This is a genomic window from Salipiger pallidus (assembly GCF_014643635.1).
Classification (GTDB): Bacteria; Pseudomonadota; Alphaproteobacteria; order Rhodobacterales; family Rhodobacteraceae; genus Salipiger; species Salipiger pallidus.
The window spans coordinates 1007963-1064462 of sequence record NZ_BMJV01000001.1 but is presented as its reverse complement, the minus strand read 5'-3'; the positions used below and the strand labels follow the sequence as shown (position 1 = coordinate 1064462).

The window sequence follows — 56500 nt, the reverse complement described above, 5'->3', positions numbered from 1 at the left end:
AGTAGTAGACCATGTAGCCAAGGCCCTCTTCAGCAGAGATGTATTCGCCGACCACCGCGCCGATCAGCGCAAAGCCGACGTTGAGCCGCAGCGCCGAGACGATCCACGGGACGCTGCCCGGAACAACGATGGTGCGAAAGGTCTGCCAGGGTGAGGCACCGAGCGATTTCATCAGCCGGATCAGGTCTGGGTCGATCTCCTGCGAGCCCTTATAGGCCTGGAGGAAGGCGACGATGAAGGTGATGATCGTCGCGATGGCGATCTTGCTCTCCATGCCGAGGCCGAACCAGACGATGATGAGCGGCGCCAAGGCGATCTTCGGCACACCGTTGAGCGCGATCATGTAGGGGTGTAGGATCTTCGCCCAGAGCGGCGAGAGCCAGAGCAGCAGCCCCGCGCCACTGCCTAGGGCGCAGCCCAGCACGAAGCCGATCACGACCTCCTGCCCAGTGACCCAGAAATGCCGCAGCAGGCTGCCGTCGGCGATCTGCGTGGCAAAGCTTTGGAGCACGCCTAGCGGGGTGCCGTAGACATAGGGTTTCAGCCAGCCGATCCAGAGCCCGACCTGCCACAGGGCGATGATGACCAGCAGCACCGCAATCTGGTAGAGGCGGATCTTCGTCGTCTCGCCCAGGGGGCCACGGCGCGGCGCACGCGCCGGGGCAGAGGAATGCGTCGCCATAGCCATCACGGCTTGCCAAGATAGGCTGTGCTGGCGATCTCGACCAGCAGCTCGTCACGCACCAGCTCTGAGATGATACAGTAGCGCGCCGGCGGGTTGGCTCCGAAATACTCGGCATAGACCTCGTTGAAGGCCGCGTAATCCTCGCGGTTCTTGAGGAAGATCGCGTTGTAGCAGATGTCCTCGGCGCTGCCGCCTTCGCTCTTCACGACGCGCAGGATCTCATCGATGACATAGCGGGTCTGCGCCTTGACGTCACCGGTGTGGAGGCTCTCGCCGTCGGGGCCGAGCGCGAGCATGCCCGCGACGTAGAGCGTGTCGCCGACGCGGCTGCCGGGGACGAAGGGGGCGATGGGCTTGGGCGCGCCCTCGGGGATGACGGGGGTGAACATGGGTTGTGTCCTTATTGTTCGGGGGCGGGCAGGGTGGCGTCCACCTCTGCCAGCGTGGTCGTCCAGCCGAAGAAGGTGCGGACGTTGAAGACGGTGGCGTCGTGCATGGCGCGCGGCCCTGCCTGAAGGCAGCAGTCCTCGACCATGACCGGGTGGTATTCGAGGCCGAAGGCATCGCGGATCGTGGTCTCGACGCAGACGTTCGAGGCCACGCCGCAGACCAGCAGCGTGCAGATTCCGCGCGAGCGCAGCATGGAATCGAGCGGCGTGCTGACGAAGCCGGAATAGCGCGGCTTGGGCAGGAGCAGGTCGCCCTCCTGCACCGTCAGTGCGTCGATGAGCTGGTAGTCCCAACCGCCTTTGGCGAGCAGCGTGCCTTGCAGCTCGGGCCGCTCGCGCATGACGCGCAGGGCGTTGGACTTGGCGACATTGACCGAAGCGGGACCGCCCGCCTCGACATAGCTCGCGTCCCAGCCGTTCTGCAGGAACACCACCTGCACGCCCCTGTCGCGGCACATCTGTGCCAGCGTCGCGACATTGGCATTCACCGCGTCGATGCCCGACAGGTCGAAGCCGGCGATGTCGAGGTAGCCGCCGCTTGCCGCATAGGCGTTCTGCATGTCCACCACGATGAGCGCGGTGGAGGAGGGGTCGAGCGTCACCGGCTCGGGAAGCGCCGGCAATTCCAGCCGGCGCGTATCCTTCAGATCCTTCATGACAGGCCAAACTCCTGCGCGGCTTTCTCGGCGAAGCTGTTGTCGACCATCTGCTCGTAGGGCAAATCTTCGCGCAGCGTGCCTGCACCGGCCTCGTGGTCGACCAGCGTGCGCCATTCCTGCGCGCTGATGGTCGGGTTGCGCGGCACCAGCGGCACCTCGCCGAAGAAGCGCGGACGCGCGGCGGCGATCACCTCGGGATCGATCTGCGGGAACTCCTTGGCCGCGACGTCGATGAAAAGTTGCTCATCCTCGTGCAGTGCGCGCTGCGCATCGGCGATGGCGTTGCAATAGGCCTGCACCGCTTCGGGGTTCTGTTCGAGGAAGTCTGCGGTCACGAAGGACGACGAGAACACCACCGGCCCGAGCGCCTCGCCCAGCGAATAGACCACCTCGAGATCGAACTGCGTCGCGCCGATTGAGGCGTCCCATTCGAAGACGGTGGCGAAATCGGCCCGCCCGTCGACGACCGCCTGAAGCTGCGCACCGAAGGGCAGCTGAAGCCAGGTGACATCGGCTTCCGGGTCCATGCCGGCCTGCTTCATCGCGTAGAACGGCGTGGTGTAGGTGTTGGACGGGAATTTCAGCGTGGCGACGGTCTTGCCGGCGAAATCCTCGGGCCCGTTGAAGGTGATGCCGGGCTTTGCCACGACCCAGACCGAGATCATCCCGGCGATCTTGGCGACGTTGACCATCTGCGCGCCCTCGACGGTGGCATTGATCGACATGCCCGTGCCGGTGACGGCGAAATCCGCAGCATTCGACAGCAGCGCGGGGACAGGCTGGGCGATACCGCCCGCGGTCTTGAGATCGGGGGTCAGTCCATGCTTTTCGAAGAAGCCGCCGTTCATCGCGGCATAGAGCGGCATGTAGAGACCGAGGTGGATGGCCTCAGAAATACGGGCGGGCGTGGCGGCGTGGGCAAAACCAGGCATGCCGAGGCCTGCGGTGCCGGACAGACCGGCAAGGCCGAGCATAAAGCTCCGCCGGCCCAGGGACGGGTGTGTCATGGACTTCTCCTGTTGGATCGCTGTTTTGTGCCGGCCTCTTGCTGGTGAGCCAGTGGGCCGGATGACAACAGCCTATCCGAGTCTGCGGCGCCAAAAAGTGCCAATGTCGCACGCTGGCGTTGCGCAAAACACAACACGCAGCCTAGCCCGCGCCGAGCGCCCGGAAATGTGAGGTGAGAAGCGATGACAACGCCTTTGCGGCGAAGGACAGTTCCCGGTCGCGGTGAACACAGACCGACACGCGCGCCTCTTCGAGATCGGGACAGTTAAGACGCAGCGCGAGCAACCGCCCTGCCGCTATGTCTTTGTGCACCATGAAACCGGGCATGAAGGCGACTGCGTCGCCGGTCATGGCAACCCGCTTGGTCAGCTCCAGCGAATTGGTGTTGATTGCGATGCGCGGCACCCCTGAGCTGCGCGCGATCGCCACATCGACCATACGGCGCATCCCAAAAGATGTCTCCGGCAGCGCCAGCGGCCATCCCAAAACGTCAGCAAGCTGTGGTCTGGAGAGCTCGGCAAGCGGGTGGCCGGGCCGGACAAGGCAACAGATCGGTTCGATATGCTCGGTCACGGTTGCGATGTCGTTACGGGCTGGCCCGTTGAAGGTGATCCCGATGTCGGCCACGTCGTCAATCAGTGCGCCGACGATGCCATCGGTCGAATCGAAACGGATCTCGAAGCCGATCTGCGGGTGGCGCGCAGCGAAGTCACTTATGACGGCGGGTAGGAACTCGGCCACCAGTCCCTCGGCGGCGTAGAGCGTGACATTGCCGCGATGAAGGCCACGCAGGTCGTCGATGGCGTCGCGGACGCGGTCGAACTCTCGAAAGGTGCGCTGGGTATGTCGGGACAGAAGGATCCCGGCTGCAGTAAGGGTCATGCCACGCCGACTTCGTTCGAACAGTGGTGCTCCAACGTCATGTTCAAGGCCTGAGATGGCGCGGCTGACCGAAGATGGAGTGACGTGCAGGACCTCTGCTGCCCTGCGGATCGACCGCGATCTGGCAGTTTCATGGAAGTAGCGAAGCGTAGTGAAGTCCATTGAAATGATCCGGGTATTTTGGTGCCGGGTTACCGTAACCATCAATGGCCGAAAGTGATCTTACAGTTCGTTGATAAGGAGGTGCTTCAAGCAGTTTGCCCATCCGATGCGTGAATGCTGAGCAAAAAGTATTCGCATCCGTGATCTTTTCAGAGGAACAGGTCACGTTCTACCGTGCGCTGTGTAATCCTAGCTTAGACATTTCTTATGGCTACTTCACTGTGAGCTGCTCTGCGGCAGCATCAAGTATAGCCTTTTTGCGCTGCCAGTCGGGATCCTCGTGCGAAATGGTCTTCCAAAACGCAGGGCTGTGGTTGTGATGCCGGAGATGCGCCAATTCGTGCAGAATCACGTAGTCTATGCACTCTCGCGGCGCCTTTATCAGGTGAGGATTAAGAATGATGGTCCCATCGGTCGTGCAGCTCCCCCAGCGCTTCTCCATCTCTTTCAGGTGAAACGGCGGGCGACCGTTGACCCAAGGCAGCTTCTGTTCCCATTCGGCAAGCCTCCGGTCGAAGTAGTCTCGTGCCTTCAGACGATACCATGCCCAGACACCTGCACTGACGCTGTCAGGCGAGCCCGAACGGCTGGGAACTTCGAGGCGATTTCCTTTCAGCTTCACCGCGCCACGGTGCGTGTCGTCCTTGATGACTTTCAGAACGTATCGGCGGCCCAGATACAGGACCTCCTCGCCAGACACATACTCCTTGTCTCGCACATGCCTGAAACGCTCTCTTGCCTTCTCGACCTGGGTAAAGACCCAACGAGCACGCTTGTGCACCGCCCTGCGGACCTCTGCTGGTTCTGCGTCTTCTGGCGCATCAACGATGACTTCTCCGTCTGGCTCGACGTGGATGGCGATCTTCGTTGTCCGAGAGCCATCGGTCTGCACCCGATAGGAGAGGGTCTGTCCGCCATAGGTCAGAACAGGATCGACGGTCATTGGGCTCCCTTGGTCCGGCCCGCGCGGAAGATTGCCACGATTTCATCTATGAGCGACTTGGCCGCGTCAAGGCCACCGAGCACCTTGAAATAGTGGGGTAAAAGTTGTTTCCGGATCTCGCCTTCGATGTTGCCGGGATTGATTGAGTGCGTCTTGACCGCGTTCTCGACAGTCTCGTCGATGTGAAACGCCTCTTCGACCATGCGTTCTTCGGTGAGTTCGGCCTCGAAACCCTCTGTCTCGACTCGCAGCACCCCAAAATAGGACTGAGCCTTGGGGTGCCCGTCAAAGCGATCGGGGACACCAGGTGTTTTGCGTTGGTCGACTTGTTCCTGAAGGTCTTTGAATAGCACGTATTGCTTGTCCGGATGGTCGAACAGCGCCTCTGCTTGACGAATGGCGTCCCTGAGGAGCTCGGAGAAAACCCGCTTGGCATAGGGATCGTCGATCAGATCCTGCTCGATCGTCTTCCGGATCCGGGTCTTGATGAGGTCGGCCTCGGTGCGAGTCTTCTCATCAGACCAGCTCTCGGGGTCGTCTTCTCCAAGCGTGCCAACCTGAAGAACACCGGGCGGGTCCTTGATATCCTGACCGATCACTTGCGTGTCGACCATTTTGCGAATCTGCTGTTCGTATTCAGAGAAGTCGACGGTTTCCTGTGCGTCCCGCTTCGCCTGCGTTCGCAGCTCGGTGAAGAACTTCAGATCACGCTTGTAGGTCCGTATCTGTGCTTCATCGAACGCGCCATCATCGAAGAATGCGCGAGAGGACAGGGCGAGTTGGAGACACATGCCGAATTCGGTCAGTGCCTCATAGAAATCCTCCCGGATCTTTTGGTTGTCGTCGACCATATGACCAGTGCCGTCATCGGACAGGCGCGGGGTCAAGAGCTGGCGATACTGCTCCCAGTCCTGCTTGTTCTTCACCGGCTTGAAGAGGGCCCAGAGCGCGTCGTGTAGCGAGGGTAGGCGCTTGTATTCAGTGGCCATGTTGGCAACCGTTCCGGCAAGGTCCTCAATGTCGTAGCCGCTCTGCGTCTGTGCGGCCAGATCCTGATAGTCCTGAATTGAGGTGTCGAGTTCAGCAAGGATGCCGCGATAATCGACAAGCAGGCCGAACTTCTTCGCCTCGTGCAAGCGGTTGACCCGGGCAATCGCCTGCAGGAGATTATGGCTCTTGAGATGTTTGTCGATATAGAGCACGGCGTTCCGTGGCTCGTCGAACCCGGTCAGCAGCTTGTCAACGACAATCAGGATGTCCGGATCTCCATCCGTGCTGAAATCCTCGATGATACCATCTTCATAAGTCTTGGGATCGTTGCCGACATTCGCCTTCCACCAGGCCTGCACTTCCGGTGTCTTGGTCTCATCAGTGTCTTCGTGGCCTTCGCGCGTGTCCGGGGCCGAGATCACCACGGCACTGGTCACCAAATTGGTCGCATCGAGCGCGGCCTTGTAGCGGATCGCCGATAGTTTCGAGTCTGTCGCGAGCTGCGCTTTCAGACCCAGGTCGAGTTTCTTGAAGTTCTCGTTGAAATGCTCCGCGATATCCCAGGCGATGAGGTCGATCCGGTTGGCGGCGCGGTAGATGCTGCCACGGGTGGAGAACTTCTTTTTCAGGTCTGACTTCTGGCTGTCCGTCAGGCCTTTGGTGATCTTGTCAAACCAGGCGTCGATTGCAGCTTCGTTGATATCAACAACCGGTTGCCGCTCCTCATAGACCAATGGCGTCACAGCGCCGTCTTCGACAGCGCGCTGCATGGTGTAAGCGTGCAGGATAGGCCCAAACTTGTTGCGGGTCTTGTCGTCCTTCAGAAGGGGCGTGCCCGTGAAGGCGATGAAAGCGGCATTGGGCAGCGCCTTGCGCATCCTCTCGTGGTTTTCACCCCCTTGGCTGCGGTGCCCTTCATCGACAAGCACAATGAGCTGATCCGAGGGGTTGTGGCACTCAGGAAGCTTGGTCGCCGAGTTGAATTTTTGCAGCAGGGTGAAAATGATCCGCTCGCTACCACTGCCGATCCGAACAGCCAGTTCTTTCCCCGACTGAACCTTTGCCTTCTCGCCGTCTTTCTTGGTCGCCACATCGGAGCCAAAGGCACCACCGGTCAGGAAGGTGCTCGCCAGCTGCTTTTCCAGATCAACGCGATCGGTCACGACAATCACCCTAGCGCCGGCCAGCTCCGGCTCGACGAGCAGGGCTTTGGTCAGGAACACCATCAGGTTCGACTTGCCTGACCCTGTCGTGTGCCAGATCACACCGCCTTCGCGGCTGCCGTCCGGTTTCTTCTTGGACACCTGATCAATGATCGCCTTCGTGCCACGCACCTGTTGATAGCGGGCGACGATCTTGCCGAGCTTCTTGTCGAAGAACATGAAGCGCCGCGTGAAATCCAGCAGCCTGTCGGGGCGCAGAAGCCCAATGATCAGCTTGTCTTGCTCACTTACGGCAACAGGCGCTGCGTGCAGGCGCGTGTAGTCGGCCAAGGCATATCCTGGGCGCTCGGCGAAGAGGCCGTCCACTTGGTCAGGCGTCAGCTTGGCATTGCGGATAGCCGAAAGCTCAGTCTCTGGCAGCTCTTCCTCGCGCCAGATCGACCAGAACTTCTTCTTGGTGCCGGTGGTCGCATAAAGCCCCTCCGAGCCGGAAATCGACAGAAGCAGCTGCGAATAGGCGTAGAGATCCTGAATGCCGTCTCCCTGCTGGTTGCGCAGGTGCTGGCTGATGCCTTCTTCAACCATAGCCTTGTCGCGCGTCGTCGAAACCGGGCGCTTGGCCTCGATGACGGCCAGCGGGATGCCGTTGACGAACACCACGATGTCGGGGCGGTAGCTGCCAAGCCCGCCAGGGCGCTGCACGCTGAATTCCTCGACCACATGGAACTCATTGGCCCCGACATCGGTCCAGTCGATCAGCGGGATGGTCTTGCTGGTCTTCTCGCCATCGACGAACTCAGTGACGGTGATCCCCTTGGTGATATGCGACGTCAGGGCCTTGTTCGCCTGGATCAGCCCTTCGGTCAGGCCGGTCGAGCTCAAGGTCCGCACCACCTCGTCAATGCCGCCGGGGGAGAGGGCGCAGGACTTCCCCCGATGATCAAACCGATACCGTTTCAAGCGCGCCCGCAGCACGCTTTCCAGTAGCACCCCCATGCCGGCCCCGCGCATCGTCAGCGCCTCGCCCAAGCTGACATAGGTGTAGCCCATTGCCATTAGCACATGCAGTGCAGGGAGCTTGGCGGCGGCTTCTTCTCTGGTGTCGGGGGCACGGTTTGGGGTCATTAAAAGGATACTCAAATTGGTGTCACATCACGTCACTCGCCGCTTCGCGGCGGCGCGCGCAGGGTTGACAAATCCGAAATCAAATGCACATAGAGAGCATGAGTTCGCTGCCTACCGGCTTCGAACCTATCGAGGTCTGGGTCGCTGAACCAGCGTAGCAAATCAGCGACCACACTACACTCCCAACGCGTTTCGGCAGTCTTGCAGCGTCCAAGCGGGCGACTGTCGGATTTTGCCAATGCTGTTATCCGCGTCATAGCATGTCACGAAATTTGCTTTGAGGTCACCGTTGTGCTTGGCCGAAAACCGTAGGACAACCACGAAATCGCCAAAAGCAACCGCAACCGACCTCGACGGATCGTATTGTTTTCGTGGCTTTATCCAGCCTTGATACCAGTCCGCAGCAGGCGCATTCAAAGTCGTCGCGATCCAGTTCATGCGTTGCGCGCGAGGCATGGAGAATTGGTTCTTCACCCCGTCACGGTTTGTGGCCTCGTAAAAAGCGTGATCAAACTTGTCTTTTTGAAAATAAACTGGAATGCCGTGATGCGTCGTGATGCGGGATCGAACATAGGTTGCTTCGTAGTGCGCACGATACGCCGCCTCATCCGGCAGATTCAGGAACGGGGGCATCTTTGTTACCAGCCTCCGCCAAGATTAATCTTGAAGATGTTGAACTTGCGCGCGTTGCGCACCGTGGGACGCAATTTGTGACCAAGCCGCCTCTCCAAGGCCTGCACCAAATGTTCTTTTGCACTGCCCTCTCGCAATGTGTCATTCATCCGGCTGCTGGCTGCCCCCAACAGAAGGTCGGCCATCTGGATCAGAACGACTTGCTTCGAAGGCAGAGCCTGAACACTTTCAATGGATGCTGACAGGTTGGCGTTGCCGAGAACGCGGCCCAACTCGTGCAGACGATCCCGTTCCCGGTTCGATTTCGTATCGCAGAATATGCTGTAGCTGTTGAAATCGAGTATCCAGTGGTGAAGGACCTGGTAATAGAACTTGTAAAATCCCAGCTCATGGTCCCCTTCGTGAAGTGCAAGATTGACCTGCTCCCGGTCAACTGCGATGCAACGGAACCTCAAGTCATCACCATAGCCAAAGAACAACTCGACCAAATCGAGGTAGAAGCCCAATTTCGAGGGAGAGACCTTGCTCCATTTGATCTCGCCCCAAGCATTGTGGCGCTCTCGCAGGGTCTTGATCTTGGCCTTGGCGTCATCCCTCAGGTCAGCGGGCAGCCAGAGGCTGCCGATCATCAGGAATTGCGCTTTAGGATGGCCTGACGTGAACAGGTCAGGGAATGCCTCATCGCAATAGACTTCAAACTGCATCGGCAGTCTCCACTCTCACCCGTCGCTTGCCGGTCAGGAGTTGCTGCATCAGGGCTTTTTTCTCGGTGCGGAGTTTTTTCGCCTGCTCGGAACGCAGCTGGATTTCATCATCAACTGCATCATGGGCAGCATTGATACGGCGTTGCTCGCCCAAAGATGGGAGCGGCACTTTGATCTGTGCAAAGGCTTTCCAGCGCAAGCTTCCTCTCCGGTCCACCGAGGCATTCGTGGCTGCGGCAAACTTCTGGCGGTAGAGATCTGTCTTGAGAACACGGAAAAGGAACATGGCGTCAATTTCAGGCTTCGGCTCAAAGATTGTGTAGATCGGACTCACCAAGGCGGATTCGTAGAGGTTCTGTATGCCAATCGAGCCCTCCTCGATGTGGTTCGAAGGATAGCCAATTTGCCCTCTGCTGATGACTTTGTAACCTGATAAGTCATCGCTGAAGACTTGCTTTTTGAAGTAATCCAGCGAGTTGACGAAGCCCACGACCTTTGAGCATGAAATTACAGGTAGCGCGGCATTCTCTTTGTTTCGGATGGATACCTCGCGGGCAACATCACCAATCGAAACCTCGCGCCACTCTTGGCCCTCGAACTCGGGGAAGCGGCGTTTGCCGGTGAGGAGGGTTTGCATGAGGGCGCGTTTCTGGGTGCGGGCGGTGGCCAGCAGCGCCTCGGCCGTCTCGATGGCCCGGTCCCATGTCGACAGGATCTCCGCGATCTTCTTTTGCTCGGGGAGTGGAGGGAGAAGCACATCCAAGCCAGTAATTTTCGAAGGGCTTGTGTGCTTTACCTTTGTGCCACCAGAATCTGCCGAGATGCGCCGTCTAATGCTGGGCATTCCGAGAAGAAGGTGAAGAAAGTTTAGATTGATATTCGAGCCTTCAAGTTTTTGGATAAGGCCCAAACGTTGGTTGTGCAGATAGCGATCGACTGAAGGCACGAACAAAGTAGAGCCGAGCAGTCCTGGGGTCTGTTCGGTCATCGCGACGAGCATGTCGCCCGGGCTTAAAATGTAGTCTTTTGGGATTGGTCCATCATAACGCTTTTGCTTCTCTCCGAGCGGACGAAAACCACCTTCTTCATAGAAGTTTCCAGGCGTTAGAACGATATCTTCACCATTGGGATCGAAATACTCTGAGGAGAAGGCAAAGCCATGCTTAATAGTAATGTGCTCATCAAGTCGAGTTTTTTCCCACCCTTCAGGCACCATAACCCAGCTCCCGCAGATACCCTTCCATCCGGCTTTCCAGATCAGCCAAATCACCCTTCAACCGCGCCCGTTCGTCCCGCACAGCCATCAGGTCAATCTCGGCTTCTTCCTCGAAGGTGTCGACATAACGTGGGATGTTCAGGTTGAAGTCGTTCTCGACAATCTCGGCCTTGGTTGCGCGGTAGGCGTATTTGTCGACCGTCTCGCGGGCGCGGAAGGTCTGCTCGATCTTCACGAGGTTCTCTTCGCTCAGCACGTTCTGGTTCGTGCCGGCCACGAACTCACGGCTGGCATCGATGAACAGCACGCTATCATCTGCCTTGCGTTTGCGGAAGATCAGGATTGCCGCCGGGATGCCGGTGCCGAAGAACAGCTTTTCCGGCAGGCCGATCACGGCATCCAGCAGGTTCTCTTCGATTAACTTCTGGCGGATCTTGCCTTCGGTCGAGCCGCGGAACAGCACGCCATGGGGCACGACGACGGCCATGCGCCCGCTGCCGGGTTTCAGCGTCTCGATCATGTGCAGGATGAAGGCGTAATCGCCCTTGGTCTTGGGCGGGATGCCCCGGCGGAAGCGGGCGAACTTGTCGTTCTCGGCGGTCTCGACGCCCCATTTCTCAAGGCTGAAAGGCGGGTTGGCGACCACGATATCGAAGTGGCGCAGCATGTCGTCCGAGGTGCGCAGTTTGGGGTTGCGGATCGTGTCGCCCCATTCGACCTGATGGTTCTCTTCGCCATGCAGGAAGAGATTCATCTTGGCGAGCGCCCAGGTGGAACCGATCGCCTCTTGCCCGAAGAGGGCATAGCGGCGGGTGCCGCTGCGTTCCCGCACCAGACGCCCGCATTTCATGAGCAGCGAGGCGGAGCCACAGGTCGGATCGCAGATGTCGTCGCCCTCCTGCGGGTCGACGATGCGGGCCATGAGTTCCGAGACCTCGGCGGGGGTGTAGAATTCGCCCGCCTTCTTGCCTGCCGAGGCGGCGAAGCGGGAGATCAGGTATTCATAGGCACCGCCAATGATGTCGAGCGCGCCAACGCGGGACGGGCGCAGATCCAGCGCGGGCTTGGCGAAGTCTTCGAGCAGGTGGCGCAGGATGTCGTTCTTCTGCTCCTCGTCGCCCAGCTTGTTCGAGTTGAAGCTGATATCCTGGAAGACGTCCTTGAGCTTGGCGCCATTGGCCTCTTCGACGGCATGCAGCGCCTTGTCGATACGCTCACCGTTGCCCGCCTCGAAGCGGCGCTTGTGCAGGGCATCGAACGCGGCGCCCTCGGGAAGGACGAAGGCCTCCTCCTGCATCATGGCTTCGACCAACTCAGGCGCGTCCGGATATTCGGCCTCGTAGCGCGTGCGGTGGTCCTTCCAGACGTCCGAAACGTATTTCAGGAACAGCATGGTCAGGACGTAGTCCTTGTAGATCGAGGGGTCGACCACGCCACGGAATGTGTCACAGGCGCCCCAGGCGGCCTTGTTGATCTCTTGTTGTGTAATCGGGTTCATCTGTCTGCTCGTAGCCTTTCTGACGAAGTTCGCACGCAGCAAGTGACTGCACAACTGATGTTAGGAGATTCAAGAATGGAACTGGCCTCGGTGGATGGGGCGATCCGCAGGTCAGTCCGTGCCAAGATGCCAAAGGCTAGAGGGCTGCGGAGCTTCATTCAGCAAAGCAACCTTCCCCTGCATGGTCTGAGTTTTGTGATAGTGAACGATATCTATGAGGTTCTTTGCAGGAACGCAGCCCAGTCCTCCATCATGGCTCGCCTGCGCTCCAGCATGTCGGTGCGGCGGTATGCGCGCTCGACTTCGCTCCCGACCGTGTGAGCGAGCGCCATCTCAGCCATTTCCTTAGGGTAGTCCGTTCGCTCGGCTGCCCAGTCGCAGAAACTCGAGCGCAGACCGTGAGGCACAGCTGGTTTCCGCGACCGTTGGTCCAGAAAACCGAGGCGTCCCTGAGCGACTTCCTGCTCCTGCATACGGCGCATTACAGCAGAGATGCTCATGTCCGACAGCGGCTTGCTTTTGCTCGATGGAAAGACCAGCGAGCAGCCCATCATGCGCGGCGTCCTTTGCAAGAGCGCAATCGCGGCCTTCGAGAGCGGCACCCTGTGTTCGCGCCCAGCCTTCATCCGTTCGGCAGGGATAGTCCACAGCGCGAAATTCATGTCCACCTCGCTCCAGTCAGCTTGCCTTACCTCGCCGGAGCGAGCGGCTGTGAGCGTCAGAAACTCGAGGGCCAGAGCCGAGATACCCTCGCGCTCACGCGTCAAGCTGAACCAACGTGCGAGTTCGTCGAGCGCGACGGCAGGATGGCTTTGCTCGTTCTTGATCTTGTTCGGGGACGGCAGAATTTGCTGCAGATTACCTTTCCAGCGCGCTGGGTTCTCACCCTCGAGGTGGCCCATCGCCTTCGCCCAGTCGAGGACGGCTTCAATGCGCTGCCTGACTCTCTTTGCTGTTTCCACTTTGTCTGCCCAGATCGGGCGAAGCACGGCGAGCACGGTCTCGATGTCGATCTCGGAGACGGGCATGTCCTTCATGACCGGGAAGGCGTAGCTCTCCATGGTCGAGCGCCACTGCTTGATGTGCTTGGCGTTCCTGTGCTCGCCCTGAACCTTATCTTCATAAACCTTCTCGAAAGCCTCGGCGAAGGTAACCTGTAGCCGCTGTTCGGCGGCGCGCTGGACGCGTGCTGCGCGCCTTTTCTCCACCGGATCTACACCGGCTTTAATCTGCTGCTTCTCCGCGAGAGCAAGTTCACGCGCTTGCCCGAGCGTGACTTCCGGATAGGAGCCTAGACCGATGTGGCGTCTATTTGTGCCAATGACGATCCTGAAGACCCATGACCTGGTCCCCGTCTCGGTAATGTTCAGGTAAAGGCCGGCGGGCGTGCCGCCGACCGCATGGCGCCCAGGTTTAGTCAATTTCTTCACCTCAAGCGCCTTCAGTTCGCGAGACTGCTTCGGCATCCTTTGCACCATCCTTGCCACCATAAATCATGTCATCGCATGCAGCATTCTGCAACAGTATACAAGCGAGACGTTCGAAGAACGTCCCATGTAGAGAAATGATTTCAATGCCATACGCTACCGCTTGCCATGGCCTGCAAGTTTTGTGAGGCGGACTGAGCCTCCGCCACTAGCACTTGGCAAGATGTTGAATTTTGACGGCATCCTATTCGAGCCTTGGTCTAAGTCCCACATTTACCTCCACATTTCGCCAGCGCAACAAATCCCTCTTGCGTGTCGGTGCATTTCGAATCATGATGGATCAAACCAGGAACATCGGCCGTGCAGCCGGTTCTTACATCGCTAAAAACTGGCTGAGAGAAGGCGTCGCATACAGCCAGCCAGAAGGGGTGGGACTGTGCATTCGAAAGACCTTCAAGACGTCGAATAGCTCAGCTTCTATTCCGAAAGCATTCAGTGCACGCCTGACGGGGCTGCCGTCTCTTTTCAGGGGCGCAAGGTTGTGTCGGCGGAACCCGTAGCCGATCACGCCAAGCCCCCTCGGTCGAGATCCCGCGATGAGCCGGAATCTGCTGTAACGGCGGAGACGCCTCGCGCCGTCGAGCCAGCCAAGCCACGCAAACAGCCCCTGAAGCTGTTTTCTGAAAGACAGTGAGGTGGCTGAGAGGTACTCGGTTTTGCGCCCGACCGTATGGCGCTGGGCGTAGTCTCGCTCTGGTTTCCCGCAGCCTGTACCGATCGCCGGAGGCACGATGCGCTGGGCGATTGCCGATCTTGAAGCGTTCGAACGTTCGCTGAAGACGGCAGTGCAGACGGCGTCTGTCGGGGGCGCAGTGTGAGCCGCGCCTATAAGGGCGTGCGCCCTGAAGGCCATCGCGACTATTCCGTCGATAATGTCCTCGCCTTGTGCGGTATCTGCCGAAACACGCTGAGCAACTGGGTGCGCAGCGGCCTTGGGCCAGTTGATCGCGCGTCGCCTCAGCTTTTTCGAGGCGCTGAGTTGAGGCGTTTCCAGGAGGCGCGCGGAGGTGTGAAGGGCAAGCTGCGGGGTGGTCAGTTCAAGTGCCTCGGCTGCAAATCGCGAGTGTTTCCGGAAGTCGGTTCGGTCTCGATTGTCGAGCGAGCGCGCGGTGGCGTTTCGGCCAGCGCAGCCTGTCCAGACTGCTATGCGGTCGTTTTCAAGTTACTGGGTGAGACGGAATGCTACAGCGTTCGAAAATGCCTCGATACCAATACAAGCCTGACGTCGATCGACGAAGATAGGGTGTCGGCCCCGGCTGGTATTGGGAAAGATCAGCGTGGCGTGGGAGGTGTTATCACCTATAAGAACGATCGGATGATCCACGCATGGCAAGGATATGCCGAACGTTACCACCCCAAGACGGTTACCGCGCATCTCACCTCCATCCGTGAGTTCGAAAGGTTTCTTGCCGGGAAGAGCATCGCCAGTCTGACCCAAGACGACATCATCGCGTGGCGAAAGAAGCTCATCGCGAATGATGAGCGGCTTGGCAATTCAACCATCCGGCATCGCGCCTCTCAGGTGTCTGGCTTCCTGAAGTGGCTGGCCGATCAGCCCGGTCATTCAAAGCTTCGGGGCCTGAGTGACGATTGTGGTTTGCCCAAAAGGCTCAAGCAGGCGGCGCTGCCGGAACAGAAGCGGTTTCCGAAATTGGACGAGGCGGTCGCGATGCTTGATGCAATGCCGTCGAAGTCTCTCAGCGAGCGGCGCATGCGGGCGTTATTTGCATTCGCCTTACGTCCCGACGCGCTGATAACGGTCCGGTTCAGCACCGCTTCTGCCGCGCGCGAATTGGGCGTCGAACGAACCACGGTTACCCAATGAATACAGGCACTCGAAAGCGAGACTGGTCTTGCGCTGTTCGACCGACGCGGACGGCAATTGGCTTTGACCGCGGCGGGGCGCGATTTTGCTGATGCGACCCGGCCGATGATGGAGGCCGCCCATCTGGCGGCGAGATGCGCGGCGGGGATGCGACCCGGGATGAGCCGGCGGGTCACGATTTCCGCCCCGCCCGCCTTCGCCAGAGCCCGGCTGATCGGCCCCTTCTGTCACTCGGCCGAGAATACCCTGAGCTGGAGCTAAAGCTTGACGGGGAGATCCGAGTTCGCCTCGCTGCCACGCGGTGAGGCCGACATTGCGGTGCGCCTGTCGCGGCCGCAGGCAGGCGATCTGGCGGTCTCCAAACTCGGCTCCATCGTGTTTCGTCTATATGCGCACCGCCAGTACATCGCGGGTACTCCCGAGGAGGACCGGCGGTATATCGGTCAAGGCGACGTACGGGACGGCATGCCGCAACAAGTCGCGCTCAACCTCATCGCTGATGGAAGGTTTGCCTGCTATGTGGATGAGCTCGATCTGCAGCTAGCAGCGGTCTTGGCGAGGGGCGGTATTGCAGCGCTTCCCGATTTCCTGATGGCAGACAACAACGAACGGACGCTGGTGGGATCAGGTGAACCACTTCTCGCCCGCGAAGTTTGGTCTGTGGCCCATAACTCGCAGCGTCATCAGGAACGGATCAGGCGAATGGTCAAGGCTCTGAGAATGGCGTTGAAATGATACCTCGGCATTTCGCACAGGGCTATTCGTACACGCCGCAGCGTCCGTCGGTTTGGGCTCGAAGCAGACCTGCGGCGGCGCGGCAGGCCCCTCGCCCTGGCGCGCCAGGCCCGCGGGCGCTGAAACCCAGAGCAGCCGTTCATGACGGGCTCAGTGGATGACCGGACCCAGCCGTGCTATGACATTCGTGCCCAAAGCAGCTTCTGACCAAGCCGCGGCGCGGCGGGCCGGAAGCGCCATGTTTCCTGAACGAGCATTTGGTGGCACCCTCGACAGTCTTCAGTTCAGGCTCCGTTGGCTGAAGTCACTGGCAGCTTGCTCGACGCCTTCATCTCCTTCAACGACAGATTGGACCGGATGCTCGTCACGCCCGGCAGCTGGCGCAGCGTGCTGTCGACGAAGGCACTGTAGTCGTCGAGGTCGCGCGCAACCACGATCAGCAGGAAGTCATCCGCACCTGTGGTGTTGTGACAGGCGAGGATGTTTGGCGTGGCCTCGACGATGCGCTGGAATTCGGCAGTCGCGGCTTGGTCATGCTCAGAACAGCGCAGCTGGACAAAGGCCATGACGCCCAGGCCCAGCTTGCGGCGGTTCAGATTGGCTTGGTAACCTTCGATGATGCCGCTCTCTTCAAGCCGTTTCAGTCGGCGCCAACACGGCGTCTCGCTCATCCCTAGGTGATCGGCGAGCTTGGCATTGGCCATGCGGCCGTCCTCCTGCAACAGGGTCAGAAGCCGGGCATTGACGGCGTCGATCTCTGGCATGGGGCAGTTTCCCTCTAAAAATCGCCTTGCATTGGCGGGACCTGCCCTGAATTTCCGCCAAACGGGGAAGATTGGCAAAGGTATTTCACACAACTGAGGCTAAGCTGCCGCCAATCCGCCTCAGACTGAAAGACCCTGCCATGAAAGCCGTCCTCTTCGAGAAGTTTCAGGAAACCCCCAAGCTGACCACCGTCGCGGACCCCACACCCGACCCGAAGGGCGTGGTGCTGAAGGTCGCGGCTACAGGTGTCTGTCGCAGCGACTGGCATGGCTGGATGGGCCACGACAGCGACATCGACCTGCCGCATGTGCCGGGACACGAACTGGCAGGCGTGGTCGAGGCCGTGGGCCGCGACGTCAAGAACTGGAAGCCCGGCGACAAGGTCACCGTGCCCTTCATCTGCGGTTGCGGCAGCTGTTCGGAATGCCATTCCGGCAACCAGCAGGTCTGTCTGCATCAGGAACAACCGGGCTTTACCCACTGGGGATCCTTCGCGGAATACGTGCCGATCCATCAGGCCGATCTGAACCTGGTGGCGTTGCCCGAGGGAATGGACTTCGCCACCGCCGCCAGCCTCGGATGCCGCTTTGCCACGTCGTTCCGGGCGGTCGTCGACCAGGGCAAGGTCAGCGCGGGCCAATGGGTCGCGGTGCATGGCTGCGGCGGCGTCGGCTTGTCTGCGGTCATGATCGCCGCTGCTGCGGGCGCCAACGTGATCGGCGTCGATCTGGACCCGGCCAAGTTGGCCCTTGCGCGGGAGCTTGGCGCGGTAGCGGTGATCGACGGGCGCGAGGCAGACGTCTCCGCCGCCATCCACGAGCTTAGCAAGGGCGGTGCGCATGTCTCGCTTGATGCGCTGGGTCATCCCGTGACCATGACGAACTCGATCCTCTGCTTGCGGCCTCGTGGTAAGCATGTGCAGGTCGGGCTGATGTTGGGCGACCACGCCGCCCCCGCGATTCCGATGCCGAAGATCGTCGGGCAAGAAATCGAGCTGCTTGGGTCCCATGGGATGCAGGCGCACCGCTATGGTGCGATGCTAGACATGGTGGCAAGCGGGCGGCTTGACCCGTCGCGGCTGGTGGGCCGGCAGATCAGCCTCTCTGATGCCCCCAAGGCCCTGATGGAGATGGACAAGTTCCAATCCGTCGGCGCCACCGTCATCACGCGGTTCTGATATGGGACACATCGGCTTCATCGGCGGCGGCAACATGGCCACTGCCATCCTCGGTGGGCTGATCGCGAAGCGCATGGCCCCCGAGCAGATCACCCTCATTGATCCCGGCCTGGAGCGGCGCACGCGTTTGCAGACGGGCTATGGCGCGCAAGTCACGGACGGCCTGCGCGCAGGCAGTGCCGAGGCAGACCCCGTAGTCCTCGCCGTCAAGCCGCAGGATTTGCGCCGCCGCGTGACCTCGCCCGGTGGCAGGGCCCACTGGGCGAACACCTCGATGCGAGAGGACGGGTTTGCAGAGATCGTTGCCCGTGCGATGACGGCTTGCCGGGACCGCGCGGTCGAGCTGGGAAAGGGCTGAGGGATGTTTGAACAGATTAAAGACTACGCCGTCGACCCGATCATGATCGGCGCGGACCTCTTTGCGCAGGACCCGCGTCGGGATAAGCTGAACCTGACGGTCGGCATCTACCAGGACGCGCGGGGCCGGACCCCGGTGCTGGAGGCAGTGAAGCGCGCCGAACAGCGGCTGGTGGAGACGCAGGAAAGCAAGTCCTACCTCGCCCTGACCGGGGATGCGCAGTATTGCAGCACGCTTGGCCAGGCAGTCCTTGGCGAGACTTTCAACGAAAGCTGGGTCACCGCACAGACCTCCGGCGGCGCTGTGGCGCTGCGGGTGATGGCGGATCTCTTGGCACAGATGCCCACGCCCCCCACCATCTGGCTGCAATCGCCGACCTACGGCAATTACATCCCGATCCTGACCGCCGCCGGAGCGCGGTATCAAACGCTGCCCTACTACGACCGGCTGCGCGCGAAGCTGACCTTTGACCAGATGCTCGAAGGGTTGCAGGCCGCCCGGCCCGGCGATGTCTTCCTGATGCAGGGGGTCTGCCACAACCCCACCGGCGCGGACATGTCCGAGGACCAGATCACCGCCCTTCTGGATGCGCTGGAGGCGCACGGCATCGTGCCATGGATCGACCTCGCCTACCTCGGCTTTGCCGAAGGCTTCGAGGCCGATTGCGCCGTCGCCCGCCGCATCGCCGAACGCTTCCCGGAATGCGTTGTTTGCAGCACCCTGTCCAAATCCTTTGGCATCTACCGCGACCGCGCCGGGGCGTTGTTCGTGAAAACCCGAGCGCAGGAGCACGCGCGCCTCACCCGCGCCATCACCGCCATCGTGCGATCCGGCGCCTCCCACGCACCGGACCACGGACCATCTGTGGTGCGCACCATCCTGCAGGACCCGGAGCTCAATGCGCTCTGGCTGCGCGAGCTCGACCAGATGCGCCAGCGCGTGATGCGGATGCGGCAGAGGATCGTCGCCACTGAACGCGATCTGTTTGACACCGACCGGCTGGCCTACTTCGCAGGGCAATCGGGCATGTTTTCGTTGCTGCCGCTGGACGACGCACAGGAAATGGCTTTGACCCGCGACCACGGTATCCACGTGGTCCAGGGCGGCCGGATAAACGTAGCGCGCCTTGGCGACGACGACGTCGGTTGGCTGGTCAAGGCGGTGTGCGGGCTTCTGTCACCGTCCCGCTGACAACGCGCGAACCCGCTGTGGTCTTTCTGCTGCCTCACAATCGGATGATCGGGCGAAGCACACGTCGGCTTCAGCAGCGCTGCGGTGCAGAGACCCCGGTCATTCGACGTCCAGAGAGGACCGGGCGGGCCTACGAAGTGAGCACGCCAGTTTGACAGCGCACATCCACTTCCTGCGCATCGCTGCCGTTCGTAGTCAGCGCAGCGAACGGCCGCTCCCCGCCCTTCGTGTCGGTCTTGGAGCTCATGTTGCATGATGCATGTTGGGCTTCAAAATGGCTGCTCACCGCGCCCCGCGGGCCATAGCGCGCACGGCGGGTTTGGAGTGACACAACCTGGCTGGCTACTCGGCGCTCTGGCCGGTCAGCCAACGGGAGAACGTGCTCATCGCTGGGGTGGCAGGCCTGTCAGACGGCCAGGCAAGGTAGTAACTTCCGACCGAAACGGTGACCCCAAACGGCTGCGCAAGGCGACCCTTCGTGATGTAGCTTTCGAACATCGAGATCGGCAGCAGCACCACGCCAGCGCCTGAGGCTGCCAGTTCGGCGAGTGCCACCGAGCTGTCGAAGACCGGCCCGGTGACAGGTGGGCAGGGCACGCCCGCGGCCTCGAACCAGCCCGGCCATTCGGCGCTCCGGTAGCTGCGCAGGAGTGTGACCTGCCCGAGGTCCGAGGGATGCAGCAGCCGTGACGCGAGGCCCGGCGCGCAGAGAGGCGCCATCGGCGCTTCTGCCAGTGGAACGGCATCGTGCCCGGTCCAGCCGCCGTTGCCGAAGCGGATCGCCATGTCGAGCCCTTCGCGCAGGATCTCCACGCGGTTGTTGTTGGTCGAGATCCTGAGGTCGATCTCGGGATGGGCCTGCCGGAACGCCTCGAGCCTTGGCATCAGCCAGCCCATCGCGAAGGTCGTGTTGACGCCCACCTTCAGCACCTCGATGTCGCGCCGCCCGCCGAGACGGTCGAGCACCCGCGCCATCGCGTCGAAGCCATGTTCGAGCACGGGGAAGAGCAGGCGGCCCTCGTCGGTCGGCACCAGCCCTTGGGATGTCCGCAGGAACAGCGCCGCGCCCAGCAGGTCCTCCAGTCGTGCGATTTGGTGGCTGACGGCGGCTTGGGTGACGCGCAGCTCGATCGCGGCCTTGGTGAAGCTGCCCTGGCGCATGGCGACTTCGAACACCCGGAGGGCATTGAGCGGCAGGTCAGGGCGATCCATGGCAGTACCTCAGCTAATGGAAGGCCCTAAGATTTGTCGTTTGATGGCTGCGATCAAGGCGAAATATACACGTCGCATGACATCAACTGATGTCGCATCCCAAGCGCCACTGGCGCAGATCCTGAAAGGAATGGTCCCATGCGGTTCTCCGCTTTCGTCCTGTCGCGTGTCGCGACTGGGCTCGCTCTCGGCCTGTCCATAGCCACTGCCTCTTTCTCCGAAACGCCTGTCGAGGCGCTCGCCGATACCATCGCCGGGATCGAGGACCGGCTTGGGGCCCGTGTCGGCCTCTCTCTCGTGGAGCCAGGCTCGGGTTGGTCCTGGTCGCACCGCGGGGATGAGCTTTTCCTCATGAACAGCACGGTGAAGGTGCCAGTCTGCGGCGCGATCCTCGCGCGCTGGGATGCGGGCACGCTGTCGCTCTCCGATGCGCTGCCGGTGCGTGAGGCCGACCTGGTGCCATATGCGCCCGTCACGGAGACGCAAGTCGGCGGCACCATGACCCTCGATGCGCTGTGCCTCGCGGCGATCGACATGAGCGACAACGTGGCGGCGAACATCCTGATCGAGCATCTCGGCGGGCCGGAGGCGGTGACACAGTTCTTCCGAAGCGCCGGCGACCCGACAAGCCGTCTCGACCGCCTCGAGCCCGAACTGAACGCGTTCGCGCCCGGCGACGAGCGTGACACCACGAGCCCGGATGCCATGTCCGACACGCTGAGGGCGCTGCTGCTGGGCGACATGCTGTCTCCGGAAGCGCGCGGGCAGCTGGCGGAATGGATGCGCCGCGGCGGCGTGACCGGCGCATTGCTCCGCGCCGAAGCCGAGGATGACTGGCTGATCCTCGACAAGTCGGGCAGCGGACGCCACACGCGCAACCTCGTCGCGGTGATCCAGCCTGAAGGGGAGGCGCCCTGGATCGCGACAATGTTCGTCTCGGATACGGACGCGGAGTTCGAAGCTCGCAACGAGGCGCTGAAGGATCTGGGTAGGGCGGTGGTTGCTGTCATCCGCCAGTGACGTCTCTCAGGCACGGCGTCCGCTCTGTGACTGGATGAGCGTTGGGCCAGGGCGCGGCGCGACATAACACGCTTGCGCAGCTGCCAATGCTGGTGGGGCGGCCAGCAATGCATGGTCAACCTGGGTCGCTCCATCACCTTCCTACAAGCCACGCCGGAAATCTGGGCTAAAACCGAACTCATATGAAACGTTGTGAAGAGTCACTTTGTTGACCCCCTCAACTCTAACCAACCCGGAAACCACCGGACGGTCAAAGAGGCATAGGTTCGCGCAGCTGCATCGACCCACTGAAAACCTGCTCATGCTACAAGGGAGAATGTAGCCATGAGTAAGGCGGTGGTCGACAGCATCAAACGGTGGGCGGCGAAGCGTAAGACGGGGCTCGTCATTGAGATCATCCAAGGCAAGACGACCGTGTCGGAGGCAAGCCAGTCCTTTGACCTGACGCCCTCCGAGATCGAGGGCTGGGTCGAGGATGCCAAGCGTGGCAGTGAGAACTCCCTGCGCGCTAACCCGCTCGACATCCGCGAGCAATACGAGAAGCAGCTCCGGGACCTGCAGGACGCCTATGGCGAGGCCGTGCTGGAGCTGCGGGCGCGAAGAAAGCTTCAAGCCCTGCTGGATGCGCAGGACGGGAAGTGATCCGTCGCATCCAGCAGGGCCTCATTGCCGAGGGCGTCGTTGTGTCGGTCGCCAAGCTGTGTGCCTGGTTTCGGCATCCCGAGGCGGACGGTCTACTACAAGCCGGTGAAGTCTGCGCCTATGGTCGAGGCCCGCTTTTCCGAGCCGATCAAGAAGCTGATCGAGGAAGAGCCGTCCTTTGGCTATCGGACCGTGGCTTGGCTCCTGGAGTTCAACAAGAACACCATGCAGCGGATCTTCCAGATCAAGGGCTGGCCCCTCTCGGCAGCATGCTGCGCATGCGCCTGCCGGGCGACGGGTGCGCAAGCGTGCCGTGGCATGCGGCCCCGCATCCAGGCCGTGCCGTCGGTTGCGGCTGCGCCGAACGAGCGCTGGTCGACGGATCTCGCCCGTATCTGGATGGACAAGGACGGCTGGGCTTCCTTGGCGTTCGTCAGTGAAACGGTCCCCTGGACCGTTTCAAGACCCTCCTCAGTGATCGACTGCCACACCAGCAAGTTGCTGGGCTGGCACCTGTCGAAGTCCGGCAAAGCCACGACCGCCAGCGCCGCCCTCGAACACGCCCTGATCGCCCGGTTCGGCACTTTGAGCAAGGTCGAGGAAGAGTTCCTGCTGAGGTCGGACAACGGTCTGATCTTCACCAGCCACCACTTCACCAGGATCGCCCGCAGCTACGGCCTGAAGCAGGCGTTCATCACGCCACACTGTCCCCAGCAGAACGACATGGTCGAACACTTCATCCGGACGCTGAAGAAGCAATGCGTGCATCGCCACCGTTTTGAGACCATCCAGCATGCAATGCGCGTCATCGGTGACTGGATCAGCTTCTACAACAACCGCCGCCCTCATCGGGCCCTCGCCATGCGCACGCCTGCCTAGGCATTCACATTAGCGGCTTAACCCGAGCAGATTCAGCCGCGACTATACATCCGGTTCGAACCCAACTTAGTCATGCGTTGACTGTGGTAAACCGCATGGATTGTGAACGGGAGTGCAATTTTGACCCCGTAGAGGGGTAATCGCATTGTAAAAGTGACCCGCTTAGACATGCAATTCAGAGGTTTTCGAACACGGCGTTGATGAGTTGAATCGCGGCCTGAGGGAGCTGGCCGAACCTGTTCCTGATGATGAAACAGGGCGACACCATGATCGGGTCAGCCAGTTCGAGTGCGACGACGTTGGTGCCAAGCGGTCCATGCGCCAGCATTTTGGCAACCTCTTCCGACTGCGGCGCGATCGTATCCGTGGACTCGAGAAGCGAAAGGACCACCAGCAGGGACGACGAATTGGTGATCCGGGTCGGCGTGGCGATCTTCTTTACGTGAAACGCGGCTTCGACAGCCTGCCGGATCGGGGACCCGATTTCCTGGACCACCCATTCGAACCGGCTTAGATCGCTCAGGTCGATCCGATTATGCTTGGCCAGAGGATGCTCTGGTCGGACGAGCAGAGAAACGATTTCGCTGCGGGCTGGCTGAAGCCTGAAATCCCGAGAGTCATATCCGGGCGGAATGCGGGCGATCACAAAGTCGAAGCGGCCTTCGACAAGCCCGCGGACCAGTTCGGTCGAGGGTCCCACGTCGATCGTCATCTCAACGTCCGGCGCGGACGCCTTCACGGCACGTATCGCTGGCATCAGCAGGCCGACCGCCGGTCCGGTCACGGCACCGACCCTAACACGGCCGGACTGTCCTGACGTGATCCGGCGGGCATCTTCATCGAGAGCGCCGTATTCTTTGAGGATGACCTTGGCGTGCCGGATACAGAGATCTCCGAGGGCCGTACCCTTCATCCCCTTGGGATGGCGTTCGAAGAGGGGGCCGCCCATTCTCTCCTCGATATCCGCAAGAACCCTGGAGGCGGCTGGTTGCGACATCCCGACCATCTGGGCGGCCCGCTGGAGCTGTCCGGATTCTGCAACCTTTATCAAGAGGTTGAGCTGAGATGGTTTGAGGCGGGTCGCTAAGTCCATGCCGACGTATACCATTATTGGTAAGCAGATTGTCGAAAAATCGAATTGAGGGTTATGAGCTTTGACTGTTACCGATTACCAGGGTTCGGGAGGATCTGAATAGGGAGATGAAGCGCAGGCAGGATACGCCCGCTTCAAGTTGGAGGAACACCATGAAGTTCACGAAATTCCTGGCTTCGGCCAGTGCTTTTGCCGTGCTTGCGACCGCCGCCTTGGCAGACGGCACCGTGGGGATCGCCATGCCGACAAAGTCTTCGGCGCGCTGGATCTCGGACGGAAATTCGATGGTCGAACAGTTCGAGGCCGCGGGCTACGAAGCCGATCTGCAATATGCTGAGGATGATATTCCGAACCAGCTGGCCCAGATCGAGAACATGATCACCAAGGGCGTCGACGTTCTGGTGATCGCGGCCATCGACGGGACGACCTTGTCGAACGCGCTGGAGAACGCGGCCGCTTCGGGCATCAAGGTCATTGCCTATGACCGGCTGATCCGCGACAGTGGCAACGTCGACTATTACGCCACCTTCGACAACTTCAAGGTCGGCGTGCAGCAGGCCACCACGCTGGTCGACGGGCTGAAGCAACGCTTCCCCGATGTGAAGCCCTGGAACGTTGAACTCTTCGGCGGGTCGCCGGACGATAACAACGCGTATTTCTTCTACGACGGCGGCATGAGCGTGCTGCAGCCGCTGATCGACGACGGCTCGATCGAGATCGTCTCCGGCCAGATGGGCATGGACACCGTCGGCACCCTGCGTTGGGACGGTGCCGTCGCACAGGCGCGCATGGATAACCTGCTGTCCGCAAACTACACCGACAAGGATATTCACGGCGTGCTGTCGCCCTACGATGGCCTGTCCATCGGCATCCTGTCCTCGCTCAAGGGCGTCGGGTATGGCTCGGGCGACATGAAGATGCCGATCGTGACCGGACAGGACGCCGAAGTGCCGTCGGTGAAATCCATCCTCGCGGGCGAACAGTATTCGACCATCTTCAAGGACACCCGCGCGCTGGCCGGCGTGACCGTGGGTATGGTCGATGCGTTGCTGAAGGGCAGTGAGCCCGAGATCAACGACACCTCGACCTATGACAACGGCGTGAAGGTCGTGCCGTCCTATCTTCTCGAACCGCAGCCGGTCACGGAAGCGAACTGGGAAGAGCTGCTGATCGGCTCGGGCTACTACACCATGGATCAGATCAAGTAAGATCGCAGGGACCCTCCCTGGCCTGTCCGGGCTTCGGTCCGGGCAGGTCGATCATAGGACGAGAGGATGTCATGTCCGCACTTCTTGAAATGCGCTCGATCACCAAGACCTTTCCGGGGGTCAAGGCACTGGACGAGGTCAACCTGACGGTCCGCGAAGGCGAAATCCACGCGTTGGTCGGGGAAAACGGGGCCGGGAAATCCACGCTGATGAAGGTCCTTTCGGGGGTCTATCCGGCGGGAAGCTACGACGGCGAAATCCATTACGCCGGTGGTCTGGCCGAATTCCGCGACATCGCCGACAGCGAAAAGCGCGGCATCATCATCATTCACCAAGAACTGGCTCTCGTGCCGCTTCTGTCGATTGCCGAGAACCTTTTCCTGGGCAACGAACAGGCCGCGCGCGGGGTGATCGACTGGCGGGGGACTTTCCGGCGCACCGAAGAACTGCTGGGCAAGGTCGGCCTGCGCGAGGCGCCCACCACGCTGGTCGACAAGCTGGGTGTGGGCAAGCAGCAACTAGTCGAGATCGCCAAAGCCTTGTCGAAACAGGTCCGCCTGCTGATCCTCGACGAGCCGACAGCCGCCCTGTCGGAAAGCGACAGCCAGGCGCTGCTGGACCTGCTGCTGGAACTGAAGGCGCAGGGCGTCACCAGCATCATCATCAGCCACAAGCTGAACGAAGTGCGCCGCGTGGCCGATAGTGTGACCGTCATCCGCGACGGCTCGACCGTGTCGACCATGGATGCGCGCACGCAGGAAATCACCGAGGACGCCATCGTCCGCGACATGGTGGGCCGCGACATGGCGCATCGCTATCCGGCCCGCGAACGCCGGGCCGGGGATGTGCTGTTCGAGTTGAAGGACTGGAGCGTCTGGCATCCCGAACACGCCGACCGGCAGGTGATCAAATCCGCCAGTTTCCAAGTTCGCGCGGGCGAGGTCGTCGGCATTGCGGGCCTCATGGGTTCGGGTCGGACCGAACTGGCGATGAGCATCTTCGGACGCTCCTATGGTCAGAACATCTCGGGTCAGGTCAGCATCAAGGGGCGGGAGGTCGACGTCAGCCGCGTCGATCGCGCGATCAACGCCGGGCTGGCCTATGTCACCGAGGACCGAAAGAGCCTTGGCCTGATCCTGGAAGAACCGATCAACCGCAACATATCGCTCGCCCATCTTCAGGGTGTGTCGAAGAACGGGATCCTGAACGACAACCTCGAAACCGAGGTGTCAGAGCGCTACCGGAAGGCGATGAACATCCGCACGCCATCGGTTTTTCAGAAGGTGATGAACCTGTCGGGCGGAAACCAGCAGAAGGTCGTGCTGTCCAAGTGGCTCTTTGCCGAACCCGAGGTCCTGATCCTGGACGAGCCGACGCGCGGGATCGATGTCGGCGCGAAATTCGAGATTTACGGGATCATCAACGAACTCTCCGCCATGGGGAAGGGCGTTCTGATGATCTCGTCCGAGATGCCCGAACTCTTGGGCATGTGTGATCGCATCTACGTCATGAACGAAGGCGCTCTGGTCGGCGAACTTTCCGCAGAAGAGGCCAGCCAGGAGCGGATCATGTCGCTCATCGTGACCGAATAAGAGGGAGCAGGACATGTCGCTTGCAGAAACCACAACGACCGAGGCCCAGCCCATGGGGATCCGGGAATATCTTCTGGGCCACCTGCGCACCTACGGGCTGCTGTTCGCGCTGATCGCGATCATGGGGTTCTTCCAGATCACCACGTCCGGCACGCTATTGCGCCCGGTGAACATCACCAACCTGTTGTTGCAGAACAGTTATATCATCATCATGGCGCTCGGCATGCTGGTCGTCATCGTGTCGGGCAACATCGACCTGTCGGTCGGGTCCGTCATGGGGTTCATCGGCGCGCTTGCAGCCGTGATGGTCGTAAACATGGATGTACCTTACCTGTTGGCCATCGTTATCTGCCTCGTCGCGGGTGGTCTGATCGGGGCAGCACAGGGCTATTGGGTTGCCTACTGGAAGATCCCGTCCTTCATCGTGACGCTTGCGGGGATGCTGGTGTTCCGGGGCCTGTCGCTGCTGCTGCTTGAGGGGCAATCCGTCGGTCCCTTCCCGCGCGAATTCCAGGCGCTGGCCAACGGGTTCGTGTCGGATATCTTCCCGGCGGGTTTCGGTCAGGCGCTGGCTACGGTCTTCGGCGCGCGTCAGGTCAACGTGCTGGCCCTGGGCGTCGGCATCATTGCGGCCTTCGCCATCGTCTACAGTGGAATGCGTGCCCGGTCGCGCAACCGCGCCTATGGCGTGGTGGATGAGCCGCGCGCCTTCTTCATCGCCCGCAACGTGATCGTCGTCGGGGCCATCGTGTTCATCATGTTCAAGCTGTCGACCTTCCGGGGGCTGCCGAACGTGCTGATCACCATGGGCGTGCTGACCCTGATCTATGCCTTCCTCACCGAACGCACCGTTCTGGGCCGTCGCATCTATGCGCTTGGCGGCAACCAGAAGGCGGCGAAGCTGTCGGGGATCAAGACCGAACGCCTGACCTTCCTGGCCTTCGTCAACATGGGGGTCCTCGCCGCAGCGGCCGGCCTCGTCTTCGCCGCCCGCCTGAACACGGCGACGCCCAAGGCCGGCTTCGCGCTTGAACTTGACGTGATCGCGGCGGTCTTCATCGGCGGGGCGTCCATGTCCGGCGGGGTTGGGACGATCGTGGGCGCGGTGGTCGGTGCCTTCCTGATGGGCGTGCTGAACAACGGCATGTCGATCATGGGGATCGGCATCGACTATCAGCAGATGATCAAGGGTCTCGTGCTGCTCGCCGCCGTCATCTTCGACGTCTACAACAAATCCAAGCAGGGGTGAGCCATGACCTTCAAACCCGCACCCTGGCCCCGCAGGCTCCGCTCGCAGGAGTGGTATGCCGGGAACGGCCGCGACACGATCTACCATCGCGGCTGGATGAAGAACCAGGGCTACCCGCATGACGTCTTCGACGGCCGCCCGATCATCGGCATCCTCAACACATGGTCCGACCTGACGCCTTGCAACGGCCATCTGCGCGAGCTGGCCGAGAAGGTGAAGGCCGGTATCTGGGAGGCCGGAGGATTTCCGGTCGAGGTCCCCGTCTTCTCTGCGTCCGAGAACACTTTCCGCCCCACGGCGATGATGTTCCGCAACCTCGCCGCCATGTCGATCGAGGAACAGATGCGCGGCCAGCCGATCGATGGCGCGGTGCTGCTGGTCGGCTGCGACAAGACCACGCCATCGCTGCTGATGGCGGCTGCGTCCACCGATCTGCCGTCCATCGTCGTGACCGGCGGGCCGATGCTGAACGGTTATTTCCGGGGTGAACGGGTCGGGTCAGGGACGCATCTGTGGAAATTCTCCGAAGCTGTGAAGGCCGGGGAGATGACGCAGGAAGAATTTCTCGAGGCCGAGGAGTCGATGAGCCGCTCTTCCGGCACCTGCAACACCATGGGGACGGCGTCCACCATGGCCAGCATTGCCGAAGCGCTTGGCATGGCCCTGTCCGGCAATGCGGCGATCCCGGCGGTCGACAGCCGACGCCGGGTGATGGCGCAGATATCGGGGCGTCGGATCGTGCAGATGGTCAAGGATGACCTGAAGCCTTCTGACATCATGACCAAACAGGCCTTTGAGAATGCGATCCGGACCAACGGTGCCATCGGCGGGTCGACAAACGCGGTGATCCATATGCTGGCCATCGCGGGCCGGGTCGGGGTCGATCTGACGCTGGACGACTGGGACCGGTGCGGGCGGGACGTCGCGACCATCGTGAACCTGATGCCGTCGGGCAGATACCTGATGGAGGAATTCTACTACGCCGGCGGCCTGCCTGTCGTGCTGAAACGGCTGGGCGAGGGCGGACAGCTGCACAAGGACGCGCTGACCGTCTCGGGTCAAACGATCTGGGACGAGGTCAAGGATGTCCGCAACTGGAACGAAGACGTCATCCTGCCGCTTGAGAAGGCGCTGACACTGCAGGGCGGGATCGCGGTGGTTCGTGGCAACCTCGCACCGCAGGGGGCGGTTCTGAAACCCTCCGCCGCCTCGGCGCATCTGCTCAAGCACCGGGGTCGCGCGGTCGTGTTCGAGGATATCGATGACTACAAGGAGCGGATCAACGATGACGCGCTGGATATCGACGAGACCTGCGTGATGGTCCTGAAGAACTGCGGGCCCAAGGGCTATCCCGGCATGGCCGAGGTCGGCAACATGGGGCTGCCGCCGAAGGTCCTCAAGAAGGGCATCACCGATATGGTCCGCATCTCGGACGCGCGCATGTCGGGTACGGCATACGGCACCGTCGTCCTGCATACCTCACCCGAGGCGGCGGCGGGCGGTCCGCTGGCCGTCGTGAAGACCGGCGACATGATCGAGCTCGACGTCGAAGCGCGGCGCCTGCATCTGGATATCCCGGACGAGGAACTTGCAGCGCGGCTGAAGGCTTGGGCGCCGAACCACGAGCAGGTGGCCAGCGGTTATCTCTGGCTGCATCAGGAGCATGTGGAGGGCGCCGATACCGGGGCCGATCTGGGGTTCCTCAAGGGCTGCCGCGGGTCGGCTGTCGGGAAGGATTCGCATTGATGGAAGTCGCGCTTGTCGGCATCGGAAAGATCGCACTCGACCAGCATGTGCCCGCGATCAATGACAGTCCCGACTGGGACTTGTCCGCGACCGTATCGCGCCATGGCACGGTGGACGGCGTCCCGGCCTATGACGATTTCGCCCGGATGCTGGCTGAGCGTTCGGACATCCGGGTGGTGTCGCTCTGCCTGCCGCCCGTGCCCCGGTTCGGCTATGCCGAGGCGGCGATCCGCGCCGGGCGTCACGTCATGCTGGAAAAGCCACCCGGGGCGACCCTGTCGGAATGCCATGCGCTCGAGGCGATGGCGCGGGCGCATCGGGTGTCCCTTTATGCGACATGGCATTCGCGGCAGGCCGACAAGGTGCCCGCCGCCAAGGCTTGGCTGGTCGGCAAGACGCTGCGCAAGCTCACCGTCAACTGGCGGGAAAACGTGCGGCAATGGCATCCCGGACAGGACTGGATCTTCGAGGCTGGCGGTCTGGGCGTCTTCGATCCCGGCATCAACGCCCTGTCGATCCTGACAGAGATCCTGCCTGACCCGGTGCATCTGTCCGCGGCGGTCCTGAAGTTCCCCGAGAACCGCGATACGCCGATTGCTGCCGAATGCCAGTTCTTCCATCCGGAGGGGGCCGAGGTGTCGATGGTTCTCGACTTTCTCGAACCCGGAGAGCCGACCTGGACCATTCGTGCCGAGACCGATCAGGGCGTCATGGTGCTGGAGAACGGGGGCGGGAAGCTGACCATCGACGGCCATGTCGACGACAGCGTGCCGTGCCTGTCGGGGGAATACCCGCGGCTCTATGCGCAGATGGCCCGGCTGGTCGAGAAGGGCGGCATCGACATGGATCTCTCGCCGATGCGTCACGTGGCCGATGCCTTCACGCTCGGTCGTCGCATCACCGGCGCCCGGTTCGAGTGGTGATGAACGTGCTGGACGACACCGACCTCTTCGGCCGGGCACCGGACGGGACCGACGTGCGCGCTGTGCAGATTGCAGGCGGGCCGGTCAGGGCGCGGGTGATGACCTGGGGGGCGAGCCTTGTCGACCTGCGGTTGGCGAGCGTGGATCACCCTCTGGTTCTTGGGTCCGAGGACTTCTCCGCCTACCTTGGGCCGATGCGCCATTTCGGCGCCATAGTGGGGCCCGTGGCAAACCGGATTTCCGGGGGGCGGATGGTCGTCGACGGGCATCACCATGACCTTGATCGGAACGAGGGCGGGTGCACCACACTGCACGGTGGATCGGCGGGATTTTCGGGTCGCAACTGGACCCTCGACGCGGCGGATCATTCGTCGGTCACATTCAGACTGCATCACACTCACGGAACCGGCGGCTTCCCCGGTGAGATCGATGTCACGGCACGATACAGCCTTGATTTACAGGGCGTCCTGACCATCGAGATCGAAGGCAGCACCGATCGCCCTGCCATGTTCGGCCCGGCCTTTCACGGCTACTGGTCGCTCGATGGCGGGGCGGACCTTTCCGGTCACAGTCTTACCGTCGATGCGGAGGAATATCTTCCGGTCGATCGTGCGAAGATCCCCTCTGGGGGGCCTGTGCCGGTGGCAGGGACTGCGTTTGACTATGGCCACCCAAGCACGCCCGATCCGGCGCTGGACCACAACTTCTGCCTTGCCCGAACGCATGGCCGGATGCGCCGCGCCGCGACGCTCGACGCAGGCGGGCTGCGGCTGACCGTCGAGACGACAGAGGTCGGGCTGCAAGTCTATACCGGCGGAGATCTGAAAACCGCTCCGGCGAAGGGACTGGGCGGCCAGCCCTATGGCGCGAATGCGGGCATCGCCTTCGAGCCGCAGTTCTGGCCCGACGGTCCGAACCATCCCGATTTTCCATCTCCGGTCCTGAGGCCGGGTGACACTTACAGACAGGTGTCGCGCTTTGCCGTGACCCGAAGCTGAGAGGCCAATATGCAAAACCCACTCACCGGTATCCTCCCGGTCGCCCCGACCCCGTTCCACGCCGATGGCTCGATCGATCCCGACGGCATGTGCCGTGTTCTTGACTGCATGATCGACCAGGGCGTCGACGCGATCTGCCTCCTTGCCAACTATTCCGAACAGTTCCTGCTGTCGGACGAAGAACGCGCGATCCTGACCAAGGTCAGCCTTGAGCATGTTGCAGGCCGCGTGCCGGTCATCGTCACGATCAGCCATTTCGCCACCGACATCGTCGTCTATCGTGCGAAAGAGGCACAGGCGCTCGGCGCGTCGATGCTGATGATGATGCCGCCCTATCACGGGATCGGGCTGGCGCCGGCGGAACAGGGGGTCTTAGAACATTTCGCCGCCGTGTCGGATGCCGTGTCGATCCCGATCATGGTGCAGGATGCGCCGTTGTCGGGCGTGACCCTGTCGGTGCCTCTGCTGGTGCGGATGGCGAAAGAGATCGAGAATGTCTCGTATTTCAAGATGGAGACGCCCTTTGCCGCCGACAAGCTTGCCGCGCTGATCGAGATGGGCGGGGAGCATATCGTCGGTCCCTTCGACGGGGAGGAGGCGGTGACGCTGCTGGCCGATCTCGACGCGGGCTGTACAGGCACGATGACCTCGGCGCTGCAGCCCGAGAAGATCCGCCCGATCGTAACCGAATACCGGGCAGGCAACACCGATGCCGCGCTTGAGCAGTGGAAGCTCTGCTTGCCGCTTATCAACCACGAAAACCGCCAGTGTGGCCTGCGGGCCGCCAAGACGGTGATGATGGAGGGAGGCGTGATCGGATCGGATTACGTCCGCCATCCGCTGAAACCGTTGTCGCCCCGGACCAAGGACCGGCTCATGTCGCTGTCGAGAGAGCTGGACCTGATCGCGCTGAGCTGGGGCAAGTAAGGAAAGATCGCATGACGTATCAACCGCACGGAAAACACCTGATCGCCGGCGAATGGGTCGGCTCCACCGACACCTTCGCGTCCCAGCCCGTCGATGGCCCGTCGCATGACACCGCGAATGGTGGCGCGGCCGAGGTCGACCGCGCGGTGCGCGCGGCGGAAGAGGCGTTCTGGACCTATGGCTATACGACGCGGGCAGAGCGCGCGGCGTTCCTGCGCACCATCGCCGACGAGATCGAGGCGCGGGCCACTCAGATCACCGAAATCGGCACCCGGGAATCTGGGCTGCCCGAAGCGCGCCTGCAGGGGGAACGGGGACGGACCACGGGCCAGCTGCGTCTCTTCGCCGATCATATCGTGGTGGGCGATTACCTTGATCGTCGACACGACAAGTCTCTGCCTGATCGCCAGCCACTTCCGCGCCCTGACCTGAAGATGGTGCAGCGTCCGTTTGGCCCGGTTGCGGTCTTTGGCGCTTCCAACTTCCCGCTGGCATTCTCGACCGCCGGGGGAGACACCGCATCGGCCCTGGCAGCCGGCTGTCCTGTCGTGGTCAAAGGTCATCCGGCCCATCCCGGAACCGGAGAGATCGTCGCCGAGGCGATCCATGCCGCGATCGAGAAATGCGGAATGCCCGCCGGGACCTTCAGCGTCGTGCAGGGAAACACCAACGATCTGGGGGCTGCGCTGGTGCAGCACCCGCTGATCACCGCCGTGGGCTTCACCGGATCTCTTGGCGCGGGCCGGGCGCTCTTTGATCTTTGTGCGGCACGTCCTGTGCCGATCCCGTTCTATGGCGAGCTTGGCAGCATAAATCCGATGTTCCTGTTGCCCAAGGCACTATCGGCACGCGGGGACGATCTGGCCAAGGGCTGGGCCGGATCGCTGAGCATGGGGGCGGGGCAGTTCTGTACCAACCCCGGCGTAATCGTCCTGATCGATGGGCCCGATGCCGATACCTTCACCCAAGCGGCGACATCGGCCTTGTCGGATATCGGGCCGCAGACCATGCTGACCGAAGGGATCGCAAAGGCCTACCGCGCAGGCCGTGATCGGCTCGCGGGCACGAAGGGCGTGCAGGAGGTGCTGACCTCCGTCTGTGACCTGCGGAACGCGACGCCGTACCTCTTTGCCACGACCGGCGATGAATGGCTGGCGAACGAGGCGCTCGGGCATGAGGTGTTCGGTCCGCTCGGCGTGATCGTTCGCGTCGGCGATGCCGACCAGATGCGGGCCGTCGCCCGGTCCCTGCAGGGTCAGCTGACCTGCACGCTGATGATGGACGACGGTGATACCGAACTGGCAAGGAGTCTGATGCCCATCCTTGAACGAAAGGCGGGACGGCTTCTAACCAACGGTTATCCGACGGGTGTCGAGGTCTGCGACAGCATGGTGCATGGGGGGCCTTACCCGGCCTCGACCAATTTCGGGGCCACCAGTGTGGGAACTCTGGCGATCCGGCGGTTCCTGCGGCCGGTCTGCTATCAGAACATGCCCGACGCGCTGCTGCCCGAAGAATGACCTTGCCGGGCTGGATTGCGGTCGACTGGGGCACGTCCAACCTGCGGGTCTGGGCGATGACCTCGGGCGGCGAGGTCCTGATCGAACGATCGTCGGACAAGGGGATGGGAACGCTGGAGCCGGACCAGTTCGAAGCGGCGTTTATGGATCTGGCGGGCGATCTGCTGGGAACCGGCCGGATGACGGTCGTCGTCTGCGGCATGGCCGGAGCGCGGGGCGGCTGGTGCGAAGCGGGCTATGTCGCGGTTCCGGCGGTCCCGGGACGGGGGGCCGCGACGCGCGTCGTCACCCGAGATCCCCGGCTTGACGTGACAATCCTGCCGGGGCTGTCTCAGGCGGATCCGCCAGATGTCATGCGCGGGGAGGAAACACAGATTGCCGGAGTTCTCGCCCAGTTTCCGGAGATCGACGGGGTGATCTGCCTGCCCGGTACGCACACCAAGTGGGTACGCGTGGCAGACGGGCGCGTGCGGACGTTCCGGACCTTCATGACGGGCGAACTCTTTGCCTTGCTGTCCCGCCATTCGATCCTGCGGCAAGGGATGGACGACGATTGGAGCGCCGAGGCCTTTGCGGGCGGTCTCACGGATGGCCTGGCGGATCCCGCCGGTCTGAGTGCGGCGCTCTTCGGTTTGCGCGCTCGCGGGCTGCTGCAGGCTCCGCACGCCGGAGAGACGAGAGCGCGCCTGTCGGGGCTTCTCCTCGGGCTGGAGCTCGCCGGGGCGCGACCCTTTTGGGACGGGGGCAAGGTGATCGTGGTCGGCGACACGCGGGCGCTGGACCTCTATGTCAAACTGTCTGACCTTGCGGCCGAGATCCATTTTGTCGCGGCGCGGGAGATGACCTTGAGAGGCCTCATCAGCGCCCATACCGAACTCACAGGAGGCTCTGAATGACCCGAAACATCATGTCGATCCTTCGCGGTGTCGAACCGGATCAGGCCGTCAGCATCGCGGGTGCCCTGATTGACGCCGGGATCACGATCATCGAAGTGCCTCTCAACTCGCCCGATCCGTTGGTCTCCATCCGCCGGATGGCCGACGCGTACGGTGTCCAGGCCAGGATCGGGGCCGGTACCGTGCTGACACCCGATCAGGTGTCTGACGTTGCTGCCGCGGGCGCCACGTTTGTCGTCTCGCCCAATATGGAGCCGGAAGTGATCCGCGCGACGAAACGGCTTGGACTGACCGCCTACCCGGGCGTCATGACGCCAAGCGACTGCTTCTCGGCACTGGCTGCCGGAGCCGATGCGCTGAAACTCTTTCCCGGCGAAGTCGTCGGCCCGGCGGGGCTGAAAGCGATCCGGGCAGTCCTGCCTTCAGACGTGCCGATCTGGGCTGTTGGCGGCGTGTCCGGCGCGGTGTTGTCCGACTGGTTCGCAGCCGGTGCGCAGGGCGTCGGAGCTGGAAGCGCGCTGTTCAAACCGGGCGATACGGTCGAGGTCGTGGCGGCGAAAGCACGGGCCTTTGTGAAGCAATATGACGAGGCGGTCGCATGACCCCGGTAGCCAGGCTCTACGACGACCGCCGTTGCCAACTGGGGGAAGGTCCGTTTTGGCATCCTGAACGCAAGCAGCTCTTCTGGTTCGACATTCTGGGGCGGCGGCTCTTGTCGCGGGTGGGGGACCGGACGTTGGAGTGGCGCTTCGATGAATTCCATTCCGCAGCCGGATGGATCGACTACGATACCCTGTTGATCGCGTCTGAAACCGGGCTTTGGCGGTTCGGCATCGAGACGGGCCAGCGTGAACTGGTCATCGCCCTTGAGGCCGACGATCCAGGGACGAGATCAAACGACGGGCGAGCGGACCCGTTCGGCGGATTCTGGATCGGAACGATGGGCAAGAAAGCCGAGGCCAGGCGTGGCGCGATCTATCGCCTCTACCAGGGAGAACTGCGCCGTCTCTACTCCGGCATCACGATTCCGAACAGCATCTGCTTCGCACCTGACGGCAAATCGGCGTATTATGCGGATACACGTGATGGCCGGATCATGCGGCAACCGCTGGACCAGGAAGGTTGGCCAGCCGGCGCTCCGGTCGTGTTCGCGGACCCGGGGGCCGAAGGTTTTCAACCTGACGGCTCCGTCGTCGATGCGGAAGGCGCCCTTTGGAACGCCCAGTGGGGCGCGGGCCGGGTCGTTCGATACCTTGCGGACGGAACAGTTAATTGTGTCGTCACATTCGAAGCGACGCAGACCTCCTGCCCGGCGTTCGGAGGGGCCGAGATGCAGACCCTCTTTGTCACATCTGCTTTCGAAGGCATCGTCAGCCCCGACCGCTTCCAGGGCTGCCTTTTCCATGCCGAAGCGACGCTGCCGGGGGGCGCCGAACACGCCGTGCGATGTTGATACGTTCGCTGTTTCGGACGCCAGAGCCGCGGCCTGTTCAATCCTTTTGAAATCCTGACCTCAATCGACCCCATGCATCTATGGTTGGACCTTCGAACCCACCAGGCTTGCCCGACAGTTGGGCGTTCGCTCCCGGTCGTGGAAATCGGTTGTGTCGTTCGCTCATGTCCGAGCCGGATCGAGAGCTGCCGTGCGGCAAATGTCATGTGACGGTCAGCTTTGGGCCGTCGACAGGCATCTGCCGCGCGTGTCATCAACGTCCGCACGGAGCCGAAGGGAGGCATGACAGCCCCTCCAGTTGTGTCTGCCAGCAACGTTCCTCGGTCTTATCCTGGCGGTGCGCTGACCGGCCGCTCCTGCAGCTGGGCTACCAGGCCTCCACGCCCGGTCTTCACCGCGCCAAGAATGTTTCCACGAAGCGGCTTGTCGGGCGGCTGCGGAGCTCGGCCGGGGGGCCGACCTGCTCGATGCGGCCCATGGACATCACCACCACCACGTCCGCCAGCTCCATCGCCTCGTCCTGGTCGTGCGTGACGAAGACCGTGGTGAGTCCGGTGCTATCGTGGATCTCGCGGAGGCCCTGGCGCAGCTCCTTGCGGACCTTGGCGTCGAGCGCGCCGAAAGGCTCGTCCAGCAGCAGCATGCGTGGGTCGATCGCCAGCGCCCGGGCGAGGGCCACGCGCTGGCGCTGGCCGCCGGACAGCTGCGATGGATAGCGCGGTCCGATGTCCGGCAGCTGGATGAGGTCCAGAAGCCGATGAACCCGCCGGTCGATCTCGGCCCTGGTCGGGCGGCTGCGGCGGGGGCGCGCGCGCAGCCCGTAGGCGATGTTCTCGAACACCGTCATGTGCCGGAACAGGGCGTAGTGCTGGAACACGAACCCCGCGCGCCGGTCCTGCACCCTGAGGCCGGTGGCATCCTGCCCGTCAAAGCGTACGCGCCCCGCGCTGGGGATCTCGAGCCCGCCAAGGATGCGCAGCAGCGTGGTCTTGCCGGATCCCGAGGGGCCGAGCAGCGCCACCAGCGCCCCGGACGGGATGGTGAGGGACACCGGGTGCAGCGCGGTCTGGGCGCCGAAGGTCTTGGTGAGGTCTTCGATGTCGATGTTCATGGGATCGGTCCTCTCAGTGACGGCGGGTGGCGGCCAGCACGTCGGCGTGGCGCCATTCCAGCAGCGATTTCAGGGCAAGGGTGACGAGGGCCAGCAGCGCCAGCGCGGCGGCAAGGCTGAAGGCGGCGGTGGCGAGGTACTCGTTATAGAGCATCTCGACCATGATCGGCATGGTGGTGGTCTCGCCCCGGATCTTGCCCGAGACGACGGCGACGGCACCGAATTCCCCCATGGCGCGGGCATTGCACAGCAGCACGCCATAGAGCAGCGCCCAGCGGATGTTGGGCAGGGTCACGGTGCGGAAAGCGCGCCAGCCCGAGGCCCCGAGGGTCAGCGCCGCCTCTTCCTCGGCGCGGCCCTGTTCGAGCATCACGGGGATGAGTTCGCGGGCCACGAAGGGGAAGGTGACAAAAAGGGTCGCCAGGATGATGCCGGGCAGGGCAAAGACGATCCGCATGTCATGGGCGATCAGCCAGCCGCCAACGGTGCTGTTGCTGCCAAAGAGCAGCACCAGCGCCAGCCCCGCCACCACCGGCGAGACCGAGAACGGCAGGTCGATGAGAGTCACCACAAACGCCTTGCCGCGGAAGTCGAAGCGGGCGATGGCCCAGGCGGCGGCGATGCCGACAGCGGCATTGAGCGGCACGGTGATCGCCGCGACCAGCAGCGTGAGGACGATGGCCGAGCGTGCGTCGGGCTGCGTCAGTGCCTGAAGCGCCGCGGGCAGGCCGTCTGCCAGCGCCTCGGTGAACACCGCAGCGAGCGGGGCCAGCAGCAGCACGGCGACCAGCGACAGCACCAGCAGGATCACCAGAAGGCGCACCGTGCGCGGCTCGGTGGTGACAGGGGTATGGGCCGGGTGGACAACATCAGACATTCACGGATCTCCAGGCGTGCCGGGGTTGGTGGGGAAATCGCGACCTCCGATGGATGGCGTCCTGCACCGCCATCGTGGTGAGGAACCCGCCAAGCGTTGCAGGCCCACCGAGCGTCCAGGCAAGCAGGGCCCAGCCCCATCCGGCGCCGGACGCGCCGATCAGGGCTGCAATGGCAAGGCCGCAAAGCCCGCAGGCGGTGGCAAGGGCGATCCCCGATCCCGGGGCAGGGCGATGGGTGTCAGGCATGTCCGGTCCTCCGTCTGGTCCAGGTCTGGATGAGGTTGAGGGCAAGCAGCATGGCAAACGAGATCATCAGCATGGCAATCCCGATCGCGGCGGCGGCGTCGTAGTTATATTCCTCGAGCCGGATCACGATGAGCAGCGGCGCGATCTCGGTCTCAAAGGGCAGGTTCCCGGCGATGAAGATCACCGAGCCGTATTCTCCGACCGACCGCGCCAGTGCGAGCGCGAAGCCGGTCAGAAGGGCCGGTGTCAGGGTCGGCAGCACCACCCGCCGCAGCGTCACCGCGCGGGAGGCGCCGAGGGTCGCCGACGCTTCCTCGAGCTCGGGGTCGAGTTCCTCGAGCACCGGCTGCACGCTGCGCACCACGAAGGGCAGCCCGATGAAGATCAGCGCCAGCCAGATACCTGGCTCTGCATAGGCGACACGCACCGGCAGGAGCTGCCCGAAGGCGCCGTTCGGGGCGTAGAGCGCGGTCAGCGCGATGCCTGCCACCGCCGTGGGCAGCGCAAAGGGCAGGTCCACCGCCGCGTCGATGAGGCGGCGCCCCGGAAAGCGGTAGCGCACCAGCACCCAGGCCAGCAGCAAGCCGAAGACGAGGTTGACCAGCGACGCGATCAGCGCCGCCCGGAACGACAGCCCCAGCGCCGTCCAGATGCGCGGCGTGTTCACCATGCCCCACAGCTCTGCCGGGCCAAGGGCGATGCCCCGGCCCACCAGCATGGCGATGGGCAGGAGCACCACGGCGGAGAGCGCCGCCATGGTGAGGCCGAAGCTGAGACCAAAGCCAGGCAACGGCGAGGGAGCGACGAAACGATGGGTGGCCATGTCATCGGCCCTCGTAGACCTGGTCGAAGATCCCGCCGTCACCGAAGAACCTCGGCTGCGCCTCGGTCCAGCCACCGAATGCGTCGATGGAGACGCGCGTCAGCTCGGGGAAGCGGTCAAGCTCGTACTGCGGCACCTCCGAGGTGTCCCAGGCGCGGTAGTGGTGCCGGACCGCCAGTGCCTGCGCCTGGGGGCTGTAGAGCTGCCGAAGGTAGGCAAACGCGGCCTCGCGCTGTTCATTTGAGGTGATGTTGCCATCCACCACCGTTACCGGCGGTTCTGCCAGCATGGAGATGGACGGCACCACGATGTCGAAGGCATCCTCGCCCTGCTCCTCGAGCGCGAGGAAGGCCTCGTTCTCCCAGGCCAGCAGCACATCGCCGAGGCCACGCTGCGCGAAGGTGTTGGTCGCCCCGCGCGCCCCGGTGTCGAGCACCGGCACGTTGGCAAAGAGCTCCGCCATGTACTCGCGTGCCCGCGCCTCGTCTCCGCCGTAGGCGTCGAGCGCCCAGGCCCAGGCCGCGAGGAAGTTCCACCGCGCCCCGCCCGAGGTCTTGGGGTTGGGGGTGATGACCTCCACGTCCTCGGCCACGAGGTCGCCCCAATCGGTGATGCCCTTGGGGTTTCCGTCCCGCACCAGGAACACGATGGTCGAGGTATAGGGGGCCGAGTTGTGCGCGAGCCGGCTCTGCCAGTCCTCCGGGATCTTGCCGGTGCGTGCCGCGATGGCGTCGATGTCGGCGGACAGCGCCAGCGTGGCGACCGTCGCCTCGAGCCCATCGATGACCGCGCGGGCCTGTCCGCCAGACCCGCCATGGGACTGGCGCAGCGTCAGCGGGCCGTTGCCTTCGGCCTGCCACCAATCGGCAAACCAGGCATTGTACTCGCGGTAGAATTCCCGCGTCGGATCGTAGGACACGTTGAGGATCTGAACTTCTTCCTGCGCGCGGGCACCGGGGGCGGTGGTCGCGGCGAGGCCCGCGGCGATCAGTGCGAGGATCGCGCGGCGATGGAACGGCGCACCGTCGGTTGTCTGGCGTCGGGGCATGCGGATCTCCTTTGCGTCACCCTGTCGGTTTCGTGCCAGGCGGACGGGGCAGACCCGGCCTCATGGTCCGGTGAGACCGCCAGCGTCGCCTGACACCTAAATATCGACAGGGTTAGTCGTGTATTGCAAAAGCAAATCCGCGGCGTTTTCACCCGCCGCCGTGGAAGATTATTCTCCGGCGCCGGGCTCGGGCAGGGCAAACCGCTCGAGCGGGTTCGAGTCCTGCTGAAGATCGGCGAGCGTGAGGGATTCGATCATCAAGATGTAAGTGGCGTAGAAGCCGCCGAAAACTGCCCGCACGCGGCAGGTTGCCTCATCGCAATCGGCGCATTTCTGGTAGGCCCGGCGTGACAGGCAGGGCAGGGGCGCCAGAGGTCCGTCGATCAGCCGCAGGATCTCGGCCAGAGACACCAGCTTCGGCTCCTTGATGAGGACGTAACCGCCGTTGCGCCCGCGGCGGCTTCCGATCAGCCCCGCGCGTTTGAGGTCGAGCAGGATGTGCTCGAGGAACCGCTTCGGGGCGCCGGAGCGGTCCGCGACCTCCTCGATCCGCAAGGCGGCGCCGTCTCCGGCGGCTTCGTCTGCCAGCACCGTAAGGGCCTTGAGCGCGTACTTGGTCTTGTGGGTGATCATCGGTCACGAAGCCTTGGTCCTGGGGCGGGCCCGTTCATTCTACAGGCAAAAAAGCTGTGACGCGAGCCTTAACCGATAAACACGATAAAGACGGTCGACATTTAGATGAATTGTGCCATGCTCAGATCGACTCGGGCCGAGTGGCCCTGATGAACCAGGGAGGGACCATGCCGTTCGACCGCATCGACCTTAAGATTCTCGACCTGCTGCAGCATGACGCGACCATGCCGGTGGCGCGGATCGCCGACCGCGTGGGCCTGTCGCAGACACCTTGCTGGAAGCGGATCCAGAAACACGAGGAGGCGGGCACGATCCGTGGTCGCGTTGCGCTGCTCGACCCCGACGCATTCGGTCTGGGGGTGACAGCCTTCGTCTCGCTCGAGGCGGCCGAGCACAGCGCTGCGTGGCGGTCGGCGTTCCTTATTGCGGTGGACGAGATCGAGGCCATCCGCGACGTCTACCGCATGGCCGGATCATACGATTACCTGCTGCGCGTGGTGGTTCCGGACATGCCCGCCTTCGACCGGTTCTACGAGGCACTCACCTCGGCGGTGACGCTGAGAAAGGTCGAGTCGGTGTTCGCATTGGAACGGCTGCGCGACCGCACGACGCTACCGCTGGGAGAGTTGCAATAGACGCGAAGGGATGCTTGCAAAAGGTACGTTGGCAGGTCTGACAGTGATATATCAGGAAGGTAATCGTTGCGGTATAAATGGACTTCAGTCGGCAAACCCGAGCTCCGGACTCTCAGGAATCGACACTCCGCATCGGAATTCCCGCCTCTTCGCTTGTTGTCGAGAAGTGCTTGTCGCCCGCGTAGCCGCCGGGGACAGAGCTGCCAAGATTGCGCAAGCCTTCGGCTTATCCGTTCGCGCGGGCACTGATCGCAAGCCGGGTCTGCCACGCTTGAGGGTGGCGCGCTGGCTGACCCGTCACAGCGACATTGTCGAAACCGGTAACGAGAGTTGGCGCTTCAAGACCCGTGAATGACCGAGAACCCGCTGGGCCGATACGGCTACGCTGTGTGAGGGCTACACCGCATCGGGCCTGCTACCCGAGCGCTCCGAGGGGGCCGCTTTTGGATGCCGATAGGGGGTCAAGATTGCCTGCAGATTGACAGGATGTCGCTCTTGGTTGGCCGCACATGATGCCATCCCCTGTTCGCGCATGTCGGTTTAAGTGACCACCAGCACCACGTGAAGCGAAAGACAGGAAGGTTGACGGGGATGACGTTCGCTCGTCCGATTTTGCTGCTGAATGCGACAAAGGACTCGTTCGGGGACGCTATGACGCAGCGAAGTTGCACCTAATGAAGGGCAGCAAGGGGCTGCGAGTAATGGCGCACCTCGGGAAACACCCTTATGCCTCCTGCCGCGCCGCCGCATGACCGGTTTGAGACCTTTCTCGCCAATCCTTTTGCCAGATCAAGCTGGCGCCAAGTTTACTCAGACGGCTCCGATCTGCCACAGGCAGGACGGGAAAGCGGCAATTGCGCCTGGGTCAGCGTTGCAACCGATGGATCCCACAGGCCTCAATCTTCTGGACTGAGTGCGCTGTGAAAAGCTGACGCGGTAAGTTCGATGAGTTGGGCATGGATCGCAGACCGAGAAGTGCCGTTTCCATCGTCACAGATCGGATCTTCGATACCTTCTTCCACGGCTATCTCCGCAGCACCCGGTTTGCATTCTCCAAACATCGAATGATGGCTTGCATCTTCGATCACGTGATAGGTTGAATCGTGAATTGCCGCTGCGACCCCCGAGGCCTGGATGGTTGCTGGAATCTCAGAAGCCGCGCCGAGGTTCACGACGTAAACAGGGATCGAAATCTCGGGAAGCGACTCGGGAGAAAATAAATCCGTGGGGGCCGGATCAATTGCCATAGCGAAACGCACACGGGGATCTGAATTGTCTCGACCGGCAGTCGTCTTGTCCATCGCATGGAGATCGACGCCGCTCATGCGAACCCAGTCGCACAGGGATGGGTTGAGCTCATCAGTGTCGCAATAGCCCGCCAATAGCTCCGGATCGAGTTTTGCGCCAGCAAGGGACAGGGCGGTATTGCCTCCCATCGACAAGCCCAGAACCCCGATACGGTCGGAGGCAACATGCCGTTGGAAGGTCGGACTGTCCTCGATTGCATCGAGCGTATCCGAGATATCCGCCGGTCGTAGCCAGAGCTTCATCGTTTCTGCCGCCGATCGGCCGGGGCCAGTATTGCCGGGATGGGTGGGGGCAGCGACGATGAATCCGTTCTGGGCAAGCGGCGTCGCTATCCAGCTCATCGCCTCGGAGCGTCCCGCAAGTCCCGCCCCATGCGACAGCAAAACGAGAGGGAATTCTCCGTCGAGAAACGGCGCATCCTGCATGGCGGGCGTCCCGTTAAAAAAGACATTTTCGCCCAGCAGGACAGTCTCGCCGCCTGCCGATGCCGGATACCAGATTGTCACCTCAAGATCGGTGTTCCTCTCGACCGATGGAACAACCATCTGCCGAACGCCAGCAGCATATTCGGCGGCAATGCCCTGTTGAGCAATGGACATCGAAATTGCCCATACTGACAGGATACAGGCGCGAGAGGCGGATCTCTTCATGACTTTCCTTATCCGGTTCCAGACGTGTTGCGGTCTTGACGTTATAGCTTGGCGACGGGGAAGCCATAGCATTATCGATTCGAGCCCGCGACTGATTTGTTCGCATTGCTGACCTTCATCTTCCGAAAAAAATGCTGCTTAATCGACGAACGGCCGGTCTAGTGAAGCTGCGGCGCAGCGTCCCATCAGGATGCCAACATTCGCAATGGGCCGGCCACGACGGACCGGCCCTTTTCACTCTGATTTCTACCGACTTTGCGATCGTGAGTGCATCCTCCAGTTTGACGCCGAGGTAGCGCACTGTGCTGTCCATCTTCATATGGCCAAGAAATCGCTGCAACCCTCTGAGATTTCCGGTTTTCCGATAAATTTGGGCGTCGTTGCATTTCTCCTGCATGAGGCGTGACTGCCCCTTACCCCGCTGACGTTAGGCTATGCGGAAGATCTCGGCGGTGCCGAGGGCGTTGAAGCGGTTTATGAGGGCGATGCAGATGTGGATTTCTGCGGTCTGGCGCTCGGGGTCTCGTGCCGCGATGCGCTCGGCGAAGGATTTCAGGCAGCGCACCCTCGCCTCGATCCTGCTGCGAACATGGTATCCAGTCCAGCGCTTCCAGAATGCCGCCCGTAATATCGCGTCGCGCGCAGAGTGTCGTTGCGGGCGCGTGCCGTAGGGCAGTCGTCTTTCCATAGCTGCCCGTTCTTGCGGATCGGGATGATCGGAACCGCGTCGCGCTCGATAATGGCCTTGTGGCAGCGGCGCGTGTCGTAAGCACCGTCCGCGGTCACTGTGCCGATCAGTTCGCTCTCTGGGATTTGGCTAAGCAGGTCGGGTAGCACAGGGCTGTCGCCGTCGCGGCTGGGGGTGAATTCCACGGCGCGGATGTCGGACGTGGCCGGGTCCATGGCTAAGTGGACTTTGCGCCATTGGCGCCGCCGCTGCCCTCCGTGCTTGCGCGCCTGCCATTCTCCATCGCCGAGGAACTTTATGCCCGTGCTGTCCACGAGCAGGTTCAGCGGTCCGTTGGCGCGCCGATACGGGACCTGGACGGCCAGGGTCTTCTGCCTGCGGCACAACGTGGTGAGGTCCGGTACAGGCCAGTCCAGACCCGCCAGCTTCAGGAGGCTCGCCACCATCCCGGAAGTCTGGCGCAGCGGCGATTTGAACAGGATCTTGATCGACAGGCAGAACTGTATCGCCGCATCGGAAAACACCGCTGGCCGCCCAAGCCGCCCGTCACGCGGCGCGCGCCAAGTCATGTTTTTGTCGACCCAGATTAGCAGAGAACCCGGCTGCCTGAGCGACGCGTTGTAGCTGGACCAGTTCGTCGTGCGGTGGCGGGCTGGTGATGGCTTGCTCATACGGCGCGTCTAACCGATGGATTCACGAAGTGAATCCTTTGTCGTCAGACTTGTGCAACAACGCCCGTCTTGCATCCGGAGCAATGCGGACTGAGTCTGCGCCATTTGGTGTTAATTTAACTGAGAGCTTTACACATTTTGACGGATGTACCCGCCAAAATGCCTGCCAAGCCGAAAACGCTTGGAAGCACCTTCATGCAACGCCCAGCGATTACTACGCAGAATCGCGCAGTCAGGGTGTTGCCAAGCTCATGCGGCAGATTGCGGTTCCCTGGGTGTCACGGATGACTCCGGAACAGCAAATGCGTGGTTAAACTCGTCGCTGTCCATGTTCTCTGGTCTTTTGCCAACATCGGTGATGGCGGGGCGTATTTCGCCACCTAGGTGTTCAGGTGCCAGCCTCCGATCCCAGGGCCTGTGATAGCTTTTGCGCGGAAGAGGTGACGAGGCGGATGCTGTGCTCGAGTTCCGACTCCCGGATACGGAAGGCCGGAGCGACGACGTGGATTGACGCGATCACCTGCCGGTTCATCGCAAAGACAGGAGCGGCGCAGGACACCTGATGTTCGCTTGCCTCGCTGCGGCTCACGCAAAAACCTTGCGACCGGATCCGGGCAAGCTCATCCATGACGGCCTCCCGCGTGCTGGGGGTATTCGATGTCAGTGCGGGAGGGTGCTCCGGAACGCAATCATCGATGAACTCCTTCGATTGAAAGGCCAGCAGACATTTCGGCGAGCCGGCATAGAGCGGCCTGCGGCGTCCTACATTGGCATGGACCCGCAGATCGCGAGAGGGTTCGGCCTTGGCAATGCACAGTGCCTCGAACCCGTCGATGATCCGCAGCTGCACGGTTTCGTTCACCCGCTGGCATAGCTGTTCGAGGATCGGTGTCGCCAGTCGAATCAGGTCAATCTGCGTGCTGGCATTGATCCCCAGCACCAGCATCGCTTCTCCGAGGCCGTAGGTCGCTTCCCCACTGCGCGATATGATCTGCTTCTGTTCCATTGTGTGCAACAAGCGGTAGGCACGTGACTTGCTGAGGCCCGTTTTCCGAGCAAGTTCGGTCACGCCCACCCCCGGGTGCCTCGCGACCTCGAGCAGCAAATCGAATGCCTTTTCTACTGATTCAACTGTATATTTCGGCATCTCTTAGCTTTGCCTCGATCTGTCATGCGGCTAAGAAAAACTTGTTTCGCACAATAAAACAACCGCAAAATGAATTTGACATAAATCACCCTGAGCAGGTTTCCTGAGAGCATCAAGGGGCCTCGCCCCGCGATCAATAACGCACCGCCCGAAACGGGCCTCATCCTTCGACAGGGAAGCTGACATTGACCTCATTCATGACCCGGCGCGGGTTTCACGCCTCCGTCCTCGCCCTGGTTGCGGCCACCGCAACGCCCGCATTCGCACAGGATGCCGAGCTGAGCATTGGCATGGCCGCACCCATCACCTCGCTCGATCCGCATGAGGATTCGAACTCTCCGAACAACGCCACCAGCCGGCACATCTGGGACAGCCTGATCAACCGTGGCGGCTCTGCCGAGAACAAGCCGCAGCTTGCTGAAAGCTGGGAGGTGGTCGACGACACGCACTGGCGCTTCCATCTCCGTGAGGGCGTGACCTTCCACGACGGCAGCGCCTTCGATGCCGATGACGTGGTCGCTTCGCTGATCCGGGCGCGGGACAAGGAAAGCCAGGCCTTCGCCTCCTATACCCGCAACATCTCCGAAGTGATCGCGGAGGATCCGCTGACCGTCGTGGTCGAGACCGCCGTGCCCGACCCGATGATCCTCAACTCGCTGAGCCGTATCCGGATCATCAGCTCCGACTACGCCGAGGCAGACGTCGCGGAATTCGAGAACGGCCCCGCCGCAGTCGGCACCGGCCCGTTCAAACTGGTGTCCTATACCCCTGGTGACCGGGTCGAGCTGGAGCGAAACGAGGATTACTTCGACGGCGCTTCGGAATGGTCCAAGGTGACCCTGCGCTTGGTGCCGGACAATGGCGGGCGGCTCGCGTCGCTGCTGGCGGGTGATCTCGACCTCATCGAGAACCTGCCCGCCGAAGGCGTCGCACGGGTCGAAAGCTCGAACGGCATGAAGGTGATCCGGGGTCAGTCCACGCGGCTGGTGTATCTGGGCATGGACGTGTCCCGCGACGAGTCGCCCTTCGTCACCGCCAAGGACGGCTCGGCACTTGGTTCGAACCCTCTCAAGGATGCCCGGGTGCGCAAGGCGCTGTTGATGGCGATGAACCGCGAGGCCATCGTCGACCGGGTCATGCAGAAGAACGGCACCGTGGCCGACCAGTACGTTGCCGAGGGCTTCTTCGGCCACTCTGACGAGGTCGAGCATGTTGCCTATGATCCCGAAGGGGCCAAGGCGCTGCTGGCCGAGGCGGGCTATCCCGACGGCTTCGCGCTGACGATTCACGGCCCGTCGGGCCGCTATGTGAATGACAGCGAGGTGGTCCAGGCCGCCGGCCAGATGCTGACCCGTATCGGCATCGACACCAAGGTCGAAGTGCTGCCCTGGTCGGTCTATTCCAACAACTATTCGAACGGCGAATATTCCCTGTTCCTCGGCTCCTGGGGAGTGAACACCGGCGAGGTGTCGAACCCGGCACTGGCGGTGGTTGCGGGCCGCGACGCCGACAAGGGCACCGGGCGCTACAACGGTGGCGGCATCGACGTGCCCGAGATCAACGATCTACTCGATCAGGCGACCGCGTCGCTGGACGAGGCAGAGCGCGAGCCGCTGCTTCAGGAGGTGTCGAAGCTGACCTTCGAGGACACCTGGCTGCTGCCCATGCACTACGAGAACGTCGTGATGGGTGCGAGGACCGGCATCGAGTTCAAGCCGCGCGGCGACAAGTACACGCTGGCCTACGAGGTGAAGAGCGCCGAGTGAGCTTCTGGCCGGGCGGCCTGCGCGCCGCCCGGCCTTTCCCGCCCAAAAGGCGGACGACATTCCCCATCCCCACAGGAGATCCCATGCAGGAGCTTGCCCCGGGCGCCGCCTCTGAACGCGCCCGCGCGATCTATGACTATGGCGAAACGGCGATTTTCGCCTCCGCCGCCGATCCGCGCTTTCACTTTTTGCTCTACGTTCCCCCCGCCGCTGCGGACGGCCGCAAGATCGACCTGCTGGTCGCGGTGCATGGCACCGGGCGCACATCGGCGCTCGAGTTTCGCGACGGGTTCGCTGAGTTCGGCCTGTATAACGACTGCGCGGTGCTCTGCCCGATCTTTCCGGTGGGCGTGCGCGGCGACGGGGCGCGGTCCGGCTATAAGATGATGCAGGAAGGCGATATCCGATACGACAAGGTCGTGTTGGACATGGTCGCCGAGATCGCCGCAAAATACGGGCAGGACTGGTCCACATTCGCCATGTTCGGCTATTCCGGTGGCGGCCATTTTACCCATCGTTTCGCGATCTTGCACCCCGAAAAGCTCTGGGCCGCCTCGATCGGTGCGCCGGGGTCGGTGACACTTTTGGACCCGGACCGTGACTGGTGGATCGGGGTGCGCGATCTGGCCGAACGCTTCGGGAAGCCGTTCGACCCGGCGGCTCTGGCGAAGGTGCCGGTGCATATGGTGGTCGGCTCGCTCGATCTCGAAACCTGGGAGATCACTCACAAGCCCGGCGGTGCCTATTACATGGACGGCGCCAATGACGCGGGCGAAACCCGCCCCGAACGGCTGCGCAGCTTGCAGAAATCATTCGAGGCGGCGGGCGTCAGAGTGACCTTCGACGAGGTGCCAGGCGTGTCGCACGACCGCCTGAAATGCATCGGGCGGACCAAGGCCTTCCTGACCCGCGTGCTGAAGGAACGTCGGTCATGAATCGCAACGCAACCATTGTCGCCCCGCAGCCTGAGGCGGTCGAGGCCGGGGCAGAGGTTCTCGAGCGTGGTGGCAACGCCATCGACGCGGCGCTGGCCTGCGCCTTCGTGCAGGGCGTGGTCGATCCGCAGATGTCGGGCATCGGCGGCTTCGGCTCCATGCAGGTCTACATGCCGGGGCGCGGCATCCACGAAATGCTGGAGTTCTACGCCCTCGCCCCCGCCGCCTGCACCCCGGACATGTGGCAGGACAAGCTGATCGGTCAGAGCCGTGACGGTTTCGGATTCATCCTCGAGGGAAATATTTCCGAGATCGGCTATCTCGCCTGCTGCACTCCCGGCTCGCTCAAGGGCTACGAGACGGCGCTGCGCGACTACGGCAGCTGGGACTGGGCCGACCTGATCGCGCCCGCGATCCGCTATGCCGAGGACGGGTTCAAGATCCGACCCCACATGCACTGGTACTGGACCAAGGACCAGAGCGGCGACGGCCAGACCAACACGATCACCAAGCTGCGTTACTCTGAGACTGGCAAGCGCGTCTATTTCCACGAGGACGGCCGCCTGCGTGGTGTCGGAGAGATCCTGCGCAACCCCGATCTCGGGCGCACTTTGCGGCGCATCGCGGAAAGCGGCGGGTCCGACATTTTCTACCACGGTGAGATCGCGCAGCAGATCGCAGATGATTTCGCGGCCCATGGCGGGCTGATCGGGTTGGATGATCTCGCGCACTACGGAGTTACCAAGGCCGCCCCGGTCTGGGGCAGCTATCGCGGCAAGCGCATCGCCTCGAGCCCGCCTCCGGGGTCGGGGATGCCGATGATCGAGCTGCTGCACATCCTCGAGAATTTCGACCTGCGCACGATGAAGCACGGCTCGGCGGACTATGTCCGCACGCTCTTCGAGGCGATGAAGCGCATGACCATCGACAAGGATGCTCATATGGGCGATCCGGCCTATGTAGATGTGCCGGTTGAGATGCTGCTGTCGAAGGAACACGCAGCGGGCCATGCCACCAGCATGAAGGCTGGCGAGCGTGCGAATGTAGAACGGCTCGACCTGTCGCAGCGCGACACCACCCATATTTCGGTGGTGGACAAGGACGGCAACGCGGTGGCGCTGACCCATTCGCTCGGCTCGCCCTCGGGCGCGATCACAGAGGGGCTGGGCTTCATGTACAATGGCCTGATGGGCCGGTTCGACCCGCGTCCTGGCAAGGCCGCCTCCATCGCGCCGCGCAAGCGCAGGGCCTCCTCTGCCGCTCCGACCATCGTTTTCGACGGCGAGGCCCCCTCGATCGTCATCGGCGCGCCGGGTGGCAGCTACATCGCCCCGACCGTGGCGCAGGGCATCGTCAACATGATCGACTTCGACATGGGAATCCACGAGGCAGTGTCCGCACCACGCATCGTCGGCGTGTCAAACAGCATCGACATCTGCAATCGCATCCGGCGCTCCGTCGCCGACAGCCTGCGGGCCGAGGGCTATGACGTCGTGCGCTCGGCTCAGACCTATGCCTTCGCGGCACTGCACGGTATCCGCATAGACGGCGGGGTCTCCTCGGGCGCGGCGGACCCGCAGCGTGACGGCATGGCGATCAGCGTCGACTGAACGGGCAAGGAATTTCCATGATCACCAATCTGATAAGACGCGGCATCCAGGCTCTGTTCGTCATCTTCGCGATGACGCTCATCGTCTTCGTCGGCGTCAATGTCATCGGCAACCCGGTAGACATCCTCATCAACCCCGACCTCAACCAGGCCGAACGGCTGCGGGTGATGCAGAACCTCGGGCTGGATCAGCCGCTCTGGCGTCAGTACCTGAGCTTTCTCGCGGGGCTTGCGGAGGGCGATTTCGGAGACAGCTTCGTCTACGGTCGCCCGGCGCTGGGGGTGATCCTGGAACGGCTTCCGGCAACGCTTGAACTGGCGCTGGCGGCGATGGTCATCGCCATCGTGGTCGGCTTGCCGCTGGGGCTTTATGCCGGGCTCTACCCGGACCGCCTCTCGTCGAAGCTGATCATGACCGGCTCGATCCTCGGCTTCTCGCTGCCGACCTTCTGGGTCGGGCTGATGTTCATCCTGCTCTTCGCGGTGCAGCTTGGCTGGCTGCCGTCGAACGGGCGTGGCGAGACGGCGGGGGCGTGGTCCTTCCTCACCGGCGACGGGCTGCGGCACCTGATTTTGCCCGCGCTGAACCTCGCACTGTTCAAGACCTCGCTCATCCTGCGCCTGACCCGCGCAGGCGTGCAGGAGGTCATCGCACAGGATTTCGTCAAGTTCGCGCGTGCCAAGGGCCTGCTCGAGCGCCGTGTGGTGCTGGTGCATATCCTCAAGAACCTGATGATCCCGGTTGTCACCATCATCGGGCTGGAGTTCGGCTCGCTCATCGCCTTCTCGGTGGTGACGGAAAGCATCTTCGGCTGGCCCGGCATGGGCAAGCTCATCATCGACAGCATCAACCTGCTCGACCGGCCGGTGATCGTTGCCTACCTGATGATGATGGTGGTGCTCTTCGTGACGCTGAACTTCGTCATCGACATCTGTTACACGCTGCTGGACCCGCGCGTCCGGTTGGACGGGAAGGGCTAAGCCATGGATAGCAAACTTGCCGATGCGGCGCAGATCGCGCCACCTAAACCGCGCGCTTCGGCTGCCCTGCTGCGGTTCCTCAAGGCGCCGACCGCTCTGATCGGGGTCATTGGGCTGACGCTGGTGGTGGGGGTCGCGGTCTTCGCGCCGATCCTGTCGCCGCAGGATCCCTATGACCTGATGCAGCTCGACATCATGGACAGCCGCCTGCCGCCCGGCTCCGAGAGCTTCACCGGCGTGCCGTACCATCTCGGCACGGACGGGCAGGGGCGCGACATCCTGTCGGGCATCATGTACGGGCTGCGAACCTCGCTCATCGTCGGCATCGTCTCGGCCTTCGTCGCCGCGCTGATCGGCACCACGCTGGGGCTGCTGGCCGCCTATCTCGGCGGACGGGGCGAGGCTCTGCTGATGCGGCTCGTGGACCTTCAGCTCAGCTTTCCGACGATCCTCATGGCGCTGATGGTGCTGGCGATCCTCGGCAACGGTGTAACCAACGTGGTTCTTGCGATCATAGTCGCGGAATGGGCGACCTATGCCAGAACCGCGCGAGGCACCGCCCTGGTCGAGCGCGAGAAGGAATATATCGAGGCCGCCCGCTGCCTGCGCATTCCCGCGCGGCGTATCCTGCTGCGCCACATGCTGCCCAACTGCCTTGCGCCGATCATCGTCATCGCGACGATGCAGGTCGCCCGCGCCATCGGCCTCGAGGCAACCCTGTCCTTCCTCGGGCTCGGGGCGTCTGTCACCCAGCCCTCGCTAGGGATGCTGATCGCCAATGGCTATCAGTACCTGCTGTCCGGGCTCTACTGGATCAGCTTCTACCCGGGGATCGCACTGCTGATCACCATCGTTTGCATCAACCTCGTCGGCGACCGGCTGCGCGACGTGCTCAACCCGAGGAACGCCCGATGACCGCGCTGCTTGACGTCCGAGACCTCGTGACGGTCTTCCCCTCCGGCGGGCGCGATCTGCGCGCGGTGGACGAGGTGTCGTTCAGCGTGAACCGGGGCGAGGTGCTGGGGCTGGTCGGCGAAAGCGGGTCCGGCAAGAGCGTCACCGGCTTTTCCCTGATGGGACTGGTGGACGCGCCGGGGCGCATTGCCTCCGGGCAGATCCTGTTCGATGGCGACGATCTGGCGAAGGCCTCGCCCGAGGCGATGCGCTCGCTTCGCGGGCGGCGGATCGCAATGGTCTTCCAGGACCCTATGATGACGCTGAACCCGGTGCTGCGCATCGGCACCCAGATGACCGAGACGCTGCACGCCCACGAGCGCATCGGCAAGCCCGAGGCCCGCGCCCGTGCCCGTGATGCGCTGGCGCAGGTCGGCATCCCCAGCCCCGAGGAGCGGCTCGACGCCTATCCGCACGAGTTCTCCGGCGGGATGCGCCAGCGGGTGGCCATTGCCATTGCGCTGCTGCACCGCCCCGACCTCATCATCGCCGACGAGCCGACGACCGCGCTGGACGTGACGATCCAGTCGCAGATCATCTCGGAATTCCAGGCGTTGACCGAACGGCAGGGCACGGCGGTGATCTGGATCACCCATGATCTTGCCATCGTCTCGGGCCTCGCTGACCGCATCGCGGTGATGTACGGCGGCCGCATCGTCGAGACAGGCCCCATCGCCGAGGTGCTGACAGCGCCGAAGCATCCCTACACCCGCGGACTGATCCGCTCGGTCCCGTCCGAGAACAGCCGCGGCGCGCGGCTGGCGCAGATCCCCGGCGTGACGCCCTCGCTGGCGCATATGCCGCAGGGCTGTGCCTTCCGCTCCCGTTGCCAGCGCGCCGATGCCGCCTGTGCCCAGCGACCCGGCGCCTACGGCTCCGACTCCTGCTGGCACCGCTGTTTCCACCCGCACGAAGAGGCCCTCACATGACGCTTCTCTCTCTCGAAGGTATCACCCGCCGCTTCGGTTCCACCCCCGATCTTGCCGCTCGCATCGCCATCCGGCTCGGCGCTGCGAAACCGCCTCCCGTGGTACAGGCGCTCGACGGCGTGTCGCTGGACATCGCCGAGGGCGAGGTGGTCGGGCTGGTGGGCGAATCCGGTTGCGGCAAGTCCACGCTGGGGCGCATCGCGGCGGGCATCCTGCCTGCCTCCGAGGGCACCATCCGCTGGAAGGGCAGGGACCGCGCCACGCTTCAGGGCCGCGCCCGGCGCGATGCCGAGCTTGCGGCACAGATGATCTTCCAGAACCCGATGGCAGCACTGAACCCGCGCATGAACGTCGAGGCGCTGGTGGCCGAAGCGCCGCAGATCCACGGCATGATCAGCGGCGGCAAGGGGGCCTATGTCGACGATTACCTCAGGAAGGCCGGCTTCGACCCCGAGATGAAGCGGCGCTACCCTCACCAGTTCTCCGGCGGGCAGCGGGCGCGGGCCAACATCGCCCGCGCGCTGGCGGTGCAGCCCGAGTTCCTCGTCTGCGATGAAAGCGTCGCCGCGCTCGACGTGTCGATCCAGGCGCAGATCCTCAACCTCTTCATGGACCTGCGCGAACAGCTCGGGCTGACCTATTTGTTCGTCAGCCATGATCTGGGTGTGGTCGAACATATCTCGGACCGGGTCGCGATCATGTACCTTGGCCGCATCGTCGAGGAAGCCCCGGTGGCCGAGGTCTTTGCCCGGCCCAATCACCCCTACACGCAGCAGCTTCTCGCAGAGGTGCCCCGCATCCGCCCGGGGAAACGACGGTTCTCCGCCGTGAAAGGCGAATTGCCCAGCCCGCTGAATCCGCCCAAGGGGTGCCACTTTCACCCGCGTTGCGCTTTCGCGACCGAACGTTGCCGCATCGAGGTGCCGAAGATGCGCCAGATCGCGCCTGGCCACAGGTCGGCCTGCCACCTGAACGACGTCGCATGAGCATGCCTCCCAGCTTTGCCATGGCGCTTGCCTTGGGCACGCTAGGCGGGGCGCTCTTCACATGGATCGGCATGCCGCTGTCGTGGATGCTGGGGGCGATGACGGCGACGGGGCTTGCCGCGATCATGGCGCTGCCGGTTAAGGGGTTCGTGAAGGCCCGCCCGCCGATGTCGGCTGTGATCGGGGCGATGCTGGGCTCGCAGTTCGGTCCTCACACACTGGAAAGCGCGGCGACCTGGTGGCCCGCGCTGCTGGGGCTGGCGGCCTATCTCGTGGTGGCGGCAGGGATCTGCATCTTCTACCTGCGCAAGGTGGCGCGGCTCGATGGGCCGACGGCATTTTTCTCCGCCATGCCTGGCGGGCTCGTTGACATGGTGCTGCTGGGAGCCGAGCGGGGCGGAGACGAACGGACCATCGCGCTGATGCACTCGGCCCGGATCTTCCTCGTGGTGCTTGGGCTGCCGCCGGTCATGATGCTGGCGACCGGGGCAGACCCGGTGGCGCGTGCAGCGGACTGGCGGCCTTTGACGAGCATGGGCATGATGGACGTGATCTTCCTGCTGGGGGCCATCGCCGTCGGAACCGGGCTGGGCAAGCTGCTGCGCCTGCCCGCGCCCTTCCTTATCGGCCCGATGCTGGTCAGCTCGTTGCTGCACTGGTCCGGCACCAGCGGCTTTGCGGTGCCAAGCGCGATCATCGCTGCGGCGCAGGTGGTGCTGGGCACCACCGTCGGATGCCGCTTCGCCGGGATATCGAGGCGCTTCGTGCTCAGGATCCTTGCCATCTCGGCAGGCTCTACGGCGCTGCTGCTGTTGGTCGCTGTGGTCTTCTCATTTGCGCTGCACGCCGTGGTCGATGTCCCGGTCGCGGGCATGCTTCTGGCCTTTTCGCCAGGCGGACTTGCCGAGATGAGCCTTGTTGCGCTGGCGCTAAAAATCGAGGTGTCCTTCGTGGTTGTCAGCCACATGGTGCGGATCGGGCTCGTGATCCTTGCCGCCGGGCTGCTGTCGAAGAGGTACAGTCCCACCGCCTGATCCCCTGACAGGCCAGTTCCCCCGACCGGAGCCTGAGCGGCCCCGGACCAATCCCCTTTGTCTTGCCAAACGGAGCTTCCATGACCCTTTCCAATGATCCGACCGCAGAGATCAAGGCGCTGACCGCCGAAAGAGCTGCGCATTACATCGGGGTCCGCCGCGACCTGCACATGCACCCTGAGCTTGCCTTCGAAGAGCATCGCACAGCCGCCAAGGTCGCAGATGAGTTGCGCCGCATCGGGCTTTCCCCGCGCATCGGCGTCGGCCGCACCGGCGTCGTCGCGGACATTGAGGGCGGTCGGCCCGGCCCAAGGCTGCTTATTCGTGCCGACATGGACGCGCTGCCGATCCACGAGCGCACGGGCCTTCCCTATGCCAGCCAGATCGACGGCAAGATGCACGCCTGCGGCCATGACATCCATACCGCGACGCTGCTGGGTGTCGGTGAGGTGCTT

General features: G+C 62.7%; 52 protein-coding genes and 2 pseudogenes (2 of these 54 cut by a window edge). 29 read left to right on the top strand and 25 right to left on the bottom strand.

All coding sequences use genetic code 11. The features are described 5' to 3' along the window. The 12 genes from IEX41_RS05160 to IEX41_RS05105 all read right to left on the bottom strand — a co-directional run. Positions 1 to 688 carry the 5' portion of an ABC transporter permease gene (locus IEX41_RS05160; RefSeq protein ID WP_229672931.1) on the bottom strand. Its footprint begins 119 nt before the window's first position, so 688 of the gene's 807 nt are visible here — the first part of the coding sequence; the start codon lies at positions 686 to 688; its stop codon lies off the left edge, out of view. Beyond that, complete coding sequence (locus IEX41_RS05155) at positions 688 to 1074, bottom strand: Rid family hydrolase (protein ID WP_188789112.1); 387 nt, start codon at positions 1072 to 1074, stop codon at positions 688 to 690. Before IEX41_RS05155 ends, IEX41_RS05160 begins: the two co-directional genes overlap by 1 nt. Positions 1075 to 1085: 11 nt before the next feature. Beyond that, on the bottom strand, positions 1086 to 1790 hold the full coding sequence (locus tag IEX41_RS05150) for an isochorismatase family protein (RefSeq protein WP_188789111.1): 705 nt from the start codon (positions 1788 to 1790) through the stop codon (positions 1086 to 1088). Then, entirely contained in the window at positions 1787 to 2800 is a 1014-nt protein-coding gene (locus IEX41_RS05145) for an ABC transporter substrate-binding protein (RefSeq protein WP_188789110.1), read from the bottom strand. The genes IEX41_RS05150 and IEX41_RS05145 overlap by 4 nt, the downstream gene beginning before the upstream one ends. A 142-nt stretch (positions 2801 to 2942) precedes the next feature. After that, entirely contained in the window at positions 2943 to 3845 is a 903-nt protein-coding gene (locus IEX41_RS05140; RefSeq protein WP_188789109.1) for a LysR family transcriptional regulator, read from the bottom strand. A gap of 211 nt (positions 3846 to 4056) precedes the next feature. Then, the gene (locus IEX41_RS05135; protein WP_188789108.1) at positions 4057 to 4788 is read right to left on the bottom strand and encodes a M48 family metallopeptidase; all 732 of its coding nucleotides are present in this window, start codon (positions 4786 to 4788) and stop codon (positions 4057 to 4059) included. Next, a complete protein-coding gene (locus tag IEX41_RS05130) occupies positions 4785 to 8066 on the bottom strand; it encodes a type I restriction endonuclease subunit R (RefSeq protein WP_188789107.1) in 3282 nt (1093 codons plus the stop codon). The genes IEX41_RS05135 and IEX41_RS05130 overlap by 4 nt, the downstream gene beginning before the upstream one ends. A gap of 174 nt (positions 8067 to 8240) precedes the next feature. Beyond that, on the bottom strand, positions 8241 to 8699 hold the full coding sequence (locus tag IEX41_RS05125) for a hypothetical protein (RefSeq protein WP_188789106.1): 459 nt from the start codon (positions 8697 to 8699) through the stop codon (positions 8241 to 8243). A 5-nt stretch (positions 8700 to 8704) separates the two neighbouring features. After that, positions 8705 to 9403: a DUF3800 domain-containing protein gene (locus IEX41_RS05120; RefSeq protein ID WP_188789105.1), complete on the bottom strand. Its 699-nt coding sequence runs from the start codon at positions 9401 to 9403 to the stop codon at positions 8705 to 8707. Next, on the bottom strand, positions 9393 to 10619 hold the full coding sequence (locus IEX41_RS05115; protein ID WP_188789104.1) for a restriction endonuclease subunit S: 1227 nt from the start codon (positions 10617 to 10619) through the stop codon (positions 9393 to 9395). Before IEX41_RS05115 ends, IEX41_RS05120 begins: the two co-directional genes overlap by 11 nt. Continuing rightward, positions 10609 to 12117 (bottom strand): type I restriction-modification system subunit M, encoded by a 1509-nt coding sequence (locus tag IEX41_RS05110; RefSeq protein ID WP_188789103.1) that lies wholly within the window; start codon positions 12115 to 12117, stop codon positions 10609 to 10611. Before IEX41_RS05110 ends, IEX41_RS05115 begins: the two co-directional genes overlap by 11 nt. 212 nt (positions 12118 to 12329) lie before the next feature. Further along, a complete protein-coding gene (locus IEX41_RS05105) occupies positions 12330 to 13583 on the bottom strand; it encodes a tyrosine-type recombinase/integrase (RefSeq protein WP_188789102.1) in 1254 nt (417 codons plus the stop codon). 835 nt (positions 13584 to 14418) lie between these two features. On the opposite strand from IEX41_RS05105, the gene IEX41_RS05100 reads away from it, so the two are divergent. Next, the gene (locus tag IEX41_RS05100; protein ID WP_188789101.1) at positions 14419 to 15429 is read left to right on the top strand and encodes a site-specific integrase; all 1011 of its coding nucleotides are present in this window, start codon (positions 14419 to 14421) and stop codon (positions 15427 to 15429) included. 264 nt (positions 15430 to 15693) lie between these two features. Further along, positions 15694 to 16164 (top strand): LysR substrate-binding domain-containing protein, encoded by a 471-nt coding sequence (locus IEX41_RS05095; protein WP_188789100.1) that lies wholly within the window; start codon positions 15694 to 15696, stop codon positions 16162 to 16164. 284 nt (positions 16165 to 16448) lie between these two features. On the opposite strand, the gene IEX41_RS05090 is transcribed toward IEX41_RS05095, so the two are convergent. Continuing rightward, a complete protein-coding gene (locus IEX41_RS05090) occupies positions 16449 to 16928 on the bottom strand; it encodes an Lrp/AsnC family transcriptional regulator (RefSeq protein ID WP_188789099.1) in 480 nt (159 codons plus the stop codon). Between the two features lie 140 nt (positions 16929 to 17068). Here IEX41_RS05090 and IEX41_RS05085 point away from each other — a divergent pair, with 140 nt between their 5' ends. From IEX41_RS05085 to IEX41_RS05075, 3 genes are read left to right on the top strand one after another with little or no spacing between them, the layout of a single operon-like run. Next, entirely contained in the window at positions 17069 to 18106 is a 1038-nt protein-coding gene (locus IEX41_RS05085; RefSeq protein ID WP_188789098.1) for a zinc-dependent alcohol dehydrogenase family protein, read from the top strand. Between the two features lies 1 nt (position 18107). After that, positions 18108 to 18464 (top strand): NAD(P)-binding domain-containing protein, encoded by a 357-nt coding sequence (locus IEX41_RS05080; RefSeq protein ID WP_188789097.1) that lies wholly within the window; start codon positions 18108 to 18110, stop codon positions 18462 to 18464. 3 nt (positions 18465 to 18467) lie between these two features. Further along, the gene (locus IEX41_RS05075) at positions 18468 to 19655 is read left to right on the top strand and encodes an aromatic amino acid transaminase (RefSeq protein ID WP_188789096.1); all 1188 of its coding nucleotides are present in this window, start codon (positions 18468 to 18470) and stop codon (positions 19653 to 19655) included. 342 nt (positions 19656 to 19997) lie between these two features. On the opposite strand, the gene IEX41_RS05070 is transcribed toward IEX41_RS05075, so the two are convergent. Beyond that, positions 19998 to 20867, bottom strand: coding sequence for a LysR family transcriptional regulator (locus tag IEX41_RS05070; protein WP_188789095.1), 870 nt, complete (start codon positions 20865 to 20867; stop codon positions 19998 to 20000). A gap of 138 nt (positions 20868 to 21005) precedes the next feature. Here IEX41_RS05070 and blaRCP point away from each other — a divergent pair, with 138 nt between their 5' ends. The 3 genes from blaRCP to IEX41_RS05055 all read left to right on the top strand — a co-directional run bounded on the left by blaRCP (position 21006) and on the right by IEX41_RS05055 (position 23408). Beyond that, positions 21006 to 21887, top strand: a complete 882-nt coding sequence (gene blaRCP / locus IEX41_RS05065) for an RCP family class A beta-lactamase (protein ID WP_188789094.1) — start codon at positions 21006 to 21008, stop codon at positions 21885 to 21887. Positions 21888 to 22211: 324 nt separating this feature from the next. Then, on the top strand, positions 22212 to 22529 hold the full coding sequence (locus IEX41_RS05060) for a DUF1153 domain-containing protein (RefSeq protein WP_188789093.1): 318 nt from the start codon (positions 22212 to 22214) through the stop codon (positions 22527 to 22529). Positions 22530 to 22589: 60 nt separating this feature from the next. After that, a complete protein-coding gene (locus IEX41_RS05055) occupies positions 22590 to 23408 on the top strand; it encodes an integrase core domain-containing protein (protein ID WP_277874161.1) in 819 nt (272 codons plus the stop codon). Positions 23409 to 23583: 175 nt separating this feature from the next. Here the strand turns inward: IEX41_RS05055 and IEX41_RS05050 are convergent, their stop codons facing one another. Then, positions 23584 to 24501 (bottom strand): LysR family transcriptional regulator, encoded by a 918-nt coding sequence (locus IEX41_RS05050; RefSeq protein ID WP_188789092.1) that lies wholly within the window; start codon positions 24499 to 24501, stop codon positions 23584 to 23586. A gap of 152 nt (positions 24502 to 24653) precedes the next feature. On the opposite strand from IEX41_RS05050, the gene chvE reads away from it, so the two are divergent. The 11 genes from chvE (at position 24654) to IEX41_RS04995 (ending at position 37013) form a co-directional block, all read left to right on the top strand. Next, on the top strand, positions 24654 to 25709 hold the full coding sequence (gene chvE / locus IEX41_RS05045; RefSeq protein WP_188789091.1) for a multiple monosaccharide ABC transporter substrate-binding protein: 1056 nt from the start codon (positions 24654 to 24656) through the stop codon (positions 25707 to 25709). A 71-nt stretch (positions 25710 to 25780) separates the two neighbouring features. After that, positions 25781 to 27301, top strand: a complete 1521-nt coding sequence (gene mmsA, locus IEX41_RS05040) for a multiple monosaccharide ABC transporter ATP-binding protein (protein WP_188789090.1) — start codon at positions 25781 to 25783, stop codon at positions 27299 to 27301. A 13-nt stretch (positions 27302 to 27314) separates the two neighbouring features. Continuing rightward, positions 27315 to 28550, top strand: coding sequence for a multiple monosaccharide ABC transporter permease (gene mmsB, locus IEX41_RS05035; RefSeq protein ID WP_188789089.1), 1236 nt, complete (start codon positions 27315 to 27317; stop codon positions 28548 to 28550). 3 nt (positions 28551 to 28553) lie between these two features. Then, positions 28554 to 30296, top strand: a complete 1743-nt coding sequence (gene araD / locus IEX41_RS05030) for an L-arabinonate dehydratase (RefSeq protein ID WP_188789088.1) — start codon at positions 28554 to 28556, stop codon at positions 30294 to 30296. Further along, positions 30296 to 31219: a Gfo/Idh/MocA family protein gene (locus IEX41_RS05025; RefSeq protein ID WP_188789087.1), complete on the top strand. Its 924-nt coding sequence runs from the start codon at positions 30296 to 30298 to the stop codon at positions 31217 to 31219. The genes araD and IEX41_RS05025 overlap by 1 nt, the downstream gene beginning before the upstream one ends. Next, positions 31219 to 32217: an aldose epimerase family protein gene (locus IEX41_RS05020; protein ID WP_188789086.1), complete on the top strand. Its 999-nt coding sequence runs from the start codon at positions 31219 to 31221 to the stop codon at positions 32215 to 32217. The genes IEX41_RS05025 and IEX41_RS05020 overlap by 1 nt, the downstream gene beginning before the upstream one ends. 9 nt (positions 32218 to 32226) lie before the next feature. Further along, positions 32227 to 33144: a dihydrodipicolinate synthase family protein gene (locus tag IEX41_RS05015; protein WP_188789085.1), complete on the top strand. Its 918-nt coding sequence runs from the start codon at positions 32227 to 32229 to the stop codon at positions 33142 to 33144. An 11-nt stretch (positions 33145 to 33155) separates the two neighbouring features. After that, complete coding sequence (locus tag IEX41_RS05010; protein WP_188789084.1) at positions 33156 to 34664, top strand: aldehyde dehydrogenase (NADP(+)); 1509 nt, start codon at positions 33156 to 33158, stop codon at positions 34662 to 34664. Further along, entirely contained in the window at positions 34661 to 35560 is a 900-nt protein-coding gene (locus tag IEX41_RS05005) for a 2-dehydro-3-deoxygalactonokinase (RefSeq protein ID WP_188789083.1), read from the top strand. The genes IEX41_RS05010 and IEX41_RS05005 overlap by 4 nt, the downstream gene beginning before the upstream one ends. After that, a complete protein-coding gene (locus tag IEX41_RS05000) occupies positions 35557 to 36162 on the top strand; it encodes a 2-dehydro-3-deoxy-6-phosphogalactonate aldolase (protein WP_188789082.1) in 606 nt (201 codons plus the stop codon). The genes IEX41_RS05005 and IEX41_RS05000 overlap by 4 nt, the downstream gene beginning before the upstream one ends. Then, complete coding sequence (locus IEX41_RS04995; RefSeq protein WP_188789081.1) at positions 36159 to 37013, top strand: SMP-30/gluconolactonase/LRE family protein; 855 nt, start codon at positions 36159 to 36161, stop codon at positions 37011 to 37013. The genes IEX41_RS05000 and IEX41_RS04995 overlap by 4 nt, the downstream gene beginning before the upstream one ends. Positions 37014 to 37404: 391 nt before the next feature. Here the strand turns inward: IEX41_RS04995 and IEX41_RS04990 are convergent, their stop codons facing one another. The 6 genes from IEX41_RS04990 to IEX41_RS04965 all read right to left on the bottom strand — a co-directional run bounded on the left by IEX41_RS04990 (position 37405) and on the right by IEX41_RS04965 (position 41752). Beyond that, positions 37405 to 38124, bottom strand: coding sequence for a sulfate/molybdate ABC transporter ATP-binding protein (locus tag IEX41_RS04990; protein WP_188789080.1), 720 nt, complete (start codon positions 38122 to 38124; stop codon positions 37405 to 37407). Positions 38125 to 38137: 13 nt separating this feature from the next. Next, a complete protein-coding gene (cysW, locus tag IEX41_RS04985; RefSeq protein ID WP_188789079.1) occupies positions 38138 to 39001 on the bottom strand; it encodes a sulfate ABC transporter permease subunit CysW in 864 nt (287 codons plus the stop codon). Continuing rightward, the gene (locus tag IEX41_RS04980) at positions 38994 to 39248 is read right to left on the bottom strand and encodes a hypothetical protein (protein ID WP_188789078.1); all 255 of its coding nucleotides are present in this window, start codon (positions 39246 to 39248) and stop codon (positions 38994 to 38996) included. The genes cysW and IEX41_RS04980 overlap by 8 nt, the downstream gene beginning before the upstream one ends. After that, a complete protein-coding gene (cysT, locus tag IEX41_RS04975; RefSeq protein WP_188789077.1) occupies positions 39241 to 40071 on the bottom strand; it encodes a sulfate ABC transporter permease subunit CysT in 831 nt (276 codons plus the stop codon). Before cysT ends, IEX41_RS04980 begins: the two co-directional genes overlap by 8 nt. A gap of 1 nt (position 40072) precedes the next feature. After that, positions 40073 to 41119 (bottom strand): sulfate ABC transporter substrate-binding protein, encoded by a 1047-nt coding sequence (locus IEX41_RS04970; protein ID WP_188789076.1) that lies wholly within the window; start codon positions 41117 to 41119, stop codon positions 40073 to 40075. 168 nt (positions 41120 to 41287) lie between these two features. Beyond that, positions 41288 to 41752 (bottom strand): RrF2 family transcriptional regulator, encoded by a 465-nt coding sequence (locus IEX41_RS04965; protein WP_188789075.1) that lies wholly within the window; start codon positions 41750 to 41752, stop codon positions 41288 to 41290. 167 nt (positions 41753 to 41919) lie between these two features. Between IEX41_RS04965 and IEX41_RS04960 the strand changes: the two genes are divergently transcribed. After that, a complete protein-coding gene (locus IEX41_RS04960) occupies positions 41920 to 42387 on the top strand; it encodes an Lrp/AsnC family transcriptional regulator (RefSeq protein ID WP_188789074.1) in 468 nt (155 codons plus the stop codon). Between the two features lie 896 nt (positions 42388 to 43283). On the opposite strand, the gene IEX41_RS04955 is transcribed toward IEX41_RS04960, so the two are convergent. From IEX41_RS04955 to IEX41_RS04945, 4 genes and pseudogenes are all read right to left on the bottom strand, one after another. Next, on the bottom strand, positions 43284 to 44345 hold the full coding sequence (locus tag IEX41_RS04955) for an alpha/beta hydrolase family protein (protein ID WP_188789073.1): 1062 nt from the start codon (positions 44343 to 44345) through the stop codon (positions 43284 to 43286). A gap of 241 nt (positions 44346 to 44586) precedes the next feature. Next, positions 44587 to 44718 (bottom strand): annotated as a pseudogene (locus IEX41_RS21425) (integrase); the annotation flags it as partial. A gap of 54 nt (positions 44719 to 44772) precedes the next feature. Beyond that, positions 44773 to 45704 (bottom strand): annotated as a pseudogene (locus IEX41_RS04950) (IS5 family transposase). 388 nt (positions 45705 to 46092) lie between these two features. After that, positions 46093 to 46851, bottom strand: coding sequence for an IclR family transcriptional regulator (locus IEX41_RS04945; protein ID WP_188789072.1), 759 nt, complete (start codon positions 46849 to 46851; stop codon positions 46093 to 46095). 290 nt (positions 46852 to 47141) lie between these two features. On the opposite strand from IEX41_RS04945, the gene IEX41_RS04940 reads away from it, so the two are divergent. The 9 genes from IEX41_RS04940 to IEX41_RS04900 form a co-directional block, all read left to right on the top strand. Then, positions 47142 to 48617: an ABC transporter substrate-binding protein gene (locus tag IEX41_RS04940; RefSeq protein ID WP_229672929.1), complete on the top strand. Its 1476-nt coding sequence runs from the start codon at positions 47142 to 47144 to the stop codon at positions 48615 to 48617. 83 nt (positions 48618 to 48700) lie between these two features. Continuing rightward, the gene (locus IEX41_RS04935; protein ID WP_188789071.1) at positions 48701 to 49552 is read left to right on the top strand and encodes an alpha/beta hydrolase family protein; all 852 of its coding nucleotides are present in this window, start codon (positions 48701 to 48703) and stop codon (positions 49550 to 49552) included. Then, positions 49549 to 51162: a gamma-glutamyltransferase gene (ggt, locus tag IEX41_RS04930; protein WP_188789070.1), complete on the top strand. Its 1614-nt coding sequence runs from the start codon at positions 49549 to 49551 to the stop codon at positions 51160 to 51162. The genes IEX41_RS04935 and ggt overlap by 4 nt, the downstream gene beginning before the upstream one ends. A 17-nt stretch (positions 51163 to 51179) precedes the next feature. After that, on the top strand, positions 51180 to 52142 hold the full coding sequence (locus IEX41_RS04925) for an ABC transporter permease (protein ID WP_188789069.1): 963 nt from the start codon (positions 51180 to 51182) through the stop codon (positions 52140 to 52142). A 3-nt stretch (positions 52143 to 52145) separates the two neighbouring features. After that, positions 52146 to 53057, top strand: coding sequence for an ABC transporter permease (locus IEX41_RS04920; protein WP_188789068.1), 912 nt, complete (start codon positions 52146 to 52148; stop codon positions 53055 to 53057). Continuing rightward, positions 53054 to 54025, top strand: coding sequence for an ABC transporter ATP-binding protein (locus tag IEX41_RS04915; RefSeq protein ID WP_188789067.1), 972 nt, complete (start codon positions 53054 to 53056; stop codon positions 54023 to 54025). Before IEX41_RS04920 ends, IEX41_RS04915 begins: the two co-directional genes overlap by 4 nt. Beyond that, the gene (locus IEX41_RS04910; RefSeq protein WP_188789066.1) at positions 54022 to 55011 is read left to right on the top strand and encodes an ABC transporter ATP-binding protein; all 990 of its coding nucleotides are present in this window, start codon (positions 54022 to 54024) and stop codon (positions 55009 to 55011) included. The genes IEX41_RS04915 and IEX41_RS04910 overlap by 4 nt, the downstream gene beginning before the upstream one ends. Continuing rightward, entirely contained in the window at positions 55008 to 56045 is a 1038-nt protein-coding gene (locus IEX41_RS04905) for an AbrB family transcriptional regulator (protein WP_188789065.1), read from the top strand. The genes IEX41_RS04910 and IEX41_RS04905 overlap by 4 nt, the downstream gene beginning before the upstream one ends. Positions 56046 to 56125: 80 nt before the next feature. Beyond that, positions 56126 to 56500: the 5' end (the start) of a M20 metallopeptidase family protein gene (locus IEX41_RS04900; protein ID WP_188789064.1), read on the top strand. The gene runs 804 nt beyond the window's last position; the window shows 375 of its 1179 coding nt (coding positions 1-375); the start codon lies at positions 56126 to 56128; its stop codon lies off the right edge, out of view.

Bases quoted from the DNA above. Each gene is read 5' to 3' on its own strand.
- IEX41_RS05155 (WP_188789112.1), bottom strand. From the start codon at position 1,074: ATGTTCACCCCCGTCATCCCCGAGGGCGCGCCCAAGCCCATCGCCCCC.
- IEX41_RS05000 (WP_188789082.1), top strand. From the start codon at position 35,557: ATGACCCGAAACATCATGTCGATCCTTCGCGGTGTCGAACCGGATCAG.
- IEX41_RS05010 (WP_188789084.1), top strand. From the start codon at position 33,156: ATGACGTATCAACCGCACGGAAAACACCTGATCGCCGGCGAATGGGTC.
- IEX41_RS05070 (WP_188789095.1), bottom strand. From the start codon at position 20,867: ATGGATCGCCCTGACCTGCCGCTCAATGCCCTCCGGGTGTTCGAAGTC.
- IEX41_RS04955 (WP_188789073.1), bottom strand. From the start codon at position 44,345: ATGAAGAGATCCGCCTCTCGCGCCTGTATCCTGTCAGTATGGGCAATT.
- IEX41_RS05145 (WP_188789110.1), bottom strand. From the start codon at position 2,800: ATGACACACCCGTCCCTGGGCCGGCGGAGCTTTATGCTCGGCCTTGCC.
- blaRCP (WP_188789094.1), top strand. From the start codon at position 21,006: ATGCGGTTCTCCGCTTTCGTCCTGTCGCGTGTCGCGACTGGGCTCGCT.
- IEX41_RS05050 (WP_188789092.1), bottom strand. From the start codon at position 24,501: ATGGACTTAGCGACCCGCCTCAAACCATCTCAGCTCAACCTCTTGATA.
- IEX41_RS05115 (WP_188789104.1), bottom strand. From the start codon at position 10,619: ATGGTGCCTGAAGGGTGGGAAAAAACTCGACTTGATGAGCACATTACT.
- cysW (WP_188789079.1), bottom strand. From the start codon at position 39,001: ATGTCTGATGTTGTCCACCCGGCCCATACCCCTGTCACCACCGAGCCG.
- IEX41_RS04995 (WP_188789081.1), top strand. From the start codon at position 36,159: ATGACCCCGGTAGCCAGGCTCTACGACGACCGCCGTTGCCAACTGGGG.
- IEX41_RS04925 (WP_188789069.1), top strand. From the start codon at position 51,180: ATGATCACCAATCTGATAAGACGCGGCATCCAGGCTCTGTTCGTCATC.
- IEX41_RS04990 (WP_188789080.1), bottom strand. From the start codon at position 38,124: ATGAACATCGACATCGAAGACCTCACCAAGACCTTCGGCGCCCAGACC.
- IEX41_RS05025 (WP_188789087.1), top strand. From the start codon at position 30,296: ATGGAAGTCGCGCTTGTCGGCATCGGAAAGATCGCACTCGACCAGCAT.
- IEX41_RS04960 (WP_188789074.1), top strand. From the start codon at position 41,920: ATGCCGTTCGACCGCATCGACCTTAAGATTCTCGACCTGCTGCAGCAT.
- mmsB (WP_188789089.1), top strand. From the start codon at position 27,315: ATGTCGCTTGCAGAAACCACAACGACCGAGGCCCAGCCCATGGGGATC.
- IEX41_RS04920 (WP_188789068.1), top strand. From the start codon at position 52,146: ATGGATAGCAAACTTGCCGATGCGGCGCAGATCGCGCCACCTAAACCG.
- IEX41_RS05080 (WP_188789097.1), top strand. From the start codon at position 18,108: ATGGGACACATCGGCTTCATCGGCGGCGGCAACATGGCCACTGCCATC.
- IEX41_RS04970 (WP_188789076.1), bottom strand. From the start codon at position 41,119: ATGCCCCGACGCCAGACAACCGACGGTGCGCCGTTCCATCGCCGCGCG.
- IEX41_RS04940 (WP_229672929.1), top strand. From the start codon at position 47,142: ATGGCCGCACCCATCACCTCGCTCGATCCGCATGAGGATTCGAACTCT.
- IEX41_RS04945 (WP_188789072.1), bottom strand. From the start codon at position 46,851: ATGCCGAAATATACAGTTGAATCAGTAGAAAAGGCATTCGATTTGCTG.
- chvE (WP_188789091.1), top strand. From the start codon at position 24,654: ATGAAGTTCACGAAATTCCTGGCTTCGGCCAGTGCTTTTGCCGTGCTT.
- IEX41_RS05085 (WP_188789098.1), top strand. From the start codon at position 17,069: ATGAAAGCCGTCCTCTTCGAGAAGTTTCAGGAAACCCCCAAGCTGACC.
- IEX41_RS05120 (WP_188789105.1), bottom strand. From the start codon at position 9,403: ATGCAGTTTGAAGTCTATTGCGATGAGGCATTCCCTGACCTGTTCACG.
- IEX41_RS05130 (WP_188789107.1), bottom strand. From the start codon at position 8,066: ATGACCCCAAACCGTGCCCCCGACACCAGAGAAGAAGCCGCCGCCAAG.
- IEX41_RS05015 (WP_188789085.1), top strand. From the start codon at position 32,227: ATGCAAAACCCACTCACCGGTATCCTCCCGGTCGCCCCGACCCCGTTC.
- IEX41_RS05135 (WP_188789108.1), bottom strand. From the start codon at position 4,788: ATGACCGTCGATCCTGTTCTGACCTATGGCGGACAGACCCTCTCCTAT.
- IEX41_RS05125 (WP_188789106.1), bottom strand. From the start codon at position 8,699: ATGCCCCCGTTCCTGAATCTGCCGGATGAGGCGGCGTATCGTGCGCAC.
- mmsA (WP_188789090.1), top strand. From the start codon at position 25,781: ATGTCCGCACTTCTTGAAATGCGCTCGATCACCAAGACCTTTCCGGGG.
- IEX41_RS04935 (WP_188789071.1), top strand. From the start codon at position 48,701: ATGCAGGAGCTTGCCCCGGGCGCCGCCTCTGAACGCGCCCGCGCGATC.
- IEX41_RS05110 (WP_188789103.1), bottom strand. From the start codon at position 12,117: ATGAACCCGATTACACAACAAGAGATCAACAAGGCCGCCTGGGGCGCC.
- IEX41_RS04915 (WP_188789067.1), top strand. From the start codon at position 53,054: ATGACCGCGCTGCTTGACGTCCGAGACCTCGTGACGGTCTTCCCCTCC.
- IEX41_RS05105 (WP_188789102.1), bottom strand. From the start codon at position 13,583: ATGCCGAAGCAGTCTCGCGAACTGAAGGCGCTTGAGGTGAAGAAATTG.
- araD (WP_188789088.1), top strand. From the start codon at position 28,554: ATGACCTTCAAACCCGCACCCTGGCCCCGCAGGCTCCGCTCGCAGGAG.
- ggt (WP_188789070.1), top strand. From the start codon at position 49,549: ATGAATCGCAACGCAACCATTGTCGCCCCGCAGCCTGAGGCGGTCGAG.
- IEX41_RS05090 (WP_188789099.1), bottom strand. From the start codon at position 16,928: ATGCCAGAGATCGACGCCGTCAATGCCCGGCTTCTGACCCTGTTGCAG.
- IEX41_RS04980 (WP_188789078.1), bottom strand. From the start codon at position 39,248: ATGCCTGACACCCATCGCCCTGCCCCGGGATCGGGGATCGCCCTTGCC.
- IEX41_RS05150 (WP_188789111.1), bottom strand. From the start codon at position 1,790: ATGAAGGATCTGAAGGATACGCGCCGGCTGGAATTGCCGGCGCTTCCC.
- IEX41_RS05005 (WP_188789083.1), top strand. From the start codon at position 34,661: ATGACCTTGCCGGGCTGGATTGCGGTCGACTGGGGCACGTCCAACCTG.
- IEX41_RS05020 (WP_188789086.1), top strand. From the start codon at position 31,219: ATGAACGTGCTGGACGACACCGACCTCTTCGGCCGGGCACCGGACGGG.
- IEX41_RS05075 (WP_188789096.1), top strand. From the start codon at position 18,468: ATGTTTGAACAGATTAAAGACTACGCCGTCGACCCGATCATGATCGGC.
- IEX41_RS05060 (WP_188789093.1), top strand. From the start codon at position 22,212: ATGAGTAAGGCGGTGGTCGACAGCATCAAACGGTGGGCGGCGAAGCGT.
- IEX41_RS04965 (WP_188789075.1), bottom strand. From the start codon at position 41,752: ATGATCACCCACAAGACCAAGTACGCGCTCAAGGCCCTTACGGTGCTG.
- IEX41_RS04905 (WP_188789065.1), top strand. From the start codon at position 55,008: ATGAGCATGCCTCCCAGCTTTGCCATGGCGCTTGCCTTGGGCACGCTA.
- cysT (WP_188789077.1), bottom strand. From the start codon at position 40,071: ATGGCCACCCATCGTTTCGTCGCTCCCTCGCCGTTGCCTGGCTTTGGT.
- IEX41_RS04910 (WP_188789066.1), top strand. From the start codon at position 54,022: ATGACGCTTCTCTCTCTCGAAGGTATCACCCGCCGCTTCGGTTCCACC.
- IEX41_RS05140 (WP_188789109.1), bottom strand. From the start codon at position 3,845: ATGGACTTCACTACGCTTCGCTACTTCCATGAAACTGCCAGATCGCGG.